We start from the raw sequence: 54,759 nt of genomic DNA on the forward strand, positions 1-54,759 counted from the left end.
TGCCCATCCAGTCAGCTTCGTACACCTACCGCACAAAAACACCCCCAACCACCCCCCCCCCCCCCCCCCCCCCCCCCCCCCCCCCCCCCCCCCCCCCCCCCCGGTGCGTTGCGGAGCCCTGCCCCCCTCCGCAGGGATATCGTCTGGAGGTGGACCAGCCGAATCCCCACCCCGCCGCGCCGGGCCCCGAGGCCCAGCCAGTCGTCTGCGCACGCTGCGGCGCCAAGTCCCCGGACGGCGCCCCGCCCACCTGGACCTGCTCCATGGAGAACGGCAGCAGGCAATACTTCTGCCACGACTGCGCCCGGGCCAACATCCGGGCCATCGAGGGCCGCCTCGACTCCTCCTGGTGGTGAACCGGTGCGGTACCAGGCCGTCCCCGGGTCGGCGGCGCTTGCCGGTACCGATGACCAGGCCTGCGCCCAGGGCGAGCGCCAGCCCCCCGATCCCCAGCGCCCGGCCGGCGGATCCGGTCGCCGCCAACTGACCCTCGGCGTGGGGTGCCTCGCCCCCGGCCGCCGTGCGGTCGACGACGTCGACCGGAGCACTACCGGCCCCGGTGCCCGTCTCGGGACCGGGATCCGGAGCAGTGCCGCCGCCGTGCCCGGGGTCTTCACCCGCCCCGGGCTCCTCGCCGCCTTCGTGCGGGGCGACGATCTCCGACCCGACGTAGGCGCTCTCGGACTTCACTTCGTCGTGCAGCTCGCTGGCGCCCGCGATGGTGAAGTAGACGTCCGTGAGCGGGGTTTGCGCGCCGAACCTCGCCCGGACCGGGATGGTGAGCTTGCCCGTCGGTACCTTCAGCCCCGTCGCGAGAGGCGCTGGCAGGAACGCGAGGTCATGCCATGCGCCTTGGGTGAACGCCTGCACCTGGATGTCCTGCCGGGACGCCCCATGGAGTCCATTGCCAGGACCAGGCTGTAACGCTCCTCCTCCGTGCCCTTCGAATGGTCGACCGTGGCGGAGAACTCCCCCCAACCGCCGCCCGCCTCGGACGAGGCGGGGACGCCGCTCAGTCCCAGGACCGGAGCGACGGCGGCCCGGGCGCCCCCGTCCGCCCCCGCGGGGACGAAGCCGAGTCTGACGGCGTCGGCGTGCTGACCGCTCGCCCGCCACGTGCCGGCCGTGTCGACCGTGACGGTGATGTCGATGTCGTACCGCTCAAGGCACGTCGCGTGATTGGCCCACCATTCGAGGCGGGCCCGACCCGAGAATCCGTCCATGGACACACTGTGCACGCTGCCCACGCCGGATCAGCCCGCCGGGCCGAGCCCCTGCGGGAGGCCGGCCACTACCAAGGCGACGGCCTCCTCCGGCGTATCGGTGCGCGCGACCAGCTCGCCTTCCTTCCGCACCCCGTACAGCCCGTCTTCGTTCGGGAAGAGGCACCACTTGAGGCGGGCCTTCCAGGGCTGCTCGACCCTGGTGGAGAACCAGAGGTTGAAGTGGCTGTTGACCGGCATCAGCCGGCGGAGCACCGGCTGGGCGTAGGCCGCCGCCAGCAGCGCGTGGGGGCGCGGGTGCCGGTCGTACGGAGGCATGTGGATGCGGTCGAGCTTGGTGCACCACGCCATCTCGACGGCATCGAGCGGCTCCTGCTCGTGGGCGAGCGCCCAGGGCCTGAACCGGATGAACGGGGCCTGCGCCCTGGTCTCCTCAAGCCCCGCGCCGCCCGTCCACGCCGCCGTCGCCCTGACCGCCTCGGCCAGGTCCGCGGTCCACCCGCAGGCCAGGCGCGGGCCGTTGTCCTGGAGGGCCACCTGGAAGGTCCGGCGCCGCCCCTCGTCGGGCGGATACACGACCACGCGCCGCCCGCGCCCCGCCTCTAGGTACCCCGCGAGGCGGCCCCGCTGCCCGTCCGACTTGGGCAGGACCAGCCCCATCTCCGCAGCGGTACGCCGCAGCGCGGCCCGGAGCGCCCCGTCCTCGTCCCAGCCGCCCTCGCCAAGCCCCGTCCCTGAGTTCATCGCCCGGTTCCCCCGAATCGCTCTGCTAGTCCTCGGGCAGGAACCCCGGGAGCCAGGACTCCAGTTCGTCCCGGAGGCGGACCGTCGCGCCCAGCTGGCACAGCACACCGATCGTGCTCAGCGTCACCCGGTGGATCAGCAGGTACGAGGGCGGCAGGTTGATCTGTCGGCCCAACTGGTGCGCGGGGGAGCGGGGATCGGCGATCCGCGCCGCCTGGCCGCGCAGCCACGGCCTGGTGAAGGTGAACTCCTCGGCATCCGCGGGCTCGATGATGGGCCTGAGGTAGTCGAGCACCGCCTCGGGGTCGAGTTCGATGGACTCCTTCACGAACCCCTCGGCGCACAGGTGCCCGTAGACCCCCTCGGCGTCACCGTCCAGCGTCATCCGCAGGGACCTGCCGATGGGCTTGGGCCAGCCACCGGGCAGCCGGTCCACCGTGCCGAAGTCCAGTACGCCCAGCCGCATCCGGCCGTCCGGCCCCGATACGAGCCGGAAGTTGCCCGGGTGCGTGTCGGCATGCAGCAGCCCGGTGCGGGCGGGGCCGGAGAAGAGGAACCGGGCCAGCAGCTGTCCGGCGCGGTCGCGCTCCTCCTGGGTGCCGTCGGCTATGACCTCCGACAGCGGGGTCCCCTCCATCCACTCGGTCACCAACACCTGGTCGCCCTGGTGCACGACGTCCGGTACGACCACGTCCTCGTCGCCCTCGAACGCGTCCGCGTGCGTCCGCTGCGCCTCGGCCTCCAGCTCGTAGTCGAGCTCCTCGGACACCCGGTCCCGCAACTCCTTGATCAGCGGCTTGATGTCCATTCCGGGTATCAGCGGCCCCAACAACCCAGCGAACCGGCTCAGCTGCTTCAGGTCCGAGAGCAGCGCCTCGCCGGCGCCCGGGTACTGGACCTTGACCGCGACCGCGCGGCCGTCGTGCCACACCGCCCGGTGCACCTGTCCGATCGAGGCCGCCGCGGCCGGCTTGTCCTCGAACTCCTCGAACAGATCCCGCCAGTCGGCGCCGAGCCGCTCGGCCAGCACTCGGTGCACCGTGTCGGCCGGCAGCGGCGGGGCCGCCTCCTGAAGCTTGGTCAGCGCCGCCCGGTAGGGCCCGGCGACCTCCTCGGGCAGGGCAGACTCGAAGACCGAGAGGGCCTGGCCGAACTTCATGGCACCGCCCTTGAGCTCCCCGAGCGTGCGGAACAACTGCTCCGCGGTGCGCTGCTGGAGCTCGCGGGCGACGATCTCCGCCGACTTCCCGCCGATCCGCTTGCCCAGACCCCACGTGGCCCGACCTGCGATGCCGAGCGGCAGCGCGGCCAGCTTGACGGTACGGGTGACCGCCTTCCGGGGAAGATCAGACATGCGCCCCTCCAATTCCCAGACAGCTGTGCCGCAAACGGCGGTTAGGCATGCCCCCGCGGTGAGCCATCGGTGACCCCTCGGCCAAAAAGCATCCTGTCATGGCCCTCCCGGCCGCTCCGAGGCCGATCCCGCATCCGCTCCGACCGGCTCGGGCCGGGCGGCGGCGCCGCAGGGGCAGTCGGGATCCGGACGGACCGCGGTGGGCTGCCAGTGGAGGGTGGGCAGGGCGGTTTCCCACCGGGTGCCGGTGGAGGCGGGCAGTTCTCCGTCGAGGAAGGACAGTGCGTGGGCCGCGGCCAGCCCGGCCACCGCCGTGGCCAGTCCCAGGTCGCAGGCGGCGGCCGCCCGGCGGCGGTGGGCCGAGCGCCACTGGACCAGCATCCGCGGCCAGGCCGGGTCCCGGGCCACCAGGTCGCGCTCCATGCACCCCGCGCACGCCGTCGCCCCGGGCAGTACCAGAGGCCCCACCAGGCCGGTCCCCTCCAGCACTCCCGCGTACAGGTGCGGGGTCCCGGTGGCGACCCAGTCGGCCGCGGACTGCGGATCGGGGGCCCAGGACTGCAACCCGTCCCGGGGCGCGACCACCACCAGGGCCAGTCCGGGCTCGGGGCCACCGCTCTCCCCGGCCCGGGGTCCGGGCCCCGGGGCCGCCTCGCGCACCAGGGCCCGCGCGGCCTCGGCGCGCAGCCGGCCCACGCTCCCGGGCGCCATCCCGCCCGGGGCCACATCGGCCGGCTCGACCCGGCCCCCGTCGAGCACCTCGACCCGGCCCACCCCCGCTCCCGCCAGGACCGCGGCGATCACCGCGCCCACCCGGCCGCTCCCGCGCACCTGGACCCGTACCGCACGCCGGGCCGCGGCACCCCGTAAGTCCCCGCCCGGCTCGCGGTGGACCAGCGACAGCGACCCCAGATCGGGCCCCAATCGCTCCAGGGCCTGCGGCCGCGAGCGCACCGCCTGGGCGCGGGGGCCGCCCGCCGTGGCGTCATCGAGCAGCCCGGCCGCCGCCAGGCTCCGCACCAGCCCGTCCACCTGCCCGTCGGGCAGGCCCATCGCACCGCCCTCCGCCCGCAGCAGCTCCATGCCCCGGGTCCCGTCGATCCGGTCGATGAGCGCGCCCGTCGCGGTGTCCACCGGCCCGACCACCACCGCGTGCGCGGGGGTCACCCCGAACTGCACCGTCTCCCGGTCCCGCCAGGCCCGTGCCAGCGCGGGTTTCACCTTCGGATACATCGCCGCCTCCTCGATTTCGATTCGCGTGCCGCTTTCCGGCCCGCCCTCTGCGCTCTCCGCTCTGCGCTCTTCGGCCAGATTGCCCGCCCGCCGAATTGCCCGCAGAAATTTGTCCACAGGTGAGGGGTATCAGTCATATGAGATGGAGAAAGGGTGTGTTCCGTGCGCCGACCGCGAATCGATCTTGTTCGAACCCCGAACGGGCGGGACTTCCGCCACGGCGACCGGGTACGGTCGTGCCGTGTCCGCCGATCCACCGCAGCGCGCCGTCGAAGTCCGCCGGAGCGCGCGCCGCCGCAGGACCGTATCCGCCTATCGCGAGGGTGACCGTACGGTCGTCCTCATCCCTGCCCGGATGTCCGAGGCCGAGGAGCAGCGCTGGGTGGGAGTCATGCTCGACAAGCTGGCCGCCCAGGAGAGCAAACGCACCCTCGGGGACGCGGAACTCACCGAGCGCGCCGATCGTTTGTCCGAGCAGTACTTCAGCGGTCGCGCTCGCCCCCGCTCCGTCCGCTGGGTCACCAACCAGAACACCCGCTGGGGCTCCTGCACCCCCGCGGAGGGCAGCATCCGGCTCTCGCACCGCCTCCAGGGGATGCCCGAGTACGTGGTCGACTACGTGCTGCTGCACGAGCTCGCCCACCTCCTCGTCCCCGGCCACGGCCCCCGCTTCTGGGAGCTGCTGGAGGCCTACCCGCGCACCGAGCGGGCCCGCGGCTACCTGGAGGGAGTGGTCGCCGCCGAGCGCCTTCCGAAGGTGCCGGCCGCCCGCGACGAATAGCCCGGGAATGCCCCGGGAAGCACCGTGATGTCGTACTCCGTGAATTGTCCCGGGTCGGTACCGACTTGGCCGGATGTCGGCAGTTGCGGCTAGCCTGAGCGCCACGCATTCACAGTCGGGATGGGGGACGGTCGTTACGTATGGCCAGGGAATTCCAACGCGGTCACAAGGCCAAGATCAGTGATCTGACGGCGGGCACGGACCTGTACGTGGGCATCCAGATCGCCGGGCCCGGACTCACCTTCGACATCAGTTGCTTCGGCCTCGACGCCAACGAGCAGCTGTCGGACGACCGGTACTTCGTCTTCTTCAACCAGCCGAAGTCGCCGGAAGAGTCCATTCAGCAGCTCGGTGCGCAGGCCGGGGACACCGAATCCTTCCGGGTGACGCTCGACCGGATCCCGGCGGGCATCCACAAGCTCTCCTTCGCCGCGTCCATCGACGGCGGCGGGCAGATGTCGCAGATCGGCCCCGGCTACATCCGGATCGTGGCCGGCGGCGAGGAGGTCGTCCGGTACGCCTTCACCGGCGCCGAGTTCACCACCGAGCGCGCCCTGATGATCGGCGACTTCTACCTCAAGGACGTGTGGCGCTTCGCCGCCGTCGGCCAGGGCTTCGACGGCGGACTCGCCGCGCTGCTGAGGAACTTCGGCGGCGAGGTCGCCGAGGAGGAGCCGCAGCCCGAGCCGCAGGTCCCGCCCCAGGCCGCCGCGGCCGCGCCCGGGTTCGCTCCGCCGGCCTTCGGCGCGCCCGCCGGACCCGCCGCACCCGCGCAGAACCCGGCCCCCGCGCCGTCGTTCGGTGCCCCGGCCCCGGCACCCGCCCCCGTGCACACGCCGCCGCCCGCCCCCGCCCCGGCCCCGGCTCCCGCCCCGGCCCCGTACCAGCAGCCGGTCCACGCGGCCCCGACCATGGCGGCCCCGCTGGCACCCCCGGCCCCGGCCCCGGCCCCCGCCCCGTACGGCCAGGTCCCGCAGCCCTCGTACGGCCAGGTCCCGCCCCCGGCCCCCGCGCCCTACGGGCAGCAGCCGCCCGCGTACGGACAGGTCCCGGGCCAGATGCCCGGCCAGCAGCCGCCCGCGTACGGCCAGCAGCCCCCCGGCCAGTACCCGCAGGCCGCCGGCGCGGGCCTCGCCGCCGCCCTCCAGCCGTACAAGGAAGCCCCCACCGGCGCCCGCTGGACCCCGCAGAACCAGCAGCTCATGCGGGTGGACCTGGCCATGGGCGGCCAGGCCGTCCTCGCCCGCCAGGGCAGCATGGTCCTGTACCAGGGCAAGGTCGAATTCAGCTACAAGGGCGCGGGCTTCGCCGGCCGCATCGTCGGCAACGCCACCGGCCAGGAGATGCAGCTGATGCGCTGCACCGGCCGCGGCCAGGTCTTCCTCGCCGAGAACGGCGCCCACCTGCACGCCATCGAGCTCCAGGGCGACGGGATCTGCGTCTCCGCCGAGAACGTCCTCGCCTTCGACGAGTCCCTCCAGCACGAGGTCCGGCGCATCGAGGGCCACGGCATCCCGGGCGGCGCCCTCTTCACGATGCAGTTCCAGGGGACCGGCACGGTGATCGTCAAGACGCACGGCGTCCCCGTCGTCCTGCCCGTCACCCCGACCACCTTCGCGGACAGCAACGCCATCGTCGCGTGGTCCTCCGCCTCCCAGGTGATCATCTCCAGCCAGGTCCGGCTGCGCCGCAACGCCTATCCCGGCCACAGCGGGGAGACCGTGAACCTCCAGTTCCGCGGCGCGCCCGGCAACTTCATCGTCGTCCAGCCGTACGAGGTCTGAGGGAGCCCCACATGAATGCCATGAACGCTATGAACCAGCAGCTCGCGGGCTACGCCCCCACCCCCGTCACGGCCCGCATGGAGAACCACGGCCGGGCCATGCTCAAGGTCGCCATGCAGAGCGGCCAGGACCTCTTCGCCCGCACCGGCTCGATGGTGGCGTACGAGGGCTTCGTCCAGTACGAGCCCAACCCGCCGGCCGTGCGCCAGATGGCCTCGCAGTGGCTCACCGGCGAGGGCGCCCCGCTGATGAAGTGCACCGGCGACGGCCTGCTCTACCTCGCCGACTACGGCGCTGACGTCGTCGTCATCAACCTCAACAACGACTCGCTGTCCGTCAACGGCACCAACCTGCTCGCCTTCGACGCCCACCTCCAGTGGGGCGTCGAGCGGGTCAAGGGCATGGCCAAGTTCGCCGGCCAGGGCCTGTTCAACGTGTCCGTCGCCGGCACCGGCTGGGTCGCGATCACCTCGCGCGGCACGCCGATCGTGGTCGACTGCGGCCGCGGCGAGGACGAGACGTACGTCGACCCCGACGCGCTCGTCGCGTGGTCGCCGAACCTCAAGGTCAAGGGCAAGCGCAGCTTCAAGGCCTCGTCGATGATCGGCCGGGGCAGCGGGGAGGCCTACCAGATGGCCTTCTCGGGCCAGGGCATCGTCGTCGTCCAGCCCAGCGAGGACAGCACCGACCGGCTCCGGGCCCGGGGCTGAGGGGGAGAAGGCACATCATGCAGAGCTCACTTTTCGCCCACTCCGAGGCGCAGTCCCAGGAGCGGTACGCCGTCCAGAACCCGCAGCTGCTGCGGGTCTCGCTGAGCGGCTCCGACGACGTACTCGCCCGCAAGGGCGCCATGGTCGCCTACCAGGGGATCATCGACTTCGACGGTGAGTACCAGAGCGCCAACCAGCGCGGCGCCCGCCGCCGCACCGGCGAGGGACTCGACCTCATGCGCTGCTCCGGGCAGGGCACGGTCTACCTGGCCAACCTGGCCCAGTACGTCCACGTCGTGGACGTGGACCAGGACGGCCTGACCGTCGACAGCAATTACGTCCTCGCGCTGGACTCCACCCTGCACACCGAGGTCATCGCGGTGGACAGCCAGTACGGGATCTCCGGCTCGGGCAAGTACCAGCTCAACATCAGCGGCCGCGGCAAGGTCGCGCTGATGACCTCCGGGCAGCCGCTGATGATGCAGGTCACCCCGGACAAGTACGTCAACGCCGACGCGGACGCCATCGTCGCCTGGTCCACCTCGCTGCGGGTCCAGATGCAGGCCCAGACGCACTCCACCGGAGTCTGGCGGCGCCGCGGCAACACCGGCGAGGGCTGGGAGCTCAGCTTCCTCGGCACCGGCTTCGCGCTGGTCCAGCCCAGCGAGGTGCTGCCGCCGCAGAACGCGCAGCTCGGCCAGGGCGTCGCGGCGCAGTTCGGCGTGGGCCAGCACGGCTCGCACGCCCAGAACCAGAACAACGCCTGGAACTGACGGGCCGGGCAGGACGTGCGCGAGGGGCGGCCCAGGTGATCCCGGGCCGCCCCTCGCGGCATTTCATGCTTCCAGTCGCGCCCGGGTCGCCGCGAGCAGCTGCACGACCGAGGCGTCGGCCACCGCCGCCACCTCCGCGTACGGGAACCAGCGCAGGTCCAGCGACTCATCGCTGATCTCCGCCACCGCGTCGGCCGGGGCCAGCGCCGCGTACTGCACGTCCATGTGCCAGTTGCACGGCGCCGGGATCGGGTGCCGGTCCAGCCGCACCGGGCCGCCCGGCAGCAGGGTCAGCCCGGCGGGAATGCCCGACTCCTCGCAGGCCTCGCGCAGCGCCACTTCGGCGAGGGTCCGGTCACCGGGCTCGCAGTGGCCGCCCATCTGGAGCCACATGCCGAGCTTCTTGTGCAGGGTCAGCAGGACGCGCTCCCGCACCGGGTCGATCACCAGCGCGCTGCCGGTGAGGTGCCCGGCGGTGCAGGGCTTGTAGACCCCGTCCGGGTGGGCCGCCAGGTGCTCCAGGTAGAGGTCGCGCAGCTCCGCCTGGTCCTCGTACGCCTTCAGTACGAGGACCGCGTCTTCGTGCAGGCTCACTTGTTCTCGTCGCCGTCCTGTTCGCGCTTCTCGGCCGCCTCGCCGAGCATCTTGTCGATCTCCGAGAAGTCCAGCTGCTCGCGGTGCACGAAGCCGTCCGGGTCGTCCAGGTCGGAGGCGGTCGGCAGCATGTCCGGGTGCTCCCACAGCCCGTCGCGGCCGTCGACACCGCGCGCGTCGGTGAGCGAGGCCCACAGCCGCGAGGCGTCGCGCAGCCGGCGCGGGCGCAGCTCCAGCCCGATCAGCGTCGCGAAGGTCTGCTCCGCCGGTCCGCCCGAGGCGCGCCGCCGGCGCATGGTCTCGCGCATGGCGTCCGCCGAGGTCAGCCGGGGCTTGGCAGCCTCGTGCACGACCGCGTCCACCCAGCCCTCGACCAGCGCGAGCGCCGTCTCCAGGCGGGCCAGGGCGGCCTTCTGCTCGGGGGTGTCCTGCGGCTGGAACATGCCGCCCTGCAGGGCCTCCTGAAGCTGCTCGGGGTTGGACGGGTCGAGCTGGCCGACCACGTCCTCCAGCTTCGAGGTGTCGACCTTGATGCCGCGGGCGTAGCCCTCGACCGCGCCGAACAGGTGCGAGCGCAGCCACGGCACGTGTGCGAAGAGCCGGGCGTGCGCGGCCTCGCGCAGCGCCAGGTAGAGCCGCACCTCGTCCGAGGGGACGCCGAGGTCCTTGCCGAAGGCCTCGATGTTCAGCGGGAGCAGCGCCGCCTTGCCGGCCGGGCCCAGGGGCAGGCCGACGTCGGTCGAGCCGACGACCTCGCCCGCCAGGACGCCCACGGCCTGGCCGATCTGCTGGCCGAACATGGCCCCGCCCATGGAACGCATCATGCCGAGCAGCGGGCCCGCCATGGCCTGCATCTCCTCCGGCAGGACGCCGCCCATCGCCGCACCGACGCGCTCGGCGACCGGGTCCACGAGCTCCTTCCACACCGGGAGGGTCGCCTCGACCCACTCGGCGCGGCTCCACGCCACGGCGGTCGCGGCGCCCGAGGGCAGCGAGGTCACACCGTCCAGCCAGTGGTCGGCGAGGCGCACGGCCTCCTCGACCGCGGACTTCTCGGCGAGGCCGACGCTGGCGTCCTTCACCCCGTCCGCGGTGCCCTGGGCCACGGTCTGGCGGGCGATGTCCTTGGCCATGTCCCAGTTGACCGGGCCGCCCTCGTAGCTCAGCATCTGGCCGAGCTGCTGGAAGGCCGCACCGAGGTCGTTCGGGTTCATGGAGCCGAACATCGCTGCGAAGGGATTGTCCGCACCGCCCGGACCGCCGGTGCCGCCCGGCAGGCCCATGCCCGGGAACCCGAACGGATTCGCCGGGCCGCCCTGACCGCCCTGATTGCCCTTCTTCTTGCCCTCGTCGCCGTTGTCCGGCTCCTCCGGCGGAAGGCCGAATCCGAATGGGGTGTCGCTCACGGGTTTCCTCGGCTCGTAGGGCCGCCGGCGGGAGCCGACGGGCAATGGTCCGACAACACCACCCAGCGTAGACACCACACCCGCTTCCGGGCTCGGTGCTCCGCCGACTCCTGGGCTGCGGCAGGATGGACATCACCTGGTGGGTACGCGTCACGGCGCGTCCCTACTGAAGACAACCGCTGGAGACGCCCGGTGAGTTCCCCAGATCCACAGGTTCGCGCGACGCCCGATCCCGAAAACCGCCCCGAGCACGGTGACGGCGCCCCCGGCGTTCGCCAGCCGCGAAACCCGGTGGTGCCCCGCAAGAACAGCCCGGTGATCGCCGTGACCGGCGCCGCCTCGGGCGTCGGCGCGGCCCTGGTGAGCCGGCTCGCCGCCTCCGACGAGGTCAAGCAGGTCGTCGCGATCGACGAGCGGCGCGGGGACTGCGCGGCCGCGCTGTGGCACGTGCTGGACGTACGGGACCCCGCGATCGCGGAGAAGCTGCGCGGCGCGGACGTGGTGGTCCACCTGGCGCTCGACCTCGACCTGGAGACCGACCCGGCCGCCCGTACTGCGTATAACGTACGCGGAACCCAGACCGTGCTCACCGCCGCCGCCGCGGCCGGGGTCCACCGGGTCGTGCTGTGCACCTCGGCCATGGTCTACGGGGCGCTGCCGGACAACGACATCCCGCTCTCGGAGGACGCGGAGCTGCGCGCCACCGCCGAGGCGACCGGCGTCGGGGACCTGCTGGAGATCGAGCGCCTGGGCCGCCGGGCCCCGCGCGCGCACCCCGGCCTGAACGTCACCGTGGTCCGCCCGGCCGTCCTCGTCGGGGGCACGGACACCGCGCTGACCCGGTACTTCGAGTCGCCGCGCCTGCTCGTGGTGGCCGGATCCCGGCCCACCTGGCAGTTCTGCCACGTGGAGGACCTCGTCAGCGCCCTGGAGTACGCCGCCCTGGAGAAGGTCGAGGGCGAGCTCGCGGTGGGCTGCGAGGGCTGGCTGGAGCAGGAGGAGGTCGAGGAGCTCAGCGGCATCCGCCGCATGGAGCTGCCGTCCGCGGTCGCGCTGGGCGCGGCGGCCCGGCTGCACCGGATCGGCCTGACGCCGTCCCCGGCGGGCGACCTCGCGTACACGATGCACCCGTGGGTGGTCAGCATCAGCGCCCTGCACGCGGCGGGCTGGCGGCCGCGCTGGACGAACGAGGAGGTGCTGGCTGAGCTCCTCCAGGAGGTCGCGGGCCGCCACACGGTCGCGGGCCGCCGGCTCGGCCGCAAGGACGCCACCGCCGCCGGCGCCGCGGGCGCGACGGTCGCGCTGCTGGGCGCCGCCGCCGTGGTCCGCGCGGCCCGCAGGCGCCGGGGCATCTGACCCCCGCGGGACCCCGGCCTGGGGCGCGCGCCCGGACGGCCGGTGCGCGCCCGAAGACCCCCGGGCACGGCCCGGGAGCCCGGGACGCGGCCGCCACCAGCGGTTTTCTGTAGGAGGCTCCCAAAGGCCCGGGGCCGGCCCGGGTGAAACGGCTATTCCGCCGCACCGGCGGCTAGGGCACGATGGAAGCTATGGCACCGCACTTCGACCACCCCGGCGAGCAGCCCGCTCCGGATCCGATCCGGCTGCTCGAGATCCGCGAGACCCCGCTCTCGCTCGACGAGGTCTTCCAGGCCGTCGGCGACGACGCGACGGGCGGTACGACCCTCTTCGTCGGCACGGTGCGCAACCACGACGGCGGGGCCGACGTCGATTCCCTCGGCTACTCCTGCCATCCGACGGCCGAGGCGGAGATGCGCCGCGTCGCCGAGCGCGTCGTGGCGAAGTACCCCGTCCGCGCCCTGGCCGCCGTGCACCGCGTGGGAGACCTCTCGGTCGGTGACCTCGCGGTCGTCGTCGCCGTGTCCTGCCCGCACCGCGGCGAGGCCTTCGAGGCCTGCCGGATGCTGATCGACGACCTCAAGCACGAGGTCCCGATCTGGAAGCACCAGACCTTCTCCGACGGTACGGAGGAGTGGGTCGGCGCCTGCTGAACCCCCGGCTGCGGCGCGCCCCCCGGAAGGGGGTAGCGTCGCACCCGTTCGGCCGCGCAACACGCCCTCGATTTGCGTAACCCCCTCCCGGGCACGAGCGTTGAAGCCACAACGACGACACGTACTTTCGGGGTAGGGAGGCACGCCCATGGCGTCTCTGGCGTGGTTGCTGATTCCGCTGTTCGCCGCGATCGGAGCGGCGATATGGGGCAGCTGGGCGGCACGCGACCGTACATCCGGCGACATATCCGAGCTCGCGGGCTACGCGAGGTTCCGTGAAGCCATGGGCAAGGCCGAGCAGGCCAGGACGAAGGCCGACGCGCACTCCGGTTCCGACGCCGTCTGAGGCGTCCCGGGGCCCCGTACGGCCCGGCCCGGGCGGCCGCGTGTCAGGACGGTCCCGTACTGTCGATCCATGCCACGCCGCACTGCGACGATGCTCGCCTCCACCCTCATGCTGTTCGCGCTGCTCTGCGCAGGGGTGTTCATCAAGGTCCCGTACTCCGAGATGAGCCCGGGCCCCACCGTGAACACGCTCGGGGACTCGCACGGCGAGCCCGTCCTGAACGTGTCGGGGCGCAAGACCTACCCGACCACCGGGCACCTGAACATGACGACGGTCCGCGTCACGGGCGCGGACTACGACATGAACCTGCTGGAGGCGGTGTACGGCTGGCTGGCGGGCGACAACATCGTCGTGCCGCACGAGAACCTGTACCCGAACGGCAAGACGGACCAGGAGTCCACCCAGGAGAACGCCGAGGAGTTCAGCCAGTCGCAGCAGACCGCCAAGGTGGCGGCTCTCAAGCAGCTCGGCATCCCGGTCTCCGCGCGCGTGATCGTTTCCTCCGTCGTCAAGGGCAGCCCCTCCGAGGGCAGGCTGCACGCCGGCGACGTCATCAAGGCCGTGGACGGCGCCCCCGTCAACGCCCCCGACGACGTGGCCAAGCTCGTCACCAAGCACAAGCCCGGTGAGCCCGTCGAGTTCACGATCATCCCCGCCGCGGAGGCGGCCGAGGCGGCGAAGGCGCACCGCGAGCCCAGCGGCTCCGCCAAGGTCACGATCACCGCGGGCAAGGCGGAGGGCGACGGTCACGCCATCGTCGGCATCCGGGCCGGCACCGACCACACCTTCCCGTTCACGATCGACATCAAGCTCGCCGACGTCGGCGGCCCGAGCGCCGGCCTGATGTTCGCCCTCGGCATCGTCGACAAGCTCACGCCCGAGGACCTGACCGGCGGGAAGTTCATCGCGGGCACCGGCACCATCGACGACACGGGCAAGGTCGGACCGATCGGCGGCATCCAGATGAAGACCATCGGCGCCCGCCAGGCCGGCGCCCGGTACTTCCTCACCCCGGCCGAGAACTGCGCCGCGGCCGCGGGCGACGTGCCCGGCGGGCTGACCCTGGTGAAGGTCTCCACCATCGACGACGCCGTGAAGGCCCTCCAGAAGATCAGCAAGGGGGACACGGCCGGGCTGCCGCAGTGCAGCAAGTCCTGACCGCGTCCTCCCCGCCGCCCCTTACTTGAAGGTCGCCGCCAGCGCCTCCGCCAGCCCGGGCACCAGGCCCCCGCCGGTGAGCACCTCGGTCGAGGAGTCCTTCTCCCGCAGCCGTACGGCCGACTCGCGCGTGCCGTCGCGCAGCACGGCCACGGTCAGCCGCACCTCCTGGCGCTCGGGGTGCCCGGCGACCCACTTCGACAGCTGCTTGTCGCTGAGCCCCTCCGGTACGGAGGCCTCCGCGGACGGCGGCAGCATCAGCCGCTCCACGGTCAGCGCGCAGCCGACGACGGCGTCGGGCCAGGCGATGGTGCCCAGGAACTTGTCGAGGGCGGTTCCCGCGGGCAGCTCGTCCTGCTCGATCGGGGTGAGGGAGGTCTTGCCGGCGTCGTCCTGGTCGAGGCCGAGCTGGCCGGCCAGGCGAGGCTCCTGCTTCTTGAGCTTGGCGGTGTCGACGAGGGCGAACAGCCGGGCGGGCTGGTCCCAGCCGAGACCGGCCGCGTACTCGTCGATCTCAAGGCAGGCACGGGTCAGCGGGCCGGCCGCCATGGGAGTGCCGGGGGAAGGCGAAAGGTTGGACATGGGAAACATCCTGCCTCCTTTCCCCCGGATACCGGGAACTGACTAAAGGCTCAGTAAGTTGCATCAGTGGGCTCTACGATCGGGGGCCCGTTCAACACCTGACACAACACAGCGACTTTCGAGGTGCGCACCTTGGCTTTCCAGATGCCGGACCGCGGCGGAGGCCCCTCCGGGCCACGGATGAGAGTCGGCCGCCCGTCCAGGCGCGCCCGAACTCTTCTGATGACCTTGGGCGTCCTGGCCGTGCTGGCCATGGCGTTCATCATGTTCGCGGGCTTCTGGACCGACTGGCTCTGGTTCCGCTCCGTCAAGTACTCCACCGTCTTCACCACCACCCTGTGGACCAAGATCGGCCTCTTCGCCGTCTTCGGCCTGCTGATGGCCGGTGCCGTCGGGCTGAACATCTGGCTGGCCCACCGGCTGCGGCCGCCGCTCAGCGCGATGTCGATGGAGCAGCAGAGCCTCGACCGCTACCGGATGAGCGTCGCGCCGTACCGGAGGTGGCTGCTCCTGGGCATCGCCGCGCTGGTGGGCCTGATCGCGGGTGCCTCGGCGGCCGGCCAGTGGAAGACCTGGCTGATGTATGTGAACGGGGTGGCCTTCGGGCAGAAGGACCCCCAGTTCCACAAGGACGTGTCGTTCTACACCTTCGACCTGCCCTGGTACCGCTTCCTGCTCGGCTTCGGCTTCGCCGCGGTCGTGCTGTCGGTGATCGCCGCGGCCGTCGTGCACTACCTGTACGGCGGACTGCGCGTGACCAGCCCGGGCGCCCGGGCCACCGCCGCGGCGACCGGCCACCTGTCGGTGCTGCTCGGCCTCTTCGTCTCGCTCAAGGCGGTCGCGTACTGGCTCGACCGGTACGGCCTCGCCGTGAAGTCCAGTGACTTCAAGGCGGCGGACAACTGGACCGGCCTGCGGTACGTCGATGCCAATGCCTACCTGCCGGCGAAGACGATCCTCGTCGCCATCGCCGCGATCTGCGCCGTGCTGTTCTTCGCGACGCTGTGGCGCCGCACCTGGCAGCTGCCGGTCATCGGCTTCGGCCTGATGGTGCTCTCGGCGATCCTGATCGGCGGGCTGTACCCGGCGATCGTCCAGAAGTTCCAGGTCCAGCCGAACGAGCAGGCCAAGGAATCCCCGTACGTCGAGAAGAACATCAAGGCGACGCGCGACGCCTACGGGATCGGCGGCGCGGAGGTCTCGGACTACGCGGGCGTGCCCGCCGCGGGCACGGACAAGGGCCAGCTGCGCAAGGCGGCCGACACCACGGCCAGCATCCGCCTGCTCGACCCGAACATCGTCTCCCCGGCCTTCCAGCAGCTCCAGCAGGTCAAGGGCTACTACGCCTTCCCGTCCACGCTCGCCGTGGACCGGTACAGCGGCCAGGACACCGTCATCGGCCTGCGCGAGCTGAACATCGGCGGCATCCCGAAGAACAACTGGATCAACGACCACTTCAAGTACACGCACGGCTACGGCGTGGTCGCGGCCAAGGGAACCACCGTCGGCGACCAGGGCGCCCCGGACTTCACGCAGTCCGACCTCCCCTCCAAGGGCATGTTCGGGACGGACTTCGAGCAGCGCATCTACTACGGCGAGCAGACGAAGCAGTACTCGATCGTCGGTGGACCGCAGAAGGAGCTCGACTACTCGGACGACAAGGGCGAGAAGGAGACGAGCTACAAGGGCGACTCCGGCGTCAACCTGGACAACCCGATCAACCGGGCCGCGTACGCACTCGCCTTCAGCGAGCCGCAGATCATGTACTCCGGCGCCATCGGCGACGGCTCGCGGATCCTGTACAACCGCACGCCCAAGGAGCGCGTCGAGGCCGTCGCGCCGTGGCTGACCATCGACGGCGCCCCGTACCCGGCGGTCATCGACGGCCGGATCAAGTGGATCGTCGACGCGTACACGACCACCAACGGCTACCCGTACGCCTCGCGGACCACGCTGGGCCAGAGCACCGCGGACTCGCTGACCAACAGCCAGCGCGCGGTCGTGGCGCAGGAGAACCAGGTCAACTACATCCGCAACTCGGTGAAGGCGACCGTCGACGCGTACGACGGCACGGTCAGCCTCTACCAGTGGGACACCCAGGACCCGGTCCTCAAGACCTGGATGAAGGCGTTCCCGGGGACGGTCAAGGCCAAGAGCGAGATCTCCAAGGCGCTCATGGACCACATCCGCTACCCGCAGGACCTCTTCAAGGTCCAGCGGGAGCTGCTGACCCGGTACCACGTCACGGACCCGCAGACCTTCCTCAGCGGCAGTGAGGCCTGGGCCGTTCCGGACGACCCGACGACCAAGGCCGGTACGGCCGTTCCGCCGTACTACCTGTCGATGAAGATGCCGGGCCAGAAGGAGAAGGACCAGGTCTTCTCGCTCACCACGACGTTCACGCCGAACGAGCGGGACAACCTGAGCGCCTTCATGTCGGTCAACGCCGATCCGGGAACCCCGGACTACGGAAAGATCAGAATCCTGAAGCTGCCGACCAGCAAGCCGGTCGACGGCCCCAAGCAGGTCCAGAGCAAGTTCCAGTCCGAACCGAAGATCGCCGAATCCATCCGCCTGCTGCGCGGCGGCGACTCCGAGGTCGAGTACGGCAACCTGCTCGCGGTGCCCCTCGACGGCGGAATGCTCTACGTGGAGCCGGTGTATGTGCGCAGTTCGGGGCTGAAGTACCCGCTGCTGCGCAAGGTGCTGGTGACCTACGGCGGGCAGACCGCGTTCGAGGACACCCTGGAGAAGGCGCTGAATGTGGTCTTCGGGGCCGAGGCCCCGACCACGCCCGTCCCGCCGACCAGCCCGACGACCCCGCCGGACGGCACCACCACGCCGCCGACCAGCCAGGACCCGACGGTCAAGGCGGCTCTCGCCGACGCGCAGAAGGCCGTGGAGGACGCCGACAAGGCGCTCAAGGCGGGCGACTGGGCGGCGTACGGCAAGGCGCAGAGCGACCTGCAGGCGGCGCTGAAGCGGGCGATCGACGCCGAGGCAAAGCTGACGGCGCCCAAGCCGGGCGGCTAGCGGTCGGCGGCGACACCGTCGGTACGGCTCCGTCCCGCGTCCGTGATACTGTGGTTTCACCGACGCGGGGTGGAGCAGCTCGGTAGCTCGCTGGGCTCATAACCCAGAGGTCGCAGGTTCAAATCCTGTCCCCGCTACTGAAGACGAAGGCCCGGATCCATGGGATCCGGGCCTTCGTCATGTCCGGGGCGGCCGGCTTGTTGCGACATGGGGTCACTGGGGCGGGTGAGTTGGGGTGGGAGCGTGTTTGACTTATCTCTCTGTGGGCATGTCGACAAAACGCTGTAGTGACCTCACTGGCTGCGACATACCAGGTGTACGCGGGTAGCAGGTGATGCGACGATGGGATTTATGGGGGACAGGTCAACTCTGCTGGAGACAGGGCGGTTTGCGAGGGCGGGGGCCGAATCGGACGTGGAGGTCGATGAGGCGGCTCAGGCTGTCAACGCGCACACCGCACCGATCGATGCGGTGTTTGAGGAAGAAGCGTTCGTGGACGCCGACACGGCCAGCGACGCGGAGCTCGAGGCCCGCCACCGGGTGGCCGCCGACAAGGGCGACCCCGGTGCGATGAGCGTGCTCGGGGCGCTGCTGCTGCGCCGGGGCGACCTGGCCGGGGCCGAGCCCTACCTGCGCGGTGCCACCGGCGAGGGCGACCGCGCCGCTGCGAACAACCTCGGCGTACTGCTCCACCAGCGGGGTTACCCGGAAGAGGCCGCGGGCTGGTGGCGGGTCGCCGCCGTGGCCGGATCCGCTCCGGCCGCGCATGCGCTCGGCCGGTACTTCCGCGAGCGCGGGGACGAGCCGGCCGCCGAGTACTGGCTGCGCCAGGCGGCGGAGTCGGGCCACGCGCTGGGGGCGTACGGCCTGGCGGACCTGCTGGAGCACCGCGGGGACAAGGGCGTGGAGCGGTGGTTCCGCGCCGCCGCCGAACAGGGGCACCGCGAGGCCGCCTACCGGCTGGCGCGGCACCTGCGCAAGGGCGACCCCGCCGAGGCCGAGCAGTGGTACCGCCAGGCCTCCGCGCGCGGACACCGGCGCGCGGCGCTGCACCTGGGCACGCTGCTGGAGGCGCGCGGGGAGCTGAAGGAGGCCGGGCGCTGGTACCTGACCTCGGCCAAGCAGGGCGAGGCACGGGCGGCGTGCGCGCTCGGTTTCCTGCTGCGCGACGCCGGGGACGAGGACAGCGCGGCCGCGTGGTGGCTGCGCGCGGCGCAGGACGGCGACGGCAACGCCGCCAACGCGCTCGGCGCCATGCACGCGGCGCGCGGCGAGACCCAGACGGCGGAGAAGTGGTACCGGGCCGCGATGGACGCGGGCGACCAGAACGGGGCGTACAACCTGGCGCTGCTCTGCGCGGCGCAGGAGCGCACGGCCCAGGCCGAGCAGTGGTACCGGCGCGCGGCCTACGCGGGACACCGCGAGGCGGCCAACGCGCTGGCCATCCTGCTGCTCCAGGGCGGGGACGCGGCGGGCGCGGAACCGTGGTTCTCGAAGGCGGCCGAGGCGGGCAGCGTGGACGCCGCCTTCAACCTCGGGATCCTCTTCGCCAGCCGGGACGAGGACCGCACCGCCCTGAAGTGGTACGAGCGGGCCGCGTCGGCCGGGCACACGGACGCGGCGCTCCAGGTCGGCATCGCGCTCGTGCGGGACGGCGAGGACCGCGCGGCCGAGCGGCACCTGCGCTGCGCCGCCGGCGGCGGCAGCGCCGAGGCGGCCTTCCGGCTGGCCTCGCTGCTGGAGTCGCTCGCCCCGCCGCCGGAGCCGGTGGCACTGGGCGAGCCCGCGGGCGGCGTGGAGCGCACCGAGAGCGAGGAGTGGTACGAGCGTGCCGCCGAGCTGGGGCACCGCCGGGCGCAGGTACGGGTGGGCATGCTGGCCGCGGCCCGGGGCGACCTGGCCGTGGCCGCGCGCTGGTACCGGGAGGCGGCGGAGGCCGGCTCCCGCAACGGCGCGTTCAACCTGGGGCTGCTGCTGGCCCGCGAGGGGAGCGAGCCGGAGGCGGCGCTGTGGTGGACCCGCGCCGCGGTGGCGGGCCACGGCCGCGCCGCGCTGCGGCTCGGGCTGCTCGCCGCGCGCCACGGCGACCTCGCCGAGGGCCAGAAGTGGTGCATGCGCGCCATGGAACTGGGCCCGGCGGAGGTCTCGGCCCGCGCGGCCCGGCTGCGCGAGGCCCTGGCCGAGGAACTGTCCGCCTGACCCGGTCCCCGGCCCGGGTCCGACCTGCGCGTTAACCGATTTGCATCTGCCGTCCGCGCCCACGTACAGTGGGGTTTACCGACGCGGGGTGGAGCAGCTCGGTAGCTCGCTGGGCTCATAACCCAGAGGTCGCAGGTTCAAATCCTGTCCCCGCTACTGAAGGCCGATGGCCCGGATCCCATGGATCCGGGCCATCGGTCGTTTGCCGGGCGAAAGCACGAAGAGAGGGGCCCGGGAGCGCTGCTCCCGGGCCCCTCCTCGTTCTCGGCTACGTCGCTACGCCGCTGCGCAGTTCGGACACACCCCGCGATAGGTCACCTCGACCGCCGACACCACGAAGCCGAAGCGCTCCGTGTCGGGCAGGTCGGCCAGCGGGTTGCCCGCCGGGTGGACGTCCCGTATCGCCCCGCACTGGGCGCACACCAGGTGCTGGTGGGGCCGGTGGGCGTTCGGGTCGTACCGCTTGGCGCGCCGGTCCGTGGAGACCTCCAGGACCTCGCCGAGGGTCACGAGCTCGCCCAGCGTGTTGTAGACGGTGGCGCGCGAGATCTCGGGCAGCCTGGCCACCGCGCGCGCGTGCACTTCGTCGGCCGTCAGGTGAACGTGGTCACCGTCGAGCACCTCGGCCACGACGCGCCGCTGTGCGGTCATGCGCCATCCGCGTCCGCGAAGTCGTTCCAGCAGGTCACTCATGGGCGTCAGCCTAACAGTGAGGGGATTCGGTGTAACTCCCGAATCAGTGCGGACTTGGATGCTTACTTGACTTAGACAAAGTCCATCGTAGGATCGGATACGGCAAAGGCCAAGGACAGGACATGCAGGAATGACGCAGGAGGCGCACGTGACGCAGGGACCGCTCACCACGGAGGCCGGGGCTCCGGTCGCCGACAACCAGAACAGCGAGACGGCTGGCGTCGGCGGACCCGTGCTCGTCCAGGACCAGCTGCTGCTGGAGAAGCTCGCGCACTTCAACCGCGAGCGCATCCCGGAGCGCGTGGTGCACGCCCGCGGCGCCGGTGCCTACGGCACCTTCACGCTGACCCGCGACGTCTCGCAGTGGACCCGGGCGAAGTTCCTGTCCGAGGTCGGCAAGCAGACCGAGACCTTCCTGCGCTTCTCCACCGTCGCCGGCAACCTCGGCTCGGCGGACGCGGTGCGCGACCCCCGCGGCTGGGCGCTGAAGTTCTACACCGAAGAGGGCAACTACGACCTCGTCGGCAACAACACCCCGGTGTTCTTCATCAAGGACGCCATCAAGTTCCCCGACTTCATCCACACCCAGAAGCGCGACCCGTACACCGGCTCGCAGGAGGCGGACAACGTCTGGGACTTCTGGGGTCTGTCGCCCGAGTCCACCCACCAGGTGACCTGGCTGTTCGGTGACCGCGGCATCCCGGCGTCCTACCGCCACATGAACGGCTACGGCTCGCACACGTTCCAGTGGAACAACGAGGCCGGCGAGGTCTTCTGGGTCAAGTACCACTTCAAGACCGACCAGGGCATCAAGAACCTCACCCAGGCCGAGGCCAACCAGCTCGCCGGCGAGGACCCCGACTCCCACCAGCGCGACCTGCGCGAGTCCATCGAGCGCGGCGACTTCCCGACCTGGACCGTGCAGGTCCAGATCATGCCGGCGGCCGATGCGGCCGAGTACCGCTTCAACCCGTTCGACCTCACCAAGGTGTGGCCGCACGAGGACTACCCGGCGATCGAGATCGGCAAGCTGGAGCTCAACCGCAACCCGGAGAACGTCTTCGCCGAGGTCGAGCAGTCGATCTTCTCCCCGGCGCACTTCGTCCCCGGCATCGGTCCGTCCCCGGACAAGATGCTCCAGGGCCGCCTCTTCGGCTACGGCGACGCCCACCGCTACCGCGTCGGCATCAACGCCGACCACCTGCCGGTGAACCGCCCGCACGCCACCGAGGCGCGCACCAACTCCCGTGACGGCTACCTGTACGACGGCCGCCACAAGGGCGCGAAGAACTACGAGCCGAACAGCTTCGGCGGCCCGCACCAGACGGACCGCCCGCTGTGGGTGTCCACCCCGGTGACCGGCGGTACGGGCAACCACCCCGCGGCCGTGCACAGCGAGGACAACGACTTCGTCCAGGCGGGCAACCTCTACCGCCTGTACTCCGAGGACGAGAAGTCCCGTCTGATCGAGAACCTGGCCGGCTTCATCGCCAAGGTCTCCCGTGACGACATCGCCGAGCGCGCGATCAACAACTTCCGCCAGGCGGACGGCGACTTCGGCAAGCGGCTCGAAGCCGCGGTCCAGGCCCTTCGCGGCTGATCGGATCGCTTGTCGTAGCGGGACGGGGGGGGGGGGAGCCCCCTGGGGAGGGAGGGGGGGGGGGGGGGGGGGGGGGGGAGGGAGGGGGGGGGGGGAGGGGGGGGGGGGGAGGGGGGGGGGGGGGGGGGGGGGGGGGGGGGGGGGGGGGGGGGGGGGGGGGGGGGGAGTACGTCNNNAGGGTGGTTTAGGAGAGAGTCGAAAACGAGGGTCCGGCGCCTTGGGGGGGGGGTGGGTTGGTGTGGGGGGGGGGAGAGGGGGCCCGCCCCCCTCGGGGGCCCCCCCCCCCGCCGTCGTCGGTCGGGCCGGCCGGTCCGCTGCGCGGCTACGCCGGTACGGCGCGGCGCCGCGCCGGCGCCCAGCAGCGGATGACGTCGCGTACGGACACGATGCCCACCGGGCCGCCGTCCTCCAGCACGATCAGATGGCGGAAGCCGCCGTGGGCCATGGCCTCGGCGGCTTCCTGCAAGGTGGCGTCAGGGGTGCAGAACACCACGTTGTTGGTGGTGTGCGCGCCCACGGACTCCCGGTCGGGGTCGTGGCCCGCGCCGATCGAGTTGAGGATGTCGCGCTCGGTCAGAATGCCGATGCCGCTGTTTTCGGGGTCGAGGACGACGGCCGCGCCGACGCGCCTGCCGGACATCAGGCTGGCCGCCTGACGCAAGGTGTGAGTGGGGCCGAGGGTGAGGATCACGGTGCTCATGGCGTCACGGACGAGCATGAAGAGAGCCACCTCCTGGTGAGACCCCCCGCCCGGGGGGTGCACTTGAGAAGACATTCACAAGCGCACAAGCGGGGGGATTCTCACGTTCCCACGGGTGCCGGAGGCCAACAAGGGGGCGCGCTCGGCGCATCCGGGCGTCAGTCGCGCGGCCGCAGGCGACCCAGCATCTCCTCGTGCAGCAGCCCGTTGGAGGCAGCGGCGTTCCCGCCGTGTACGCCGGCCACCCCGTCCAGGTCGGTGAAGCGGCCGCCCGCCTCCTCGACCACGACCGCGACGGCCGCCATGTCCCACAGGTTCAGCTCCGGCTCCGCGCACAGGTCGAGCGAGCCCTCGGCGACCATCATGTACGGCCAGAAGTCCCCGTATCCCCGGGTACGCCAGCACGCACGGGTCAGGTCCAGGAACCCCGGAAGCCGGCCCTGCTCCTCCCAGCCGCTCAGCGAGGAGTACGCGAACGAGGCGTCGCCCAGGGCGCCCACCTTCGACACGCCGATCGCCGTCGCCTCGCCCAGCGCACCGCCCGCGTACGCGCCCTGGCCGCGCGCCGCCCACCAGCGGCGGCCCAGCGCCGGCGCGGACACCACGCCGACCACGGGACGGAAGACCCCGTCGGGATCCTCGGCCATCAGCGAGATCAGCGTCGCCCACACCGGCACGCCGCGCACGTAGTTCTTGGTGCCGTCGATCGGGTCCACGACCCAGCGGCGCGGGCCGCTGCCCTGGAGGCCGTACTCCTCGCCGAGGATCGCGTCCTCGGGCCGGGCCGCGGCGATCCCGGCCCGGACGATCTCCTCGGTGGCCGTGTCCGCCTCGCTCACCGGCGTCATGTCCGGCTTCGTCTCGACCCTCAGGTCCAGGGCGCGGAACCGCTCCATCGTGGCGGCGTCCGCCGCGTCGGCGAGCTCAAGGGCAAGGCGCAGGTCATCGTCATACTCGGGCATGCCCGAACAGTATCGAGACCGCCGCGGAGCGGCGAACGAAGTCCACAGTGCGACCGGGATGCGCCCTTGACAGGATCTGGCGGTCCGTCAACTCTGGCCGTGACGTCAAGCGGGGAGGCAACGATGCCGACAGCCCGGGAATCCTTGCTCGAAGCGGCGGGAGCGGCGCTCTCGGCGCGCCCCTGGCCCGCCGTGCGGATGGTCGACGTGGCGGCAGCCGCGGGGGTTTCGCGGCAGACCCTCTACAACGAGTTCGCCGGCAAGGCGGGCCTCGGCCACGCCCTGGTCCGGCGCGAGGCCGCCTGGTACCTCGACGGGGTGGACCGGGCCCTCGTGGCGCCGGCCGCGACCGCCGAGCGGCTGGCCGCGGTCGCGGAGTGGACCGTACGGGCGGCCCGGGCGCGGCCCCTCGTACGGGCCCTGCTGACGGGCTGCTGGAACGGGAACTTACCGATCCCGGCCGGGCAGGGGGTCCGGCCGGGAGTGCCGGCGCTGGGGCCCGCGGAGCTGGTCCGGTCCGTGCGCGAGCGGGCGGACGGGGCCTTCGGCCCGGGGGAGGCGGCGCAGCGGTGCGAGCTCGCCGTACGCCTCGCCGTCTCCTACCTGATAGCCCCGGCCGTGCAGCCGGGCTCGGGGGAGCTGCTGCGACTGCTCAGTGGGCCGAACCGGACAGCTGGAGGCCGATGACCCCGAGGATGACCAGCGAGATCGAGACGAGTTTGAGGGTCGACACGAGGTCGCCGAGGAAGACCATGCCGTAGATCGCGGTCCCGGCCGCCCCGATGCCCGTCCACACCGCGTACGCCGGGCCGACGTCCAGTTTCTTCAGCGCCAGCGTCAGCAGGCCGAAGCTGCCGAGCGCGAAGCACGCGAAGGCGACGGTCGGCCACAGCCGGGTGAAACCGTGGGACAGCTTGAGGCAGACCGCGAAGCCGGTCTCCAGGATTCCCGCGACCACGACGAGCAGCCACGCCATGTCGAATGCCTCCCCGCGTCACGTGACCTCACGTCACTTGGTGCGATTGTGCGCTTATCCAGACATGACCTTCGGCAATCCCGGCCAAACCCCGCAGGGCGATCAACCGCCGATCAGTCGCCGGTCGCCCGCCCGTCAGTCGCCCGCTCGTCAGTCGCCTTCGCGGCGCTCCCGCGTCTCCAGCAGCCGGCGCAGCGAGTAGAGCCGCGCCGGGTCCGCGTGACCGTCCTCCACCCACTTGTCGAGCGCGCAGTCCTGCTCGTCGTGGCTGCACGCGCGCGGACAGTCCTCCGTACCCGGCACCAGGTCCGGGAAGGCCAGGATCACCCGGGACGGGTCCACGTGGTGCAGGCCGAAGGAGCGCACGCCCGGGGTGTCGATGACCCAGCCCTCCATCCCCGGCAGCGGCAGCGCCAGCGCCGAGGTGGTGGTGTGCCGGCCCCGCCCGGTGACCGCGTTGACCACACCGGTCGCGCGCTTGCGGTCCGGTGCCACCAGCGAGTTGACCAGGGTGGTCTTGCCGACGCCGGAGTGCCCCACGAACGCGGTGATCCGGCCCTCCAGGCGCTCGCGCACCCGGGCGGCCGCGTCGCCCGTCGCGAGCTCCTCGCGGTTGGTGACGACGTAGTTCACGCCGAGCGTCGAGTAGATCTCCAGGATCTTGTCCGCGGAGGTCAGGTCGGACTTGGTGAGCACCAGCAGCGGCTCCAGCCCGGCGTCGTACGCCGCCACCAGGCAGCGGTCGATCATCCGGGGCCGCGGCTCGGGGTCGGCCAGCGCCGTGACGATGGCCAGCTGGTCGGCGTTGGCGACCACGACGCGCTCGTACGGGTCGTCGTCGTCGGCGGTGCGCCGCAGCACCGACTTGCGCTCCTCGATCCGCACGATCCGGGCGAGGTTGTCCTTCTTGCCGGACAGGTCGCCGACGATCCAGACCCGGTCACCGACCACCGCGGCCTTGCGGCCCAGCTCCCTGGACTTCATCGCGTGGACCGTGCGGTCCTCGACCAGGCAGGTCAGCCGCCCCCGGTCCACGGTCAGGACGAAGCCCTCGGAGGCGTCCTCGTGCTTGGGGCGGATGCTCGTCCGCGGCCGGTTGCCCTTGGGGTTGGGGCGCTGGCGGATGTCGTCCTCGTCGGTGTGCTTCCCGTACCTGCGCATGACGTGCCCTACGCTCCCGCACCCGTCGGCGCCTGGCCGGCGAGCATGTCGGACCACATCCTCGGGAAGTCGGGCAGGGTCTTCGCGGTCGTCGCCACGTTCTCGATGCGCACGCCCTCCACGGCCAGGCCGATCACCGCGCCCGCGGTGGCCATCCGGTGGTCGTCGTACGTGTGGAACACGCCGCCGTGCAGCGGGCGCGGCCGGATGTGCAGACCGTCGGCCGTCTCGGTGACGTCGCCGCCGAGCTCGTTGATCTCCTTGGTGAGCGCCGCCAGCCGGTCCGTCTCGTGCAGCCGCAGGTGCTGCACCCCGCGCAGGGTGGAGGGGGAGTCGGCCAGGGCGGCGACCGCGGCGATGCCCGGGGTCAGCTCGCCGACCTCGCCGAGGTCCACGTCGATGCCGTGGATCTTGCCGGTGCCGGTGAAGACCAGGCCCGCGTCGGTCAGCTCGCAGGAGCCGCCCATCTCCGTGAAGATCCGGCGCAGCGCGTCACCGGGCTGCGTGGTGCGGCGCGGCCAGTCCGGGATGGTGACCGTGCCGCCGGTGATCAGGGCCGCCGCCATGAAGGGCTGCGCGTTGGAGAGGTCGGGCTCGACGACCATGTCGCGGCCGAGCAGGGCGCCGGGCGCGACCCGCCACACGTCCTTCTCGCCGCCGGCCTCGGGGGTGTCCACCTGGGCGCCCGCCGCGCGGAGCATCTCCACGGTCATCCGGATGTGCGGCATCGAGGGCAGGTTGGAGCCCACGTGCCGGACCTCGATGCCCTGGTTGAAGCGCGGGCCGGAGAGCAGCAGGGCGGAGACGAACTGCGAGGAGTTGCTGGCGTCGATCTCGACCGTGCCGCCCTCCAGGGCCCCGCCGCCCTGGACGGTCAGGGGCAGCGCGCCCCGGCCGTCGTCGTCGATCCGGGCGCCGAGGGCGCGCAGCGCGTTGATCACCTGGCCGAGCGGGCGTTCGTAGGACCGCGGGTCGCCGTCGAAGCGGATGTCGCCGGCGGCGAGGGTGGCGACCGGCGGCAGGAAGCGCATGACCGTGCCCGCGTTGCCGACGTCGACGGTGGCCGGTCCGCGCAGGGGGGCCGGGATGATCCGCCAGGCCTCGCCGCCCGCGCCGTCACCGGCGTAGGCGGAGGAGACGGTCTCCTCGATGCCGACGCCCATCGCGCGCAGGGCGTCCGACATCAGCTGGGAGTCGCGCGAGCGCAGCGGGCGGCGCACCCAGCCGGGCTCGGAGGCGAGCGCCGCGAGCACGAGGGCGCGGTTGGTGACCGACTTGGACCCGGGCACGGCGACGGTGGCGTGGACGGCGGCGTCGGCGAGCGGGGCGGGCCAGAGGGCGGGGAGCGCGGAGGTCTCGGTCATGGCCCCCACTTTAGTGGCTACCCACGATGGCAGATCTTGATCGCGGAGCCGTCTCAGGGGTCGGTCAGAGGTCGAGCAGCCAGCGTCCGCCGCCGACCAGCGAGCAGAGCGCGACGACGTGGAAGAGCAGGAGCCAGACCACCGGGTGCAGATGGGTGAGCCGCCCCAACTGGTCCGCGTCGGAATCCGGTGCGCCCCCGTGCCTGCGCTTAGCACCCAGTTCGAAGACCGGCCGGACGCCGCCCAGCAGCAGGAACCACACCACCGCGTACGCGAACACCGCCTGCACGTCGGCCGGAGCCAGCCAGGACACGAGCACGAACGCGGCGCCCGTCAGCACCACCGTCAGCGCCCCGTACGCGTTCCGGATCATCACCAGCATGGCCGCGAGCAGCGCCGTGGCCGCCCACAGCAGCAGCGTGATCCGGTGCGCCGACAGCAGCGCCGCCCCGCCGAGGCCGAGCAGCGAGGGCGCCGTGTACCCGGCCGCGGCGGTCAGGATCATCCCGAGCCCGTAGGGCTTGCCCCGGCTGACGGTGACCCCGCTGGTGTCCGAGTGCAGCCGGATCCCGTCGAGCTTGCGCCCGGTCAGCAGCGCCAGCAGCCCGTGTCCGCCCTCGTGGGCGATGGTCACGGCGTTGCGCGAGAGCCGCCACAGCGGGCGGGGACCCACGGCGGCCAGTGCGGCCAGCCCCGTCGCGATCACCAGCCACCGCTCGGGCGCTGCCTGTATGCCCGTGAGCCGGTCCCAGAGACCGGCGGTGCTGCTGACGTACATGATCTGGCGGACTCCTTGCGGTGGTGGCCGGGTGCCATGGCAGTGTGGCAGCCATGTGCGGAAGGTATGCGGCGAGCCGAGGGCCCGAGGACCTGGTGCGGCTCTTCGGGGTCGAGAAGTGGGAGCCGACGGAGACGCTGGCACCCGACTGGAACGTGGCCCCGACGAAGCAGGTCCACGTCGTCCTGGACCGTCCACTGAAAGACGCACCGAGCCCGCGTCCGGTTCGGCAGTTGCGCGTCCTGAAGTGGGGGCTCGTCCCGTCCTGGGCCAAGAACCCCGACGGCGCCGCCCGGATGATCAACGCCCGGTCCGAGACGCTGCACGAGAAACCGTCCTTCCGCCGCCCCTTCGCCCAGCGCCGCTGCATCATCCCCGCCGACGGGTACTACGAGTGGGTCACCGCCCACGACGAGCGGCAGCTGGAGGTCGAAGGCAAGAAGAAGAGGGCCCGCAAGCAGCCGTACTTCGTCCTGCCCTCCGACGGCTCCGTCTTCGCGATGGCCGGCATATACGAGTTCTGGCGCGACCGGACCCTGCCCGACGCGCACCCGCTCGCCTGGTGGGCGACCTGCTCGGTGATCACCACGGAGGCCGAGACGGGTCCGCTGGCCGCGGCCCCGGCGGAGGGGCCGCGCTCGCTGTCCGAGATCCACCCCCGGATGCCGCTGATGCTGCCCCCGGACCGCTGGGACGCCTGGCTGGACCCGGCGAACACCGACACCGAGGGGGAGCTGCGGGGGCTGCTCGCGCCGCCGCCCGGCGGGCTGATGCGGGCCTACCCGGTGTCCACCGCCGTCAGCAACGTGCGCAACGGCGGGCCGGAGCTGCTGGAGGAGCTGGCCGCGCCGGAAGAGGGCACGCTGTTCTGACCCGGCATGATCGGCCCATGACCACCGAGAGCGTCGACACCCCGGCGGGCGAGGCCCGCGTCACCTGGTACCCCGCCCACGAGCCGCGGCTCGTGCTCGCCCTCGGCCACGGCGCGGGCGGCGGCATCGAGGCCCGCGACCTGAAGGCCCTGGCCGGGGCCCTGCCCCCGCGCGGGGTCAGCGTGGCCCTGGTGGAACAGCCCTGGCGGGTCGCCGGGAAGAAGGTCGCCGCCGCGCCCAAGGTGCTCGACGAGGGCTGGCGGGGCCTGTGGCCGGTGCTGGCGGGGTCCGGCCTGCCGGTGGTCGCGGGCGGGCGCAGCGCCGGGGCCCGGGTGGCCTGCCGGACCGCGGTCGAACTGGGCGCGGCCGCCGTGCTGGCCCTGGCCTTCCCGCTGCACCCGCCGGGCCGGCCCGAGAAGTCCCGCGCCGAGGAACTGCTCGGCGCCGGGCGCCCGACCCTGGTGGTGCAGGGCGGGCGCGACCCCTTCGGGCGCCCGGAGGAGTTCCCCGAGGGCGGCCACGAGCTCGTGGAGATCCCGTACGGGGACCACGGGTTCGCGGTGCCGAAGAAGGCCGGGCCGACCCAGGAGGAGGCCCTCGACCTGATCACGGCGGCGGTCGGGGACTGGCTGGCGCGGCTGCCCGTATGACGTGGGCGTACGACGTGCGCGTATGACGTGCGCGTACGGGCGGTGCCCGGATGGAGGACGGCTTGGGAGTGGATGGAGAGCGGCCGCGGATCCGGCCGGCTCCCGGGTGATCCCCCTCACCCCCGCGCGCACCGGCCGGGAAAGGGCCGGGAAAGGGCCGAAACCCGTCTCCCGGCGGGGAATGCGCGGCAGGGCCCTTCTGTTGTCCCGGATGTCGGTACGTACGGGAAATCGTCGGAGGAGTGGGAGCGCATGACCCAGGTCATCAGCCAGAACCGTCCGCAGGCCGCTGACCTGGACTGGACGGTGCTGCCCGGGCCCAAGCGCGGCTCGCTCCGGGCGGCGGCGGACCGGGATGGTCGACTATTCTCCGATTCGAGCGGGTCCGCTTTCGGAGTCGCCACGCAGTCGGAGGAGGTGGGTCCTGTCGCTGGGACCGACGAAGGCCACGCGGAGGAAACCACACCGGAGCGCAATGCGCGCTTCGAGAGGGATGCCCTCGGCTACCTCGACCAGATGTACTCGGCCGCGCTGCGCATGACGCGCAATCCGGCCGACGCCGAGGACCTGGTCCAGGAGACGTACGCGAAGGCATACGCGTCCTTCCACCAGTTCCGCGAGGGCACCAACCTGAAGGCGTGGCTGTACCGCATTCTGACCAATACCTTCATCAACTCCTACCGCAAGAAGCAGCGCGAACCCCAGCGCAGTGCCGCGGAGGAGATCGAGGACTGGCAGCTGGCGCGCGCCGAGTCGCACATGTCGACCGGGCTCCGCTCCGCCGAGTCGCAGGCGCTCGACCACCTGCCCGATTCGGATGTGAAGGAAGCCCTGCAGGCCATTCCGGAGGAGTTCCGCATCGCGGTCTATCTTGCCGACGTAGAGGGCTTTGCGTACAAGGAGATCGCGGACATCATGGGTACACCCATCGGTACGGTCATGTCGCGACTGCACCGTGGCCGCCGTCAACTCCGCGGAATGCTGGAGGACTACGCCCGTGAGCGAGGGCTGGTCCCCGCGGGCGCGGGAGAGTCGAACGACCTGAAAGGCTCGGGCTCATGAGCTGCGGAGAGCCGCACGAGACGGAGTGCGCTGAGGTCCTGGATCACCTTTACGAGTTCCTGGACCACGAGATGCCCGACACGGACTGCACGAAGTTCGAGACGCACTTCGGCGAGTGCAATCCCTGTCTGGAGAAATACGGCCTGGAGCAGGCCGTCAAGAAGCTGGTCAAGCGCTGCTGCGGGTCGGACGACGTGCCGAGCGACCTGCGGTCGAAGGTGATGGGGCGGATCGAACTGATCCGTTCGGGGCAGGCGGTGCCGGATCATGACATCACCGCCGGTCCGGCTGCCGCGGGGCCCGCGACCGGATAGTCCGGACCCTTAATGGTTTCTTATTGAACAACGCGAACGACCGCCCCCGGAACGTCACTTCCTTCACCCGAAGGTGGTAATCCGGGGGCCTCCGCATGGCGCAACGCGAAAATGTGGCCCACCTCGCTCGTGGCCCCACTTATTCTCCCCAATCGGTACTGGTTTGATTCGGTACCTGGCATGCACCGCACAGGGGGAGGAGAGCGCCATGCGGGTACTTCCGCCGATGGCGCGCGCCTACATCCTGTGCGCCGTCCTCGCCGCGGTCCTCTGCGTCGCACCGGCCCTCGCCGATCCCGCCACCCCGTGGCCGGCCGTGGGCCTGCTGACCGTGCTCTACCTCGGCTGCGAACTCGTCAAGACCTGCCCGCTGCTGGGCCGCCGGGTGCCCGAGGGGCTCGGCTCCTTCTTCCCCGTGGTGCTCGCCGCCGTCTTCCTGCTGCCGCCCGCCGCCGCCGCGCTCGTCGCGCTGCCGGGCGGGCTGGCCGGGACGGTGGTCCAGCGGCCCGCCTGGGTGCGCCGCGTGTGGCACGCCGGGCAGCAGTCCATAGCCGCCTGGGCCGCCGGGCAGGCCTACGGGCTGCTGCGCGGCCCGGCCGCGCTCGGCGGGGACTCCCCCGGGGGGTCCGGGCCGCAGGGCCCGCCCGATCCGGCCGCCTGGGTCGCCGACTTCCCGTACGTGATGCTCCCCGCGGCGGCCGCGGCCGCCGCCTTCTGCCTGGTGCTCACCGCCCTCGACGGGGGCATCCTGGCCACCGCCGAACGCCGGCCCGCCGCCACCGCCTGGCGCGGACTGCTCACCCGGTCCCTCGCCCCGCACTGCGTGCACGGCCTCGCCGGGCTGATGATGGCCGTCATGTGGCGCAGCCCGTACGGACTCCCGGCAGCGCTGCTCGTCCTGCTGCCGATGTACATCTCCTGCTGGGTCTTCGCCCAGTACCACCGCGAGCGCGCCGCCCACCGGGCCACGATCCGGGCGCTGGTGCAGGCCGTGGACATCAAGGACCGCTACACGCGCGGGCACAGCGAGCGGGTCGGCCAGGCCTCCGCGATGATCGCCCGCGAGCTGGGCATGGCCGAGGACCGGCTCGAAGTCGTCCGCATCGCCGGGATCCTGCACGACGTCGGCAAACTCGGCGTCCCCACCAGGCTGCTGCGCAAGGACGGCCCGCTCACCCCGGAGGAGCGCCGGATCATCGAGCTGCACCCCGAGTACGGGCACGAGATGGTGCGCGGCATCGGCTTCCTGGGGGAGGCCAGGGCGGCGATCCTGCACCACCACGAGCGGGTCGACGGCTCCGGCTATCCGTACGGGCTGACCGGCGAGCAGATCCCGGTACTGGCCCGGGTGGTGGCGGTGGCCGACGCCTTCGACGCGATGACCTCCACCCGCTCCTACAGCCGGGCCCGCCCCGTGCCGACCGCGCTGGCGGAGCTGGAGCGGTGCGCCGGGGCGCAGTTCGACCCGGCGATGGTCCGGGCCCTGGTCAGCGCCATCGGGCGGCAGGGCTGGCACCCGGTGGTGACCTCGGACGACGACCTCCAGGTCATCGCGGCCGGCGCCGCCGCCGCGGGGCCGACGGCCCCGCCGGACGGGCTGTCCGCGACGGCGCCGCCGGCCGGCCTGCTGGGCCGCCAGCGCGAGGATCGGCGGGCCTCCCCGCCAGCGCCGGCCGCCGCCGAGGCGCGCTCCGGCACCGGCGCGGCCGCCCCGCCCGGGGACGGCGGCCGCGGAACCGAGGGGAACGCATGAGGGCCTGGGCCGTGTGGACGGTGCGCGGCGCCGCCGGGCTGCTGATCGCGGTGGCCCTCGCGCACACCCTGTGGAACGGCCTCGTCGAGCCCGGGAACGCCCTCGCCTTCGGCGCGCTGATCGTCGTGGGCGAGCTGGCCCGCCGGGACCCGGACGCCGACAGCGACCACACCGCCCTGCACCGGACCGCCCCGCTCGCCTCCGCCGGGGCCCTCGCGTACGCGCTGCTCGGCGAGACCGCCGGGCGGCCCACGCACCACGGCGTCCTGCAGATCGTCGCGGTCGTCGTCGCAGCGGCCCTCGTGGGGATCGTCCCGCACATCGCCCGCGGCCGCGGGCCCGCCCTCGACCACCTGGCCCGCCGGGTCCTCACCGTCACCTTCGCCGCCGTCTGCTTCCAGCCGCTGTACAACTCGGGCCGGCTGGAGGACCTGGTGGGGCAGGGCCCGTACCTCGTCCTCTTCCTGCTCTGCCTGCTCGGCCTCACCGCCCTGTGCGACGCCGTGCTCGCCGCCGCCCTCGCCGGGGCCCGCACCGGCTGGCCGTACGGTCCGCTCCTGCGCGACGAGCTGCGCGCCCAGCTCGGCATCGGCTCCGCGATCTGCGCCACCGGGGTCGTGATGGCCCTCGGTGTGGCCGGTGCGGGCCTGTGGGCGGTTCCCGTCTTCAGCGTGCCGCTGCTGCTGACCCAGCTGTCCTTCCACCGGATCACCGCGATCCGCACCACCTACCGCCAGACCATCACCTCCCTGGCCCGCGCCACCGAGATCGCCGGCTACACCCGGCCCGGCCACTCCCGCAGGGTCGCCGCGCTGAGCTGCGCCGTGGGCCGGGAGCTGGGCCTGTCGGAGCGGGAGCTCGGGGTGCTGGAGTACGCCGCCCTGATGCACGACATCGGCCAGCTCGCCCTCGTCGACCCGGTCCCGGCCGGGGCGACCGCGGAGCTGCCGGCCGCCGAGGCCCGGCGGATCGCCGAGCTGGGCGGGGAGGTGGCCCGCCAGACGGGGGTGCCGACCGAGGTCGCGGTGGTGGTGGAGCGGCAGGCGGACCCGTACCGGGAGCAGCCCGTCGCCGCCCGGATCGTGCGCACCGTGAACGCGTACGAGGACCTGGTGGGCGGGACCCGTCACCCGAGCGGCTCACTGGCGGCCCTGGAGCGGCTGCGCCTGGGCACCGGGCACGACTATCAGCCAGAGGTCGTGGAGTGTCTGGCCAGGGTTCTGGCCCGGGGTGGACGGGGCAGCGTCGGTCCTGTCCAGGCTGGGTAACCCATGGGTAATGAGCGGCCGTCCGAGTGGGCATGGTTGGATGCCAGTGAGAGTGTCCGCAAGGCTGCACCGTTGGCACCCGGCTAGCGCCGGGTGGTGCCCCCAGGCAGGCGGGAATCGTGAGGATCTTCGGGAAGGTACGGCATCGGCCCTCCGCTTCGTGGCGGCAGGCCACCGACCGCGCGTTCACGCTGATCGGCGACGGGCGGTACGAGGACGCGGGCGCGCTCCTGACCAGAGCCGCGGACCTGGAACCCTGGCTGTCCGAGTCCTGGTTCAACCTGGCCCTGCTGCACAAGTTCCGGCACGACTGGGAGCAGGCGCGGGCCGCCGGACTGCGCGCCGTGGCCCTGCTGGACCGTGAGACCGGCGCCCCGGACTGGTGGAACGTCGGGATCGCCGCGACCGCGCTCCAGGACTGGCCGCTGGCCCGGCGCGCCTGGCAGGCGTACGGGCTGAAGGTGCCCGGGGACCCCCACGGCGCCGGCGCCCACAACGGGCGGCACAGCGGCGAACCGGTCGGCATGGAGCTCGGCAGCGCCGCCGTGCGGCTGTCGCCCGAGGGCGAGGCCGAGGTGGTCTGGGGCCGCCGGCTGGACCCGGCCCGCATGGAGGTCCTGTCGATCCCGCTGCCCTCCTCGGGGCGGCGCTGGGGCGAGGTCGTCCTGCACGACGGGGTCCCGCACGGCGAGCGGGTCACCGCGGCCGGTCCCTCGTACCCCGTCTTCGACGAGATCGAGCTGTGGGCGCCCTCCCCGGTGCCGACCTGGGTGGTGTTGCTGGAGGCGGCCACCGAGGCGGACCGCAACGCGCTGGAGCAGCTGGCCTCCGACGCCGGCTTCGCCGCCGAGGACTGGTCGTCCTCCGTGCGGCTGCTGTGCCGGACCTGCTCGGAGAGCGCGATGCCGAGCGGCGAGGGCGACGGGGAGCACCTGGACCCGCACGACCACAGCGAACCGGGGCACCCCGGCCCGCTGGGGCACCGTACGGCCGGGTCCGGGTCCCTGTGGGTGCCCGAGCGCGAGTGCGGGATCGCCGCTCCGGCCGGTCTGGTGCGCGGGCTGCTCGACGGCTGGGTCTCGGACAGTCCGGACACCCGTGAATGGCGGGATCTCGAAGAGGTCTGCTGACCCGGCACCGTAGGCTGTACCGGCACATTGTGAACGGGTGGACTTACGGAAGGCGTACGGCGGACATGGCGCAGCAGGAGAACGAGGTCGTCGAGACCGTCAACGACGGTTACGTCGTGGACACCGAGGACTGTGAGGCGCGCGAGCTCGCCCACCGCGAGCGCGGCACGGCCCGCCCGATCACGGTCGTCGGCAATCCGGTGCTGCACCGGGAGTGCAAGGACGTCACCGAGTTCGGCGACGAGCTGGCGCAGCTGATCGACGACATGTTCGCCAGCCAGAAGGCCGCCGAGGGCGTCGGCCTGGCCGCGAACCAGATCGGCGTGGACGCCAAGGTCTTCGTCTACGACTGCCCGGACGACGACGGCAACCGCCACACCGGTGTCGTGGTCAACCCCAGGCTCGTCGAGCTCCCGGCCACCGCGCGCGTGCTGGACGACTCCAACGAGGGCTGCCTGTCGGTGCCCACCGCGTACGCCTCCCTGGCCCGCCCGGACTACGCCGAGGTCACCGGCCAGGACGCGCAGGGCAACCCCATCAAGGTGCGCGGCACCGGCTACTTCGCGCGCTGCCTGCAGCACGAGACCGACCACCTCTACGGGTACCTGTACATCGACCGGCTCTCCAAGCGCGACCGCAAGGACGCGCTGCGGCAGATGGACGAGGGCACCCCGCGCTACGAGACCGTCCCCAACGCCTAGGCGACGGCCTGCGGGCCCCGGAAGGCACGCCTGAAGGAATTCGGCGTGGTGCCCAGGGTCCGCAGGAAGTGGTGGCGCAGGGCGGCCGCGTTGCCGAAGCCGCAGCGGCCCGCGATGGCGTCGACGGTCTGGTCCGTGGACTCCAGCAGCTCCTGCGCCAGCAGCACCCGTTGGCGCAGCACCCACTGGTACGGGGTGGTGCCGGTCTCCTGGAGGAAGCGCCGGGCGAAGGTGCGCGCGGACATGTGCGCGCGCTCCGCGAGCTGCTCGACGGTGATCTCGTCCTCCAGGTGGCGGGCCATCCAGGCGATGACCTCCCCGACCGTGTCGCAGGCGGTCCGCGGGAGCGGGCGCTGGATGTACTGGGCCTGCCCGCCGTCCCGGTGGGGCGGTACGACCATCCGCCGGGCGATGGTGTTGGCCACCTCGGCCCCGTGCTCCTGGCGGACCACGTGCAGGCAGGCGTCGATGCCCGAGGCGGTGCCGGCGGAGGTGATGACCTGGCCCTCGTCCACGTAGAGCACGTCCGGGTCGACCTCGGCCCGCGGGAAGCGGCGCGCCAGGGCCGGGGCGTGCATCCAGTGGGTGGTGCACCGGCGCCCGTCCAGTAGCCCGGCCGCGCCGAGCACGAAGGCCCCGCTGCACACGCTGAGCACCCGCGCCCCGCGGTCCACGGCCCGGCGCAGGGCTTCGAGGAAGGGCTCGGGGTAGTCCCGTACGGGCGCCTGCCGGTCGGCGGGCAGACAGATCAGGTCAGCCTCTTCGAGCCGGTCCAGGCCGTACGAGGGCGCGATGGCGAAGCCGACGTCGGCCATGGTCAAGGTGCCCTCCTCGGCCGCGCACACGGCGAAGTCGTACACCGGCAGGCCCTGCGAGCTGCGGTCGATCCCGAAGACCTCGCAGAAGATCCCGAACTCGAAGGGGGCCACTCCGTCGACGAGGGCCACCGCCACGTTTGTCAGCATGCCTACAGTGTGGCAGTAATTCGATGATCCATGACAGTCCTGCCACTGTCCGGTTTTCGCCGCTCTCGCGAGAGTGGACCCATGACCACCTTCCTGAACTACCTCGTCGTCCTCGCCGTCGCCGCCCTGCTCCTCGCGCCGCCCCTGTACGGAATGGCCCGGGAACGCAGAATCGACCGGCAGCTGCGCAAGGCGGCTGCCGGCCGATCAACGGTTCACGCGACCCCGGTGACCCGGTCGACTCAGAAGTCCTCGTCCAGGTCGACCGTGCCCTCGACCGCGACCTGATAGGCCGACGGGCGGCGCTCGAAGAAGTTCGTCAGCTCCTGGACGCCCTGGAGCTCCATGAACGAGAACGGGTTCTGCGAGCCGTACACCGGCGGGAAGCCGAGGCGCACCAGGCGCTGGTCCGCGACGCACTCCAGGTACTCGCGCATCGACTCGGTGTTCATACCCGGCAGGCCGTCACCGCACAGGTCGCGGCCGAACTGCAGCTCCGCCTCCACGGCCTCCTTCAGCATGTCGGTGACCTGCTGCTGGAGGGCGTCGTCGAAGAGCTCCGGCTCCTCCTTGCGGACCGTGTCCACGACCTCGAAGGCGAAGTTCATGTGCATGGTCTCGTCGCGGAACACCCAGTTGGTGCCCGTCGCCAGGCCGTGCAGCAGACCCCGCGAGCGGAACCAGTAGACGTACGCGAAGGCGCCGTAGAAGAACAGGCCCTCGATGCACGCGGCGAAGCAGATCAGGTTCAGCAGGAAGCGGCGCCGGTCAGCGGCCGTCTCCAGCTGATCGATCTTCTCGACCGAGTCCATCCACTTGAAGCAGAACTGCGCCTTCTCGCGGATGGAGGGGATCTCCTCGACCGCGTCGAAGGCGGCCGACCGGTCGTCCGGGTCGGGCAGGTAGGTGTCCAGCAGCGTCAGGTAGAACTGGACGTGCACGGCCTCCTCGAACAGCTGGCGCGACAGGTACAGGCGCGCCTCCGGGGAGTTGATGTGCTTGTACAGGGTCAGCACGAGGTTGTTGGAGACGATCGAGTCGCCCGTCGCGAAGAACGCGACCAGCCGGCCGATCATGTGCTGCTCAGCGGGCGTCAGCTTCGCGAGGTCGGCCACGTCCGAGTGGAGGTCGACCTCCTCGACCGTCCACGTGTTCTTGATCGCGTCCCGGTAGCGCTCGTAGAAGTCCGGGTAGCGCATCGGGCGGAGCGTGAGCTCGAAGCCCGGGTCCAGGAGGTTCTTCTTGTCGGTGGAGCTCATTACTGGCAGGCCTCGCAGGACTCGGGGTTCTCAAGGGAGCAGGCGAGCGCTTCCGCGGCCGCGGCCTCGGCGGCGGCGTCGGCCAGCGGGAGCGCCGCGGGGGTGGCGGCCTGCGCGGCGCGGGCGATCTTCGTCGCCGGGCGCGAGCGCAGGTAGTACGTGGTCTTCAGGCCCTGCTTCCAGGCGTACGCGTACATCGAGGACAGCTTCCCGATGGTCGGCGTCTCCAGGAACAGGTTCAGCGACTGCGACTGGTCGAGGAACGGCGTACGGGCCGCCGCCATGTCGATCAGGCCGCGCTGCGGGATCTCCCACGCCGTGCGGTACAGCTCGCGCACCTCGGCCGGGATCCAGCCGAAGCCCTGGACGGAGCCGCTGGACTCGCGCAGCGCCTCGCGGGTCTGCGCGTCCCAGACGCCGAGCTCCTTCAGCTCCTCCACCAGGTAGCCGTTGACCTGGAGGAACTCACCGCTGAGCGTCTCGCGCTTGAAGAGGTTGGAGACCTGCGGCTCGATGCACTCATACACGCCGGCGATCGAGGCGATCGTCGCCGTCGGGGCGATGGCGAGGAGCAGCGAGTTGCGCATCCCGGTCTTCGCGACGCGGGCGCGCAGCGCGTCCCAGCGCTCGGGCCAGTTCAGCTCGATGCCCGCGTAGTGGTCCGGGTGCAGGACACCGCGGGCGGTACGGGTCTGCTCCCAGGCCGGCAGCGGGCCGCTGCGCTCGGCGAGGTCGCAGGAGGCCTCGTACGCGGCGAGCATGATGCGCTCGGAGAGCTTCGTGGACAGCGCCTTCGCCTCGGGGGAGTCGAAGGGCAGCTTCAGCTTGAAGAAGACGTCCTGGAGGCCCATCGCGCCCAGGCCCACCGGGCGCCAGCGGGAGTTGGAGCGGCCGGCCTGCTCGGTCGGGTAGAAGTTGATGTCCACCACGCGGTCGAGGAAGGTCACCGCGGTGCGGACGGTCTCGTCCAGGCGCTCCCAGTCGATCCCGCCGTCCACCACGAAGGCACCCATGTTGACCGAGCCGAGGTTGCAGACGGCCGTCTCGCCGTCGTTGGTGACCTCGATGATCTCGGTGCACAGGTTGGAGGAGTGGACGACCGAGCCCGGCTCGGCGGTCTGGTTCGCCGTGCGGTTGGAGGCGTCCTTGAAGGTCATCCAGCCCTGGCCGGTCTGCGCGAGGGTGCGCATCATCCGGCCGTACAGGTCGCGGGCGGGCATGGTCTTGCGGGCCAGGCCGTCCGCCTCGGCCTTGCGGTAGGCGGCGTCGAACTCGTCGCCCCACAGGTCCACCAGCTCCGGGACGTCGGCCGGGGAGAACAGCGACCAGTCGGCGTCGGCGTTCACGCGGCGCATGAACTCGTCCGGCACCCAGTGGGCGAGGTTCAGGTTGTGGGTGCGGCGCTGGTCCTCACCGGTGTTGTCGCGGAGCTCCAGGAACTCCTCGATGTCCGCGTGCCAGGTCTCCAGGTACACGGCGGCGGCGCCCTTGCGGCGGCCGCCCTGGTTCACGGCGGCGACGGAGGCGTCGAGGGTCTTCAGGAACGGCACGATGCCGTTGGAGTGGCCGTTCGTCCCGCGGATCAGCGAACCGCGGGCGCGGATGCGGGAGTACGAGAGGCCGATGCCGCCGGCGTGCTTGGAGAGGCGCGCGACCTGGTGGTAGCGGTCGTAGATCGAGTCGAGCTCGTCCAGCGGGGAGTCCAGCAGGTAGCAGGAGGACATCTGCGGGTGCCGGGTGCCGGAGTTGAAGAGCGTGGGGGAGGACGGCAGGTAGTCGAGGCGGCTCATCAGCCGGTACAGCGAGGCCACTTCCTCGACGGCGCGCAGGCTCTCGTCCTCGGCCAGGCCGCAGGCCACGCGCAGCATGAAGTACTGCGGGGTCTCGATGACCTGGCGGGTGATCGGGTGGCGCAGCAGGTAGCGGCTGTGCAGGGTGCGCAGGCCGAAGAAGCCGAAGCGGTCGTCCGCGCCCTCGGCGAGCGCGTGCTCGACCAGCGCGTCGAGGCGCTTCGCGTGGGTGCGTACGAACTCGGCCGTGCGGTCGGCGATCAGGCCCTCGCGGTGGCCGACCTCGACGGAGGCGGAGAAGGAGGTGGCCCCCTGGCCCGCGGCCTCGTCGGCGACGGCGAACGTCAGCAGGCGCGCGGCCAGTCGGGAGTACGCGGGGTCCTCGGAGATCAGACCGGCGGCGGCCTCGGTGGCGAGCCCCCGCAGCTCGGCCTCGTCCGCGGTGGAGCTGCGCCCGCGCAGCGCGGCGGCGGCGACCCGGCCGGGGTCGGTGTCGGGGAGGTCGGCCGTCAGCTCGGTGAGGGTCCGCAGCAACGCGGTCCCGGGACCCTCGGCTGCGGGCTGGTCGGACTCGGCGCGCGGCGCGGCAGGCGCGATGGTCACGGGGGGAGCTCTCCCTCGCTCGGCCCGGTCATCGGCGGGGCGGGGCGCGAGCGGGCGCATGCGGGCGTGGCAGGATCGCGTCCCCCGCATGGCGTCCACCGGCCCAACCGCGAGGCCCGGACGTATCGGCACCCGGTTCGGTCGAGCCGGGCGCGCTGTCGGCAGGTCCTCGGACTTGGCGTCCGGTAGACGGACACTTCATACCGTTGCGGGACAGTTCCGGATTCGCACCGGATTCCCCTGCGGCGACAGCAGCCTTGAGCATACATGTGGGGGCACCGCGTTGCGTGACCCACCACATGTTGTGTCGTCCACGACGCGCCGTCCCCGAGTCGTACCTCTCCGCTACCGCCGAAAGGCCCCGCCGGAGCGTCCGGCGGGGCCTTCGTGGGTACGGCAGGGCTCAGCAGCAGCGGAACCCCTCGCGCGGGTCGGCCTCGCGGGCGTCCGTACGGGCGCGTTCGAAGGCCCGCCGGGTCATCAGCGGGGCCTGCGGGTCGTGCGAGCGGGCGTGGGCCGCGTAGCGGTCGTACGCCGCCTCGCCCGAGAACTCCCGTACGTAGTACCGGACCCTCGCGAGCACGCTGCGCAGGCTCATGACGCCGCCGGCTCCTTGACCCGGCCGCCGCCCGAGTCGAGCCCGGCCGCGGCGAGCTCCGCCCGCTCCTCGGCGGTGGGGATCAGCCCGGCCGGGGCGACGATCTTCGACTCGGTCCACGGGACCTCGGAGAGCTCGACCGCCGCGGGGTTGCGGACGGCGGCCAGGCAGGTGCGCGCGGCGTCCAGCAGCACGATGACGATCAGCACCGCGAAGAGCACCGACAGGACCCCGTCCACGGTGGCGTTGGTGACCACGGTGTGCATCTCGTCCATGTTCTTGGCGGGCTTGAGGACCTTCCCGGCGTCGATGGCGTCCTGGTACTGGTCGCGCCGGGCGAAGAAGCCGACGGCCACGTCCGAGGAGAAGATCTTCTGCCAGCTCGCGGTGAGCGTCACGGCCACGTCCCAGGCCAGCGGCACGCCCGTCACCCAGGCCCACTTGAGCCGGCCGGACTTGACCAGCAGCGTGGTGCAGACGGCCAGCGCGACCGCCGCGAGGAGCTGGTTCGCGATGCCGAACAGCGGGAAGAGCTGGTTGATGCCGCCCAGCGGGTCCTTGACGCCGACCCACAGGAAGTAGCCCCAGCCGCCGACGACGATCGCGCTCGCGAACCAGACGCCGGGCTTCCAGCTGACGTCCTTGAAGGACTTGTGCACGTTGCCGAGGGTGTCCTGGAGCATGAACCGGCCGACGCGGGTGCCGGCGTCCACGGTGGTCAGGATGAAGAGGGCCTCGAACATGATGGCGAAGTGGTACCAGAACGCCTTCAGCGAGGCGCCGCCGATCACGGACGAGAAGATCTCCGACATCCCGAGCGCGAAGGTCGGCGCACCGCCCGTACGGGAGAGCAGGCTCGTCTCCTCCACGTCCTTCGCGGCCTGGGCGAGGGCCTCGGGGGAGATGGCGAAGCCGAAGTTGCCCACCGCCTGCGATGCCGCCTCGACGGTGGTGCCGACGACGCCGCCGGGGGAGTTGACCGCGAAGAACAGGCCCGGCTCGATGATGCAGGCCGCGATGACCGCCATGACGGCGACGAAGGACTCGGTCAGCATGGCGCCGTAGCCGATGACCCGGACCTGGGTCTCCTTCTGGATCATCTTCGGGGTGGTGCCCGAGGAGACCAGCGAGTGGAAGCCGGACAGCGCGCCGCAGGCGATGGTGATGAAGACGAACGGGAACATCGAGCCGGCGAAGACCGGGCCGTTGCCGCCGGAGGCGAAGTCGGTGACCGCGGGCATCTTCAGCGTCGGCATGGCGATGACCACGCCGAGCGCGAGCAGGGCGATGGTGCCGATCTTCATGAAGGTGGAGAGGTAGTCGCGCGGCGCCAGCAGCATCCACACCGGCAGCACCGAGGCCAGGAAGCCGTACCCGATCATCCAGAGGACCAGGGTCTCCTTCTCCAGCGTGAAGACGTCGGCGAAGGAGGACTCCGCGACCCAGCCGCCCGAGACGATGGCGAGCAGCAGCAGCGCGACGCCGATCGCCGAAACCTCGGTGATCCGGCCCGGCCGCAGGACGCGCAGGTAGAAGCCCATGAAGAGGGCGATCGGGATGGTCATGCCGATGGAGAAGACGCCCCAGGGCGAGTCGGCCAGTGCGTTGACGATGACGAGCGCCAGCACCGCCAGCAGGATGATCATGATGGCGAACACGGCGACCAGCGCGGCGGCGCCGCCGACCGGGCCGATCTCGTCACGGGCCATCTGCCCGAGCGAGCGGCCGTTGCGCCGGGTCGAGAAGAACAGCGTGACCATGTCCTGGACCGCGCCCGCGAAGATCACGCCCGCGACGATCCAGATGGTGCCCGGCAGGTAGCCCATCTGGGAGGCCAGCACCGGGCCGACCAGGGGGCCCGCGCCCGCGACGGCGGCGAAGTGGTGGCCGAAGAGCACCCGCCGGTCGGTCGGGTGGAAGTCGACACCGTTGTCAAGGCGTTCGGCGGGGGTGGCCCTGGTCTTGTCCACCTTCAGGACGCGGTTCGCGATGAAGCGCGCGTAGAACCGGTAGCCGATGGCGTACGAGCCCAGCGCGGCGGCGAGCAGCCAGGCGGCCGAGATCTCCTCGCCGCGCGAGAGCGCCAGTACGCCCCACCCGATGGCTCCGATGAGTGCGACCAGCACCCACGCGGCCACCGACTTCGGCGACGGGCTCCCCGACGCAGAAGGCGAGTCCGGAGTGGTACCCGGACTCGCCGTGTTCCGCTCTGTACCTGTTGATCCCGGTTCCGCCATGTCCTCGTCCCCTCGTCGATCACCTGCGTGAGCACAGGGAATCTAGGGGGAGGCATGTGCTGAACGTAAGACCCCGTCCGTATATCGGTACGAGATTCCGGTACGGGGACTTCCGCCGCGGCGGGGCGGGTGGGTCAGACGGCGGGGCGCTGGAGCCGCGCGACGAACTTGTAGCGGTCGCCGCGGTAGACCGAGCGGACCCACTCCACGGGCTCCCCGTCGGCGTCCAGCGAGTGGCGGGAGAGCATCAGCATCGGCAGGCCGACGTCGGTGCCGAGCAGTCCGGCCTCGCGGGGGGTCGCCAGGGAGGTCTCGATGGTCTCCTCCGCCTCGGCGAGGCGGACGTCGTACACCTCGGCGAGTGCGGTGTAGAGGGAGGTGTACTTCGCCAGCGAGCGGCGCAGCGCGGGGAAGCGCTTGGCCGAAAGGTGGGTGGTCTCGATGGCCATGGGCTCGCCGCTGGCCAGCCGCAGCCGCTCGATGCGCAGGACCCGTCCGCCGGTGGCGATCTTGAGCAGTCCGGCGAGGGTGTCGTCGGCCGTCACGTAGCCGATGTCCAGGAGCTGGGACGTGGGTTCCAGTCCTTGGGCCCTCATGTCCTCGGTGTACGAGGAGAGTTGGAGCGGCTGGGAGACCTTGGGCTTGGCCACGAAGGTGCCCTTGCCCTGGATGCGCTCCAGCCGGCCCTCGACGACGAGCTCCTGCAGGGCCTGCCGGACGGTGGTCCGGGATGTGTCGAATTCGGCCGCGAGCGTGCGCTCCGGCGGGACCGGGGTGCCGGGGGGCAGGGTTTCGGTCATGTCGAGCAAGTGCCGCTTGAGTCGGTAGTACTTGGGCACACGCGCCGTGCGAGTGGCTGCCCCGCCTTCCGGCTCCGTGGTCGCCCCTTCGGTGGCCATCGCCGCCCGCCTTCCCGACTCCAGTTTCGCTGCCGTCACCGGCTCCTCCGATATGTGCGGTCACATCGTGACACGGGTGGGAGGACAGGCCTCCTCCCTCCCCCAGGTGTCGGTCCGGTAACGGACCGATCACCCGCTCATTAGACCCTTGACACCCCCAAAGGTCTAGGCCAAGCTCCGGTTACTGGTCTAAACCAATATGGATCAGATCCCGGCCCCACGGGCAGTACTTGAGTACTTATGTCACCGCGGCGGGCGAGGGAAGTTGCAGGCAGCATCCCTGAGGAGGGTGGCGTGAAGCGCAAGCTCATTGCGGCGGTCGGTGTCGTGGGAATGATGGTCGGAGTCGCGGCGTGCGGCAACGGCGACGACAAGCCGAAGGCCGACGCGTCGGGTGGCGCGGCCAAGGAGATCACCGTCTGGGTGATGGACGGCTCCGCACCGAAGGCGTGGATCGAAGAGGTCAACAAGGAGTTCTCGGCCAAGCACCCCGGTGTCACGGTCAAGGTCGAGGAGCAGAAGTGGACCGGCATCCAGGAGAAGGTCACCACGGCCCTCTCCGAGAACACCCCGCCGGACGTCCTTGAGCTCGGCAACACCCAGACCGCCGGCTACGCGGTCACCGGCGGCCTCGCCGACCTGACCAAGGACAAGGCCAAGCTCGGCGCCGACGCCTGGCAGAAGAGCATGCTCGCCTCGGCCGAGATCGACGGCAAGCTCTACTCCGCCCCGTGGTACGCCGCCAACCGCGTCGTCATCTACGACAAGAAGGCCTACGAGAAGGCCGGCGTCACCCCGCCGAAGACCCGCGACGAGTGGGTCGCCGGCCTGGAGAAGCTGAAGGCGTCCGACCCGGCCTCGCAGCCGATCTACCTCCCCGGCCAGAGCTGGTACGTCCTCGCCGGCTTCGTGTGGGACGAGGGCGGCGACCTCGCCGTCAAGGACGGCGCCAAGTGGAAGGGCCAGCTCGGCACCCCGCAGGCCGCCTCCGCCATGGAGTTCTACAAGAAGCTCCAGTCCTTCTCCAGCGCCCCCAAGGACAAGGACGAGGCCACCCCGCAGCAGTCCACCGACATCGTTCCCAAGGGTGGCGTCTCCTCCTGGATCGGTCTCGGCTGGGAGGCCGGCGGCGCCGCGAAGGCCCTGAAGGACGCGGGCAAGGAGGCCGACTTCGGCTTCTTCCCGATCCCGGGCAAGACGGCCGACAAGCCGGGCACCGTGTTCCTCGGCGGCTCGAACCTCGCCGTGGCCGAGCGCTCCAAGAACAAGGAGCTCGCCAAGGAGTGGCTGGCCCTCGCCGCAGGCAAGGACCAGATGACCAAGTACGCCGCCGCCACCGAGGGCGCGCTGCTCCCGAACCAGGCCGCTGCGAACTTCGCGGCCCCTGCGGGCTCCTTCGCCGAGGCGATGGGCAAGGCCGGCCTCAACGGCAAGATCACCCCGGTCACCCCGGGCTGGGCGAACGTCGAGACCGAGCCCAACCCGATCAAGGAGTTCATGACCAAGGTCCTGAAGGGTGAGGACGCCGCCAAGGCGGGCGCGGACGCGGACAAGGAAATCGCGAACCGCATCAACAAGTAGTCCCACCCGGCAGTACCCGCTCCACCCGCAGTACCCGCAGGACCCAGCAGTGTGAACGCACCGGGGGGTGCGGCGGGCGCCACGCGCCCGTCGTGCCCCCGGTCGCGCAATTGACTCCACAGTCAACCGCGAGGAAGCCAAGACATGACCGTGCACTCCCAGGGGGCGGCGACCAGCGCTCCACAGGACGCACCACCGAAGTCCGCCGGACAGCCGCCGAAGGCGCCCGCCACGGAAGCCGGCACCGGCCGCACGTCTCCTCGCGGGGGCAGGAAGTCGCTCCCCTCGGGGTGGCTGCCCTACCTGCTGGTCGGGCCCGCAGTCCTGAGCCTGGCGACCCTCCTGCTGTACCCGCTGATCAAGAACGTGATCCTGTCCTTCCAGGACATCAACAAGATCGAGTTCATCCAGCGGAAGTACCCCTTCGCGGGGTTCGAGAACTACACCGAGCTGCTGGGCGATACGAAGTTCTGGACCGTCGTGGTCCGGTCCTTCGCCTTCACCGCGGCCAACGTCGTACTGATCATGGTGCTCGGCAGCCTCATCGGCATCCTGCTGAACAAGCTCGGCAAGAAGATGCGCCTGGTCCTGTCGATGGCCCTGGTGATGGCCTGGGCCATGCCGATCGTCGCCTCCGTACAGGTCTTCAAGTGGCTGTTCGACGAGCAGTTCGGCGTCATGAACTGGGTGATGCGCTCCGCCGGCTTCTCCGGCTACGAGCAGCACAACTGGATGGAGACCGGCCTCTCCACCCTGGTGATCGTCACGATCCTGGTGGTCTGGGGCTCCATCCCCTTCGTCGCCCTCAACATGTACGCCGGCCTCACCACCGTCGGCGCCGAGCTGTACGAGGCCGCCCGGATGGACGGGGCCAACGGCTGGCAGACCTTCTGGAAGATCGTCTTCCCGAACCTCAAGCCGTTCTTCCTCATCACCACGTTCCTTGAGGTGATCTGGGTCTTCAAGGCCTTCACCCAGGTCTACGCGATGAACAAGGGCGGCCCGGACCGCGCCTCCGAGATCCTCCCGGTCTTCGCCTACGTCGAGGGCCAGAGCCAGGCCCACTACGGCCTCGCCGCCGCGATCTCCGTCCTGACGATCCTGATCCTCGTGATCGTCATGTCCTTCTACTTCCGCCTGATCCTGAAGCAGGAGGAGGAGCAGTGAGCACGACCACCGCCCCGAAGCCCGCGCCGGCCGCCGAGCCCGCACAGCAGCTCCGCAAGCGCCGCCCGGTCCGCCCCGGAGCCGTCTTCAAGAACCTCGGCGCGCTCCTGCTGGCCCTCGTCTTCGTCTTCCCGGTCTACTGGATGTTCGCGTCGGCCCTCAAGCCCGCCGACCAGATGCTCACCAAGGACCCGGTCTTCTTCTTCACCCCGACGCTGGACAACTTCACCAAGGCCACCGGCGTCGAGAACTTCTGGACGTACGTCACCAACAGCGTCCTGGTCACCGTCGGCGCCGTCGTGCTGGCCCTGCTCGTCGCCCTCGCCGCGAGCTTCGCCATCGCCCGGATGAAGTTCAAGGGCCGCAAGGGCCTGGTCCTCACCGTGATGATGGCCCAGATGGCGCCCTGGGAGGTCATGGTCATCGCGATGTACATGATCGCCCGCGACAGCGAGCTGCTGAACAGCCTCCCGCTGCTGACCGCGATCTACTTCGTGATGATCCTCCCCTTCACCATCTGGACCCTGCGCGGCTTCATCGCCGCGGTCCCGGTGACGCTGGAGGAGGCCGCCCAGATCGACGGCTGCACCCGCGGCCAGGCCTTCCGCAAGGTGATCTTCCCGCTGCTGGCCCCCGGCCTGATGTCCACCTCGCTCTTCGGCTTCATCACCGCCTGGAACGAGTTCGCGATGGTCCTGATCCTGAACAAGGACAAGACCGCGCAGACCCTGCCCCTGTGGCTGACCGAGTTCATGACCGCCTTCGGCAACGACTGGGGCGCCACCATGGCCGCCTCCTCGCTGTTCGCGGTCCCGGTCCTGCTCATCTTCGTCTTCCTCCAGCGCAAGGCCGTCGGCGGGATGACCGCCGGCGCCGTGAAGGGATAACGGCCCCCATGACTGTCCTTGCGCACCGCACAGACACCTTGACGAGGGACGCACTCGCCGTCCTCCAGCCCGGCTTCGAGGGCACCACCGCCCCCGCCTGGCTGCTGCGCCAGGTCGGCGAGGGCCTCACCGCCGTCGGCCTGTTCGGCCGCAACATCACCTCGCCCGAACAGCTCGCCGCGCTGACCGCGCAGCTGCGTACCGAGCGGGAGGACGTACTCGTCGCCATCGACGAGGAGGGCGGCGACGTCACGCGCCTGGAGGTACGGGGCGGCTCGTCCTTCCCCGGCAACCTGGCCCTCGGCGCCGTCGACGACACCGGCCTCACCCGGGCCGTCGCCCGCGAGCTGGGCCGCCGGCTCGCCGAGTGCGGGGTCAACCTCAACTGGGCCCCCTCCGCGGACGTCAACTCCAACCCGGACAACCCGGTCATCGGCGTACGGTCCTTCGGCGCCGACACCCACCTCGCCGCCCGGCACACCGCCGCGTACGTCGAAGGCCTCCAGGCCGCCGGCGTCGCCGCGTGCACCAAGCACTTCCCGGGCCACGGCGACACGAACGTCGACTCGCACCACGCGCTGCCGCGCATCGACGCGGACATCGACACCCTGGTCGCGCGGGAACTCGTACCGTTCAAGGCGGCCATCGAGGCCGGCACCAAGGCCGTCATGAGCGCGCACATCCTGGTGCCCGCCCTCGACCCGACCCGCCCGGCCACGCTCAGCCCGCAGATCCTGACCGGTCTGCTGCGCAAGGAGCTCGGATACGAGGGCCTCATCGTCACCGACGGCATGGAGATGAACGCCATCGCCGGGACGTACGGCATCGAGCGCGGCTCGGTCCTGGCCATCGCGGCCGGCGCCGATGCGATCTGCGTCGGCGGCGGTCTCGCCGACGAGGCGACCGTGCTGCGGCTGCGCGACGCGCTGGTCGCCGCGGTACGCGAGGGCTCGCTCCCGGAGGAGCGGCTCGCCGAGGCGGCCGCGCGGGTGCGGGCGCTGGCCGAGTGGACCCTGCGGACCCGGACGGACGCGCGGCCGGAGGGGAGCCGCGCGTCCGACATCGGCCTGGAGGCGGCCCGCCGCGCCGTGGTCGTACGGGGCAGCGCCCCGGCGGTGGCCGACCCGTACGTCGCCACGCTCGCACCCGTCGCGAACATCGCGGTGGGGGACGAGACCCCGTGGGGCGTGGCCGCCGAACTCGCGGTCCTGGTTCCCGGCACCGCGGCGGGCGTGTACCCGGAAGGCGCCTCGGCGGCGGAGATCCTGGCCGCGGCGGGGGACCGGACCGTGGTCGCGGTGGTGCGCGACGCGCACCGGCACCCGTGGATGACGCGGGCCCTGGACGAGCTGGTCGCCGCGCGCCCGGACACGGTGGTCGTGGAGATGGGCCTGCCCCGGGCGGAGCCCCGCGGCGCGCTCTACGTCGCGACGCACGGCGCGTCCCGCGTCTGCGGCCGCGCGGCGGCGGAGGTCATCGCGGGCCGGTAGCCGCGCGCCGGTAGCCGCGCGCGGGCCGCCGGCCCCGCGCGGCGGCTGCCGCACATGACGAAGGGCCGGGCTCCTCGGGGGGAGCCCGGCCCTTCGTCGTCGCAGCGCTTAGAGACCCTGCCAGGCCGGCTTGTTGGCCAGGGTGTGGCGGAAGTAGTCCGCCAGCTTGAGCTTGGACGCGGCGGCCTCGTCCACCACGACCGTGGCGTGCCGGTGCAGCTGGAGCGCGGAGGCCGGGACCAGGGCCGACAGCGGGCCCTCGACGGTCTGCGCGACGGCCTCGGCCTTGCCCTCGCCCGTGGCCAGCAGGACCAGGTGGCGGGCGTCGAGGATGGTGCCGATGCCCTGGGTGATGACGTGGTGCGGCACCTGGTCTATGTCGTTGTCGAAGAAGCGCGCGTTGTCCACGCGGGTCTGCTCCGTCAGCGTCTTGATGCGGGTGCGGGAGGCGAGCGAGGAGCACGGCTCGTTGAAGCCGATGTGCCCGTCCGTACCGATGCCCAGCAGCTGGAGGTCGACGCCTCCGGCCTCGGCGAGGGCGCGGTCGTACGCGTCGCACGCGCCGACGATGTCCTCGGCGGAGCCGTCGGGGCCCATGAAGGAGGCCTCGGACAGGCCCAGCGGCTCCACGACCTCGCGCAGCACGACGGCGCGGTACGACTCGGGGTGTCCGGCCGGCAGGCCGACGTACTCGTCGAGCTGGCAGATCCGGGCCTTGGAGGCGTCGACCTGACCGGCCTTGACCTTGGCGGCGAGGGCCTCGTAGATGGGCAGCGGGGTCGAGCCGGTCGCCACGCCGAGCAGGGCGTCGGGCTTGCGGCGGACCAAGGCGGCCATGGCCTCCGCGATGAGCTCGCCGCCTGCCTTGGCGTCCGGGACGATGACAACTTCCACGCGGGGCCTGCCGATCTGGAGAGGTTATGTGGTATAGACCAATCTAGCAGAGCCCGGGCGCCCGCGCCGGGACTTCACCAAGTCCATCGTGATCCCCGCCGCGCGGCCCTGCTACAGCAGCGCGAGCTGGAGCCCGCCCGTCGCGTCCAGGTGCTGGCCCGTGACCCAGCGGGAGTCCGGCGAGGCCAGGAAGGCCACCACGTCGGCGACCTCCTCGGTGGTGCCCACCCGGTGGAAGACGGAGCGGGCGGCGACGTGGGCCCGGGCCGCCGGGTCCGCGAGCAGGGCCGCGTTCAGATCGGTCTCGGTGATGCCCGGGCCCACCGAGTTCACCGTGATCCCGCGCGGCGCGAGCTCCGCGGCCAGCGACCGGGTCAGGGCGTTGACCGCGCCCTTCGCCATGACCGTGGCGAGGATCGCCGGCAGGGCGATGTCCGGGGTGCCGGTCACGTTCACGATCCGGCCCCCGTCGCGCAGCCGCGCCAGCCCGTGCTTGATCACGAAGAACGGCGCCCTGGCGTTGAGCGCGTGCGTCCGGTCGTACGCCTCCTCGTCCGTCCCCTCGATCCCCGCGAAGACCGCGCCGCCGGCGTTGTTCACCAGGACGTCGACCTCCTCGGTGGCCAGCGGATGGGCCGCGTACGCCGCCCACAGGGCCTCGGCGTCCCCGGCCACCCCGAGCTCCGCCCCGATGGCGAAGGCCCTGCCCCCGGCCGCCTCGATCGCCGCCACGACGTCCTTGGCCGCCGCCTCGTTGGACCCGTAGTGCACGGCGACCAGCGCCCCGTCCCGCGCCAGCCGCAGCGAGATCGCCCGGCCGATGCCCCGGCTGCCGCCCGTGACCAGTGCCGTCTTCCCCTTGAGCACGCCCATGACGCGCCCCCCTTCAACATTCGATAGTGGTCGCTACAGAAAGGACCGTATCTCAGATTCCGTAATGCGCGCTATAGAATGTGGGGATGGTGACCGGACAGCGCGGCAGGCCCCGCTCCTTCGACCGCGACGAGGCCCTCGACAAGGCGATGTTCGCCTTCTGGGAGCGCGGCTACGAGGCGACGTCGATCGCCGACCTGACCGCCACGCTCGGCATCAGCGCCCCCAGCCTGTACGCGGCCTTCGGGGACAAGCGCAAGCTCTTCGGCGAGGTCGTGGTGGTCTACGGCGGCCGGTACGGGGACTTCGCGGCCGTGGCGCTCACCGAGGAGCCGACCGCCCGCGCGGCCATGGAGCGGATCCTGCGCGAGGCCGCCGAGGTGTACACCGACCCGGCCCACCCGCCCGGCTGCATGGTGCTCTGCGCGGCCGTCAACACCACCTCGGAAGAGGTCGCCGAGGCCCTGCGCGAGCGGCGCGAGGCCAACCTGGTGATGTTCGAGAGCCGGATCCGCGCCGACATGGCCGCCGGCACGCTGCCCGCGGACACGGACGCGCGGGCGCTGGCCCGCTATTCGGGGGCCGTGCTTCAGGGGATGTCCCAGCAGTCGCGCGACGGCGCGGGCCGGGAGGAGCTGGAGGCGGTGGCCGCACTCGCGATGCAGGCCTGGCCGGCCGAGGCGGATTGCGCGGCGCTGGATTCCGCGGCGCCGGATTCCTCTGGGCCACGGTGCCTGACGGGACCCTCAGCCCGCCCGGCACCGTAGCCCGGAGTACTTACGGCCGGCGGGTGTGCGGTTCCCAGCGGCCGGTGAGAGGAGCCTGCGCGGTCAGGGCAGAGCGCGCCGCTTACCTCGATCCGTCCTCCTGTGCGGGGAGGGCGGAAGCTTGAGCCAATTGTGGACTAGACCAATCTGTTCTGTCCATCCAATGACAGGGCCATCGGACCCGTCACTTCCTCCAACAGTACGCGGAGTACGGGGCTCCTGGATACTCCTGAGTAGTCCAGGTGCGGAAAGTCATCCGCCGTACCCGGGGTACGCTCGCAACGTGCCCTCCATGAACGACCTCGTACGCCAGCACACCGCTCTCAGTGAAACCGACCTGGAGTGGCTCCACCTGCTGGTCTCGGAGTGGCAGCTGCTCTCCGACCTGTCCTTCGCCGACCTCGTGCTGTGGGTCCCCACCCTCGACGGCAGCCGGTACGTATCGGTCGCGCAGATGCGCCCGAACACCGGCCCCACCTCGTACCAGGACGACATGGTCGGCCACCTGGTTCCGCGCGGCCGCCGCCCGCTGCTCGACGCCGCTCTCGACGAGGGCCGCATCGTGCGCGAGGGGGACCCGGAGTGGCGCGAGGAGGTGCCCGTCCGCGTCGAGTCGATCCCCGTCCGTCGCGAGGGCCGGGTGCTGGGCGTCATCGCACGCAACACCAACCTGCTCACTGTGCGTACACCGAGCCGGCTGGAGCTGACCTACCTCCAGTCCGCCTCCGACCTGGCGCAGATGATCGCGGCGGGCTCCTTCCCGTTCCCCGGGCAGCAGGTCGACATGGACGCCTCCCCGCGCGTCGGCGACGGGCTGATACGGCTCGACGCGGACGGCGTGGTGACCTACGCGTCCCCGAACGCGCTCTCCGCGTACCACCGGCTCGGCCTCGCCTCCGACCTGGTCGGCCAGCACCTGGGCGACACCACGGCCGAACTCGCGCCCTCCCGGGGGCCGGTGGACGAGGCGCTCGTGAAACTCGCCAGCGGCTGGGCCCCGCGCGAGACCGAGGTCGAGGGCAACGGCGGGGTCATCCAGCTGCGCGCCATCCCGCTCAAGCCCAAGGGCACCCGGATCGGCTCCCTCGTCCTGTGCCGCGACGTCACGGAACTGCGCCGTCGCGAACGTGAATTGATCACCAAGGACGCGACCATCCGGGAGATCCACCACCGGGTGAAGAACAATCTGCAGACCGTGGCCGCGCTGCTGCGGCTCCAGGCCCGCCGGATGGATTCGGAGAACGGCCGCGAGGCCCTCAACGAGGCGGTCCGCCGCGTCGGTTCGATCGCGATCGTGCATGAGACGCTGTCTCAGAACCTGGACGAGCGGGTCGAGTTCGACGAGATCGCCGACCGTGTGATCGCGATGGTCGCGGAGATCTCCCCGGGCAACGTGGCCTGCCGGCGCACCGGCCGCTTCGGGATCCTGGACGCCGAGGTCGCCACGCCGCTGTCGATGGTGCTGACCGAGATCCTGCAGAACGCGCTGGAGCACGCATTCGTCCAGGGGGAGGGCGGCACCGTCGAGGTGTGCGCCGCCCGTTCCGGAATCGGCCGCGACGACGCCCGGCTGCTGATCACGGTGCTCGACGACGGCTGTGGTCTGCCCGAAGGCTTCGACGCCCAGCGGGCCGGGAACCTCGGGCTGCAGATCGTACGGACCCTCGTCGAGGGCGAGCTCGGCGGCACTTTCGACATGGTCCCGGCCGAGCCGCGCGGCACCAAGGTCGTCCTCGACATACCGGCCAGCCCGCAGAAGTGAGCAGGCGCTCCGTCACCCAGCGTGACGGAGCGCGGCCCGGACAGCACTGAGCCCCGGACCGAATGGTGATCGGTCCGGGGCTCAAGAGCACGTTGCTGAGCGCTGATACGGGGTACTACGCGCTGCGGCTCGAGGCTCGAAAGTCGATATCAGGCGCTGGCGTTGCGCGCCCGGTTGCGAGCGGCGCGGCGCTTCATCGCGCGGCGCTCGTCCTCGCTGAGACCGCCCCAGACGCCGGAGTCCTGACCGGACTCGAGCGCCCACTGCAGGCACTGCTCCATGACGGGGCAGCGGCGGCAGACGGCCTTGGCTTCCTCGATCTGCAGCAGCGCAGGACCGGTGTTGCCGATGGGGAAGAAGAGTTCCGGGTCTTCCTCGCGGCAAACGGCGTTGTGACGCCAGTCCATGGCTGCTCCATCTCCTTGTATTGCGGGCAGGTTGCTTGTGAATGTGAACGCTTTCACGAATCCCTTCGCGAGGGAAGGGTGACCGCCCAGTTTCCCGGGTGAGTCGGAGATTCGTGGAGGGGTTCTGGCGGTCTGTGTGGGTGCCGGGTTCTGCGGGCTGTCCCGATCGCCATGTAGAGATTCGCAAACCTCGGACGGGGATACAACCCCTTCCGGAAAGTTTTTTTTGATTCGTCGGTGTCTACTAGGTCACAGCCCTACATCGTGAGGGTGGACCGGCGTGTAAACGTTCGAGTGAAAGGACTTTGGGCCCTTCCACTCACACAATCACACGCAGTGCACGGCGTACGCCTGTGAACCGAACGCTGGTGCGCAGACCGAGGTGGTCACCGTCCATCTGGAAGGGAAGCGGGACCTTCGAATGCAAGGTGAAGTCGGTCAGATCGTGGAGAGACACCGCGTGCTTGCCGTGCGGACCGCGCTCAGGAGTCGAGGTCAGGAGCTGTGTCGCGTACCGAGCGACCGCCGGAGTTGACAAACGATTGAGTGCCAATACGTCAAGCGCTGTATCGAACGACGCCTCCGGGGAGGCGTAAAGCGGACGATTGCCCAGATATGTCCAGGGCGAGGTGTTGCAGACTATCGAGAGGACCAGATCCGTCACCGG

At 71.5% G+C, this 54,759-nt stretch carries 52 protein-coding genes, 2 tRNA genes and 1 riboswitch (1 of these 55 only partly in view); of the genes, 30 read left to right on the plus strand and 24 right to left on the minus strand.

Annotated elements, in window-relative coordinates:
- The first annotated feature begins 149 nt into the window (after positions 1-149).
- The gene (locus ACZ7GJ_RS04085; RefSeq protein WP_365918638.1) at positions 150-356 is read left to right on the plus strand and encodes a hypothetical protein; all 207 of its coding nucleotides are present in this window, start codon (positions 150-152) and stop codon (positions 354-356) included.
- A 444-nt stretch (positions 357-800) separates the two neighbouring features.
- On the opposite strand, the gene ACZ7GJ_RS04090 is transcribed toward ACZ7GJ_RS04085, so the two are convergent.
- The 4 genes from ACZ7GJ_RS04090 to ACZ7GJ_RS04105 form a co-directional block, all read right to left on the minus strand.
- Positions 801-1,223 (minus strand): hypothetical protein, encoded by a 423-nt coding sequence (locus tag ACZ7GJ_RS04090; protein WP_470749187.1) that lies wholly within the window; start codon positions 1,221-1,223, stop codon positions 801-803.
- Between the two features lie 30 nt (positions 1,224-1,253).
- The gene (locus tag ACZ7GJ_RS04095; RefSeq protein WP_470749189.1) at positions 1,254-1,967 is read right to left on the minus strand and encodes a DUF6193 family natural product biosynthesis protein; all 714 of its coding nucleotides are present in this window, start codon (positions 1,965-1,967) and stop codon (positions 1,254-1,256) included.
- 25 nt (positions 1,968-1,992) lie between these two features.
- The gene (locus ACZ7GJ_RS04100) at positions 1,993-3,321 is read right to left on the minus strand and encodes an ABC1 kinase family protein (RefSeq protein WP_470749191.1); all 1,329 of its coding nucleotides are present in this window, start codon (positions 3,319-3,321) and stop codon (positions 1,993-1,995) included.
- A gap of 96 nt (positions 3,322-3,417) precedes the next feature.
- Positions 3,418-4,554 carry a TOMM precursor leader peptide-binding protein gene (locus ACZ7GJ_RS04105; RefSeq protein ID WP_470749193.1) on the minus strand — a complete coding sequence of 379 codons (1,137 nt, stop codon included), beginning with the start codon at positions 4,552-4,554 and terminating at the stop codon, positions 3,418-3,420.
- 142 nt (positions 4,555-4,696) lie between these two features.
- Here ACZ7GJ_RS04105 and ACZ7GJ_RS04110 point away from each other — a divergent pair, with 142 nt between their 5' ends.
- The 4 genes from ACZ7GJ_RS04110 to ACZ7GJ_RS04125 all read left to right on the plus strand — a co-directional run bounded on the left by ACZ7GJ_RS04110 (position 4,697) and on the right by ACZ7GJ_RS04125 (position 8,602).
- Complete coding sequence (locus tag ACZ7GJ_RS04110) at positions 4,697-5,335, plus strand: M48 metallopeptidase family protein (RefSeq protein WP_470749195.1); 639 nt, start codon at positions 4,697-4,699, stop codon at positions 5,333-5,335.
- Positions 5,336-5,475: 140 nt separating this feature from the next.
- A complete protein-coding gene (locus ACZ7GJ_RS04115) occupies positions 5,476-7,119 on the plus strand; it encodes a TerD family protein (RefSeq protein ID WP_470749197.1) in 1,644 nt (547 codons plus the stop codon).
- A gap of 29 nt (positions 7,120-7,148) precedes the next feature.
- Complete coding sequence (locus ACZ7GJ_RS04120) at positions 7,149-7,829, plus strand: AIM24 family protein (RefSeq protein WP_215026307.1); 681 nt, start codon at positions 7,149-7,151, stop codon at positions 7,827-7,829.
- A gap of 17 nt (positions 7,830-7,846) precedes the next feature.
- On the plus strand, positions 7,847-8,602 hold the full coding sequence (locus ACZ7GJ_RS04125) for an AIM24 family protein (protein WP_470749199.1): 756 nt from the start codon (positions 7,847-7,849) through the stop codon (positions 8,600-8,602).
- A gap of 63 nt (positions 8,603-8,665) precedes the next feature.
- Here ACZ7GJ_RS04125 and ACZ7GJ_RS04130 read toward each other — a convergent pair whose 3' ends face one another.
- Both ACZ7GJ_RS04130 and ACZ7GJ_RS04135 read right to left on the minus strand, forming a co-directional pair.
- Positions 8,666-9,196: an NUDIX hydrolase gene (locus ACZ7GJ_RS04130; RefSeq protein ID WP_470749201.1), complete on the minus strand. Its 531-nt coding sequence runs from the start codon at positions 9,194-9,196 to the stop codon at positions 8,666-8,668.
- On the minus strand, positions 9,193-10,602 hold the full coding sequence (locus ACZ7GJ_RS04135) for a zinc-dependent metalloprotease (protein ID WP_470749203.1): 1,410 nt from the start codon (positions 10,600-10,602) through the stop codon (positions 9,193-9,195). Before ACZ7GJ_RS04135 ends, ACZ7GJ_RS04130 begins: the two co-directional genes overlap by 4 nt.
- Positions 10,603-10,794: 192 nt before the next feature.
- Here ACZ7GJ_RS04135 and ACZ7GJ_RS04140 point away from each other — a divergent pair, with 192 nt between their 5' ends.
- The 4 genes from ACZ7GJ_RS04140 to ACZ7GJ_RS04155 all read left to right on the plus strand — a co-directional run bounded on the left by ACZ7GJ_RS04140 (position 10,795) and on the right by ACZ7GJ_RS04155 (position 14,115).
- The gene (locus ACZ7GJ_RS04140) at positions 10,795-11,958 is read left to right on the plus strand and encodes an SDR family oxidoreductase (RefSeq protein WP_470749205.1); all 1,164 of its coding nucleotides are present in this window, start codon (positions 10,795-10,797) and stop codon (positions 11,956-11,958) included.
- Between the two features lie 191 nt (positions 11,959-12,149).
- Positions 12,150-12,611 (plus strand): molybdenum cofactor biosynthesis protein MoaE, encoded by a 462-nt coding sequence (locus ACZ7GJ_RS04145; protein ID WP_385230663.1) that lies wholly within the window; start codon positions 12,150-12,152, stop codon positions 12,609-12,611.
- Positions 12,612-12,759: 148 nt separating this feature from the next.
- Positions 12,760-12,957, plus strand: a complete 198-nt coding sequence (locus tag ACZ7GJ_RS04150) for a hypothetical protein (RefSeq protein WP_365918621.1) — start codon at positions 12,760-12,762, stop codon at positions 12,955-12,957.
- Positions 12,958-13,026: 69 nt separating this feature from the next.
- Complete coding sequence (locus tag ACZ7GJ_RS04155; protein WP_470749208.1) at positions 13,027-14,115, plus strand: YlbL family protein; 1,089 nt, start codon at positions 13,027-13,029, stop codon at positions 14,113-14,115.
- Positions 14,116-14,136: 21 nt separating this feature from the next.
- Here ACZ7GJ_RS04155 and ACZ7GJ_RS04160 read toward each other — a convergent pair whose 3' ends face one another.
- Positions 14,137-14,706 (minus strand): PPA1309 family protein, encoded by a 570-nt coding sequence (locus ACZ7GJ_RS04160; protein ID WP_470749210.1) that lies wholly within the window; start codon positions 14,704-14,706, stop codon positions 14,137-14,139.
- A 135-nt stretch (positions 14,707-14,841) separates the two neighbouring features.
- Here ACZ7GJ_RS04160 and ACZ7GJ_RS04165 point away from each other — a divergent pair, with 135 nt between their 5' ends.
- The 4 genes from ACZ7GJ_RS04165 to ACZ7GJ_RS04180 all read left to right on the plus strand — a co-directional run bounded on the left by ACZ7GJ_RS04165 (position 14,842) and on the right by ACZ7GJ_RS04180 (position 20,085).
- Positions 14,842-17,730 (plus strand): UPF0182 family membrane protein, encoded by a 2,889-nt coding sequence (locus ACZ7GJ_RS04165; RefSeq protein WP_470749640.1) that lies wholly within the window; start codon positions 14,842-14,844, stop codon positions 17,728-17,730.
- 63 nt (positions 17,731-17,793) lie between these two features.
- Positions 17,794-17,867 (plus strand) — tRNA-Met (locus ACZ7GJ_RS04170).
- Between the two features lie 205 nt (positions 17,868-18,072).
- Positions 18,073-19,929, plus strand: coding sequence for a tetratricopeptide repeat protein (locus tag ACZ7GJ_RS04175; RefSeq protein ID WP_470749212.1), 1,857 nt, complete (start codon positions 18,073-18,075; stop codon positions 19,927-19,929).
- A gap of 82 nt (positions 19,930-20,011) precedes the next feature.
- Positions 20,012-20,085 (plus strand) — tRNA-Met (locus tag ACZ7GJ_RS04180).
- Between the two features lie 120 nt (positions 20,086-20,205).
- Here the strand turns inward: ACZ7GJ_RS04180 and ACZ7GJ_RS04185 are convergent.
- The gene (locus ACZ7GJ_RS04185; RefSeq protein WP_330298486.1) at positions 20,206-20,622 is read right to left on the minus strand and encodes a Fur family transcriptional regulator; all 417 of its coding nucleotides are present in this window, start codon (positions 20,620-20,622) and stop codon (positions 20,206-20,208) included.
- Positions 20,623-20,752: 130 nt separating this feature from the next.
- Between ACZ7GJ_RS04185 and ACZ7GJ_RS04190 the strand changes: the two genes are divergently transcribed.
- Positions 20,753-22,222 (plus strand): catalase, encoded by a 1,470-nt coding sequence (locus ACZ7GJ_RS04190; protein WP_470749214.1) that lies wholly within the window; start codon positions 20,753-20,755, stop codon positions 22,220-22,222.
- A 322-nt stretch (positions 22,223-22,544) separates the two neighbouring features.
- On the opposite strand, the gene ACZ7GJ_RS04195 is transcribed toward ACZ7GJ_RS04190, so the two are convergent.
- Both ACZ7GJ_RS04195 and hisN read right to left on the minus strand, forming a co-directional pair.
- Positions 22,545-22,940, minus strand: a complete 396-nt coding sequence (locus ACZ7GJ_RS04195) for a CBS domain-containing protein (protein ID WP_470749216.1) — start codon at positions 22,938-22,940, stop codon at positions 22,545-22,547.
- 140 nt (positions 22,941-23,080) lie between these two features.
- The gene (gene hisN / locus ACZ7GJ_RS04200) at positions 23,081-23,884 is read right to left on the minus strand and encodes a histidinol-phosphatase (RefSeq protein WP_470749218.1); all 804 of its coding nucleotides are present in this window, start codon (positions 23,882-23,884) and stop codon (positions 23,081-23,083) included.
- 123 nt (positions 23,885-24,007) lie between these two features.
- Between hisN and ACZ7GJ_RS04205 the strand changes: the two genes are divergently transcribed.
- Positions 24,008-24,571: a TetR/AcrR family transcriptional regulator gene (locus ACZ7GJ_RS04205; RefSeq protein ID WP_470749220.1), complete on the plus strand. Its 564-nt coding sequence runs from the start codon at positions 24,008-24,010 to the stop codon at positions 24,569-24,571.
- Here the strand turns inward: ACZ7GJ_RS04205 and ACZ7GJ_RS04210 are convergent.
- From ACZ7GJ_RS04210 to ACZ7GJ_RS04225, 4 genes are all read right to left on the minus strand, one after another.
- Positions 24,537-24,860 carry a DMT family transporter gene (locus ACZ7GJ_RS04210; RefSeq protein ID WP_069921864.1) on the minus strand — a complete coding sequence of 108 codons (324 nt, stop codon included), beginning with the start codon at positions 24,858-24,860 and terminating at the stop codon, positions 24,537-24,539. The genes ACZ7GJ_RS04205 and ACZ7GJ_RS04210 overlap by 35 nt on opposite strands.
- A 150-nt stretch (positions 24,861-25,010) precedes the next feature.
- On the minus strand, positions 25,011-26,021 hold the full coding sequence (gene rsgA / locus ACZ7GJ_RS04215) for a ribosome small subunit-dependent GTPase A (RefSeq protein ID WP_470749223.1): 1,011 nt from the start codon (positions 26,019-26,021) through the stop codon (positions 25,011-25,013).
- 8 nt (positions 26,022-26,029) lie between these two features.
- Positions 26,030-27,385, minus strand: coding sequence for a 3-phosphoshikimate 1-carboxyvinyltransferase (gene aroA, locus ACZ7GJ_RS04220; RefSeq protein WP_470749225.1), 1,356 nt, complete (start codon positions 27,383-27,385; stop codon positions 26,030-26,032).
- Positions 27,386-27,449: 64 nt separating this feature from the next.
- Positions 27,450-28,163, minus strand: coding sequence for a M50 family metallopeptidase (locus ACZ7GJ_RS04225; protein ID WP_470749227.1), 714 nt, complete (start codon positions 28,161-28,163; stop codon positions 27,450-27,452).
- A gap of 53 nt (positions 28,164-28,216) precedes the next feature.
- Here ACZ7GJ_RS04225 and ACZ7GJ_RS04230 point away from each other — a divergent pair, with 53 nt between their 5' ends.
- The 8 genes from ACZ7GJ_RS04230 to def all read left to right on the plus strand — a co-directional run bounded on the left by ACZ7GJ_RS04230 (position 28,217) and on the right by def (position 35,913).
- Complete coding sequence (locus tag ACZ7GJ_RS04230) at positions 28,217-29,035, plus strand: SOS response-associated peptidase (RefSeq protein WP_470749229.1); 819 nt, start codon at positions 28,217-28,219, stop codon at positions 29,033-29,035.
- 17 nt (positions 29,036-29,052) lie between these two features.
- Positions 29,053-29,685 carry an alpha/beta hydrolase family protein gene (locus ACZ7GJ_RS04235; protein WP_470749231.1) on the plus strand — a complete coding sequence of 211 codons (633 nt, stop codon included), beginning with the start codon at positions 29,053-29,055 and terminating at the stop codon, positions 29,683-29,685.
- A gap of 417 nt (positions 29,686-30,102) precedes the next feature.
- Positions 30,103-30,747 (plus strand): sigma-70 family RNA polymerase sigma factor, encoded by a 645-nt coding sequence (locus ACZ7GJ_RS04240; protein WP_008741505.1) that lies wholly within the window; start codon positions 30,103-30,105, stop codon positions 30,745-30,747.
- Positions 30,744-31,061 carry a mycothiol system anti-sigma-R factor gene (rsrA, locus tag ACZ7GJ_RS04245; protein WP_365918590.1) on the plus strand — a complete coding sequence of 106 codons (318 nt, stop codon included), beginning with the start codon at positions 30,744-30,746 and terminating at the stop codon, positions 31,059-31,061. Before ACZ7GJ_RS04240 ends, rsrA begins: the two co-directional genes overlap by 4 nt.
- Before the next feature lie 208 nt (positions 31,062-31,269).
- Entirely contained in the window at positions 31,270-32,814 is a 1,545-nt protein-coding gene (locus ACZ7GJ_RS04250; RefSeq protein ID WP_470749233.1) for an HD-GYP domain-containing protein, read from the plus strand.
- Positions 32,811-34,082, plus strand: coding sequence for an HD-GYP domain-containing protein (locus tag ACZ7GJ_RS04255; protein WP_470749235.1), 1,272 nt, complete (start codon positions 32,811-32,813; stop codon positions 34,080-34,082). Before ACZ7GJ_RS04250 ends, ACZ7GJ_RS04255 begins: the two co-directional genes overlap by 4 nt.
- Positions 34,083-34,201: 119 nt before the next feature.
- A complete protein-coding gene (locus ACZ7GJ_RS04260; protein WP_470749237.1) occupies positions 34,202-35,212 on the plus strand; it encodes a tetratricopeptide repeat protein in 1,011 nt (336 codons plus the stop codon).
- Positions 35,213-35,277: 65 nt separating this feature from the next.
- Positions 35,278-35,913: a peptide deformylase gene (gene def / locus ACZ7GJ_RS04265; protein WP_470749239.1), complete on the plus strand. Its 636-nt coding sequence runs from the start codon at positions 35,278-35,280 to the stop codon at positions 35,911-35,913.
- Here the strand turns inward: def and ACZ7GJ_RS04270 are convergent.
- Positions 35,910-36,878, minus strand: coding sequence for a helix-turn-helix domain-containing protein (locus tag ACZ7GJ_RS04270; protein ID WP_470749241.1), 969 nt, complete (start codon positions 36,876-36,878; stop codon positions 35,910-35,912). The genes def and ACZ7GJ_RS04270 overlap by 4 nt on opposite strands.
- An 81-nt stretch (positions 36,879-36,959) precedes the next feature.
- Here ACZ7GJ_RS04270 and ACZ7GJ_RS04275 point away from each other — a divergent pair, with 81 nt between their 5' ends.
- The gene (locus ACZ7GJ_RS04275; protein ID WP_470749243.1) at positions 36,960-37,166 is read left to right on the plus strand and encodes a hypothetical protein; all 207 of its coding nucleotides are present in this window, start codon (positions 36,960-36,962) and stop codon (positions 37,164-37,166) included.
- Here ACZ7GJ_RS04275 and ACZ7GJ_RS04280 read toward each other — a convergent pair.
- The 5 genes from ACZ7GJ_RS04280 to ACZ7GJ_RS04300 all read right to left on the minus strand — a co-directional run bounded on the left by ACZ7GJ_RS04280 (position 37,121) and on the right by ACZ7GJ_RS04300 (position 44,264).
- Positions 37,121-38,137, minus strand: a complete 1,017-nt coding sequence (locus ACZ7GJ_RS04280; protein ID WP_470749245.1) for a ribonucleotide-diphosphate reductase subunit beta — start codon at positions 38,135-38,137, stop codon at positions 37,121-37,123. The genes ACZ7GJ_RS04275 and ACZ7GJ_RS04280 overlap by 46 nt on opposite strands.
- On the minus strand, positions 38,137-40,530 hold the full coding sequence (locus ACZ7GJ_RS04285; RefSeq protein ID WP_470749247.1) for a ribonucleoside-diphosphate reductase subunit alpha: 2,394 nt from the start codon (positions 40,528-40,530) through the stop codon (positions 38,137-38,139). Before ACZ7GJ_RS04285 ends, ACZ7GJ_RS04280 begins: the two co-directional genes overlap by 1 nt.
- Before the next feature lie 143 nt (positions 40,531-40,673).
- Positions 40,674-40,805, minus strand: a riboswitch (cobalamin riboswitch).
- A gap of 128 nt (positions 40,806-40,933) precedes the next feature.
- On the minus strand, positions 40,934-41,128 hold the full coding sequence (locus tag ACZ7GJ_RS04290; RefSeq protein ID WP_470749249.1) for a CstA-like transporter-associated (seleno)protein: 195 nt from the start codon (positions 41,126-41,128) through the stop codon (positions 40,934-40,936).
- On the minus strand, positions 41,125-43,365 hold the full coding sequence (locus ACZ7GJ_RS04295) for a carbon starvation CstA family protein (protein WP_470749251.1): 2,241 nt from the start codon (positions 43,363-43,365) through the stop codon (positions 41,125-41,127). Before ACZ7GJ_RS04295 ends, ACZ7GJ_RS04290 begins: the two co-directional genes overlap by 4 nt.
- Positions 43,366-43,499: 134 nt before the next feature.
- The gene (locus tag ACZ7GJ_RS04300) at positions 43,500-44,264 is read right to left on the minus strand and encodes a GntR family transcriptional regulator (protein WP_123080305.1); all 765 of its coding nucleotides are present in this window, start codon (positions 44,262-44,264) and stop codon (positions 43,500-43,502) included.
- 294 nt (positions 44,265-44,558) lie between these two features.
- On the opposite strand from ACZ7GJ_RS04300, the gene ACZ7GJ_RS04305 reads away from it, so the two are divergent.
- From ACZ7GJ_RS04305 to ACZ7GJ_RS04320, 4 genes are all read left to right on the plus strand, one after another.
- Positions 44,559-45,845 carry an extracellular solute-binding protein gene (locus tag ACZ7GJ_RS04305; protein ID WP_470749253.1) on the plus strand — a complete coding sequence of 429 codons (1,287 nt, stop codon included), beginning with the start codon at positions 44,559-44,561 and terminating at the stop codon, positions 45,843-45,845.
- Between the two features lie 144 nt (positions 45,846-45,989).
- Positions 45,990-47,012: a carbohydrate ABC transporter permease gene (locus ACZ7GJ_RS04310; RefSeq protein ID WP_470749255.1), complete on the plus strand. Its 1,023-nt coding sequence runs from the start codon at positions 45,990-45,992 to the stop codon at positions 47,010-47,012.
- Entirely contained in the window at positions 47,009-47,899 is an 891-nt protein-coding gene (locus tag ACZ7GJ_RS04315; protein ID WP_470749256.1) for a carbohydrate ABC transporter permease, read from the plus strand. Before ACZ7GJ_RS04310 ends, ACZ7GJ_RS04315 begins: the two co-directional genes overlap by 4 nt.
- Before the next feature lie 8 nt (positions 47,900-47,907).
- Positions 47,908-49,389 carry a glycoside hydrolase family 3 protein gene (locus ACZ7GJ_RS04320; RefSeq protein WP_470749258.1) on the plus strand — a complete coding sequence of 494 codons (1,482 nt, stop codon included), beginning with the start codon at positions 47,908-47,910 and terminating at the stop codon, positions 49,387-49,389.
- A gap of 108 nt (positions 49,390-49,497) precedes the next feature.
- Here ACZ7GJ_RS04320 and nagB read toward each other — a convergent pair whose 3' ends face one another.
- A complete protein-coding gene (gene nagB / locus ACZ7GJ_RS04325) occupies positions 49,498-50,283 on the minus strand; it encodes a glucosamine-6-phosphate deaminase (protein WP_365918560.1) in 786 nt (261 codons plus the stop codon).
- A gap of 111 nt (positions 50,284-50,394) precedes the next feature.
- On the minus strand, positions 50,395-51,156 hold the full coding sequence (locus ACZ7GJ_RS04330; protein WP_470749260.1) for an SDR family oxidoreductase: 762 nt from the start codon (positions 51,154-51,156) through the stop codon (positions 50,395-50,397).
- An 86-nt stretch (positions 51,157-51,242) separates the two neighbouring features.
- Here ACZ7GJ_RS04330 and ACZ7GJ_RS04335 point away from each other — a divergent pair, with 86 nt between their 5' ends.
- Both ACZ7GJ_RS04335 and ACZ7GJ_RS04340 read left to right on the plus strand, forming a co-directional pair.
- Positions 51,243-51,923, plus strand: coding sequence for a TetR/AcrR family transcriptional regulator (locus tag ACZ7GJ_RS04335; protein WP_470749262.1), 681 nt, complete (start codon positions 51,243-51,245; stop codon positions 51,921-51,923).
- A 292-nt stretch (positions 51,924-52,215) separates the two neighbouring features.
- Positions 52,216-53,685: a sensor histidine kinase gene (locus ACZ7GJ_RS04340; protein WP_470749642.1), complete on the plus strand. Its 1,470-nt coding sequence runs from the start codon at positions 52,216-52,218 to the stop codon at positions 53,683-53,685.
- Between the two features lie 149 nt (positions 53,686-53,834).
- Here ACZ7GJ_RS04340 and ACZ7GJ_RS04345 read toward each other — a convergent pair whose 3' ends face one another.
- Positions 53,835-54,092, minus strand: coding sequence for a WhiB family transcriptional regulator (locus tag ACZ7GJ_RS04345; protein WP_003953983.1), 258 nt, complete (start codon positions 54,090-54,092; stop codon positions 53,835-53,837).
- A gap of 319 nt (positions 54,093-54,411) precedes the next feature.
- A protein-coding gene (locus ACZ7GJ_RS04350; protein ID WP_470749265.1) for a diacylglycerol/lipid kinase family protein crosses the window boundary here: on the minus strand, positions 54,412-54,759 show its 3' portion. Its footprint extends 618 nt past the window's final position; only the last 348 of its 966 coding nucleotides appear in the window; its start codon lies beyond the right edge, outside the window; its stop codon occupies positions 54,412-54,414.

Source organism: Streptomyces sp. NPDC037242 (assembly GCF_055604165.1).

Excerpts from the sequence above, each read along its gene's own strand:
- ACZ7GJ_RS04210 (WP_069921864.1), bottom strand. The coding sequence starts at position 24,860 with ATGGCGTGGCTGCTCGTCGTGGTCGCGGGAATCCTGGAGACCGGCTTC.
- ACZ7GJ_RS04235 (WP_470749231.1), top strand. The coding sequence starts at position 29,053 with ATGACCACCGAGAGCGTCGACACCCCGGCGGGCGAGGCCCGCGTCACC.
- ACZ7GJ_RS04090 (WP_470749187.1), bottom strand. The coding sequence starts at position 1,223 with ATGGACGGATTCTCGGGTCGGGCCCGCCTCGAATGGTGGGCCAATCAC.
- ACZ7GJ_RS04300 (WP_123080305.1), bottom strand. The coding sequence starts at position 44,264 with ATGGCCACCGAAGGGGCGACCACGGAGCCGGAAGGCGGGGCAGCCACT.
- ACZ7GJ_RS04185 (WP_330298486.1), bottom strand. The coding sequence starts at position 20,622 with ATGAGTGACCTGCTGGAACGACTTCGCGGACGCGGATGGCGCATGACC.
- ACZ7GJ_RS04120 (WP_215026307.1), top strand. The coding sequence starts at position 7,149 with ATGAACCAGCAGCTCGCGGGCTACGCCCCCACCCCCGTCACGGCCCGC.
- ACZ7GJ_RS04110 (WP_470749195.1), top strand. The coding sequence starts at position 4,697 with ATGGAGAAAGGGTGTGTTCCGTGCGCCGACCGCGAATCGATCTTGTTC.
- ACZ7GJ_RS04190 (WP_470749214.1), top strand. The coding sequence starts at position 20,753 with ATGACGCAGGAGGCGCACGTGACGCAGGGACCGCTCACCACGGAGGCC.
- ACZ7GJ_RS04165 (WP_470749640.1), top strand. The coding sequence starts at position 14,842 with ATGCCGGACCGCGGCGGAGGCCCCTCCGGGCCACGGATGAGAGTCGGC.
- ACZ7GJ_RS04100 (WP_470749191.1), bottom strand. The coding sequence starts at position 3,321 with ATGTCTGATCTTCCCCGGAAGGCGGTCACCCGTACCGTCAAGCTGGCC.
- ACZ7GJ_RS04340 (WP_470749642.1), top strand. The coding sequence starts at position 52,216 with ATGAACGACCTCGTACGCCAGCACACCGCTCTCAGTGAAACCGACCTG.
- ACZ7GJ_RS04275 (WP_470749243.1), top strand. The coding sequence starts at position 36,960 with ATGACCACCTTCCTGAACTACCTCGTCGTCCTCGCCGTCGCCGCCCTG.
- ACZ7GJ_RS04330 (WP_470749260.1), bottom strand. The coding sequence starts at position 51,156 with ATGGGCGTGCTCAAGGGGAAGACGGCACTGGTCACGGGCGGCAGCCGG.
- hisN (WP_470749218.1), bottom strand. The coding sequence starts at position 23,884 with ATGCCCGAGTATGACGATGACCTGCGCCTTGCCCTTGAGCTCGCCGAC.
- ACZ7GJ_RS04175 (WP_470749212.1), top strand. The coding sequence starts at position 18,073 with ATGGGATTTATGGGGGACAGGTCAACTCTGCTGGAGACAGGGCGGTTT.
- ACZ7GJ_RS04295 (WP_470749251.1), bottom strand. The coding sequence starts at position 43,365 with ATGGCGGAACCGGGATCAACAGGTACAGAGCGGAACACGGCGAGTCCG.
- ACZ7GJ_RS04095 (WP_470749189.1), bottom strand. The coding sequence starts at position 1,967 with ATGAACTCAGGGACGGGGCTTGGCGAGGGCGGCTGGGACGAGGACGGG.
- ACZ7GJ_RS04280 (WP_470749245.1), bottom strand. The coding sequence starts at position 38,137 with ATGAGCTCCACCGACAAGAAGAACCTCCTGGACCCGGGCTTCGAGCTC.
- ACZ7GJ_RS04270 (WP_470749241.1), bottom strand. The coding sequence starts at position 36,878 with ATGCTGACAAACGTGGCGGTGGCCCTCGTCGACGGAGTGGCCCCCTTC.
- ACZ7GJ_RS04125 (WP_470749199.1), top strand. The coding sequence starts at position 7,847 with ATGCAGAGCTCACTTTTCGCCCACTCCGAGGCGCAGTCCCAGGAGCGG.
- ACZ7GJ_RS04225 (WP_470749227.1), bottom strand. The coding sequence starts at position 28,163 with ATGTACGTCAGCAGCACCGCCGGTCTCTGGGACCGGCTCACGGGCATA.
- ACZ7GJ_RS04145 (WP_385230663.1), top strand. The coding sequence starts at position 12,150 with ATGGCACCGCACTTCGACCACCCCGGCGAGCAGCCCGCTCCGGATCCG.
- rsrA (WP_365918590.1), top strand. The coding sequence starts at position 30,744 with ATGAGCTGCGGAGAGCCGCACGAGACGGAGTGCGCTGAGGTCCTGGAT.
- ACZ7GJ_RS04155 (WP_470749208.1), top strand. The coding sequence starts at position 13,027 with ATGCCACGCCGCACTGCGACGATGCTCGCCTCCACCCTCATGCTGTTC.
- ACZ7GJ_RS04335 (WP_470749262.1), top strand. The coding sequence starts at position 51,243 with ATGGTGACCGGACAGCGCGGCAGGCCCCGCTCCTTCGACCGCGACGAG.
- def (WP_470749239.1), top strand. The coding sequence starts at position 35,278 with ATGGCGCAGCAGGAGAACGAGGTCGTCGAGACCGTCAACGACGGTTAC.
- ACZ7GJ_RS04105 (WP_470749193.1), bottom strand. The coding sequence starts at position 4,554 with ATGTATCCGAAGGTGAAACCCGCGCTGGCACGGGCCTGGCGGGACCGG.
- ACZ7GJ_RS04160 (WP_470749210.1), bottom strand. The coding sequence starts at position 14,706 with ATGTTTCCCATGTCCAACCTTTCGCCTTCCCCCGGCACTCCCATGGCG.
- ACZ7GJ_RS04255 (WP_470749235.1), top strand. The coding sequence starts at position 32,811 with ATGAGGGCCTGGGCCGTGTGGACGGTGCGCGGCGCCGCCGGGCTGCTG.
- ACZ7GJ_RS04150 (WP_365918621.1), top strand. The coding sequence starts at position 12,760 with ATGGCGTCTCTGGCGTGGTTGCTGATTCCGCTGTTCGCCGCGATCGGA.
- ACZ7GJ_RS04310 (WP_470749255.1), top strand. The coding sequence starts at position 45,990 with ATGACCGTGCACTCCCAGGGGGCGGCGACCAGCGCTCCACAGGACGCA.
- ACZ7GJ_RS04250 (WP_470749233.1), top strand. The coding sequence starts at position 31,270 with ATGCGGGTACTTCCGCCGATGGCGCGCGCCTACATCCTGTGCGCCGTC.
- ACZ7GJ_RS04290 (WP_470749249.1), bottom strand. The coding sequence starts at position 41,128 with ATGAGCCTGCGCAGCGTGCTCGCGAGGGTCCGGTACTACGTACGGGAG.
- ACZ7GJ_RS04345 (WP_003953983.1), bottom strand. The coding sequence starts at position 54,092 with ATGGACTGGCGTCACAACGCCGTTTGCCGCGAGGAAGACCCGGAACTC.
- ACZ7GJ_RS04115 (WP_470749197.1), top strand. The coding sequence starts at position 5,476 with ATGGCCAGGGAATTCCAACGCGGTCACAAGGCCAAGATCAGTGATCTG.
- aroA (WP_470749225.1), bottom strand. The coding sequence starts at position 27,385 with ATGACCGAGACCTCCGCGCTCCCCGCCCTCTGGCCCGCCCCGCTCGCC.
- rsgA (WP_470749223.1), bottom strand. The coding sequence starts at position 26,021 with ATGCGCAGGTACGGGAAGCACACCGACGAGGACGACATCCGCCAGCGC.
- ACZ7GJ_RS04205 (WP_470749220.1), top strand. The coding sequence starts at position 24,008 with ATGCCGACAGCCCGGGAATCCTTGCTCGAAGCGGCGGGAGCGGCGCTC.
- ACZ7GJ_RS04230 (WP_470749229.1), top strand. The coding sequence starts at position 28,217 with ATGTGCGGAAGGTATGCGGCGAGCCGAGGGCCCGAGGACCTGGTGCGG.
- ACZ7GJ_RS04320 (WP_470749258.1), top strand. The coding sequence starts at position 47,908 with ATGACTGTCCTTGCGCACCGCACAGACACCTTGACGAGGGACGCACTC.
- ACZ7GJ_RS04195 (WP_470749216.1), bottom strand. The coding sequence starts at position 22,940 with ATGCTCGTCCGTGACGCCATGAGCACCGTGATCCTCACCCTCGGCCCC.